Annotated in this window: 50 protein-coding genes and 1 pseudogene (1 of these 51 running past the window's edge); 28 read left to right on the top strand and 23 right to left on the bottom strand. The window is 60.1% G+C overall.

Going from position 1 to position 57671, the window contains the following annotated elements:
- Window positions 1-1124 carry the 5' portion of a polysaccharide biosynthesis protein gene (locus ACOI1H_RS07065; RefSeq protein ID WP_422436192.1) on the bottom strand. Its footprint begins 754 nt before the window's first position, so only the first 1124 of its 1878 coding nucleotides appear in the window; its start codon is at window positions 1122-1124; its stop codon lies beyond the left edge, outside the window.
- 470 nt (window positions 1125-1594) lie between these two features.
- Here ACOI1H_RS07065 and ACOI1H_RS07060 point away from each other — a divergent pair, with 470 nt between their 5' ends.
- The 3 genes from ACOI1H_RS07060 to ACOI1H_RS07050 are packed head-to-tail and all read left to right on the top strand — an operon-like array spanning window position 1595 to window position 2288.
- A complete protein-coding gene (locus ACOI1H_RS07060) occupies window positions 1595-1933 on the top strand; it encodes a hypothetical protein (RefSeq protein WP_422436190.1) in 339 nt (112 codons plus the stop codon).
- Between the two features lie 39 nt (window positions 1934-1972).
- Window positions 1973-2107 (top strand): hypothetical protein, encoded by a 135-nt coding sequence (locus ACOI1H_RS07055; RefSeq protein WP_422436209.1) that lies wholly within the window; start codon window positions 1973-1975, stop codon window positions 2105-2107.
- A complete protein-coding gene (locus ACOI1H_RS07050) occupies window positions 2100-2288 on the top strand; it encodes a hypothetical protein (RefSeq protein ID WP_422436208.1) in 189 nt (62 codons plus the stop codon). The genes ACOI1H_RS07055 and ACOI1H_RS07050 overlap by 8 nt, the downstream gene beginning before the upstream one ends.
- Before the next feature lie 60 nt (window positions 2289-2348).
- Here the strand turns inward: ACOI1H_RS07050 and ACOI1H_RS07045 are convergent, their stop codons facing one another.
- From ACOI1H_RS07045 to ACOI1H_RS07030, 4 genes are all read right to left on the bottom strand, one after another.
- Window positions 2349-2963 (bottom strand): sugar transferase, encoded by a 615-nt coding sequence (locus ACOI1H_RS07045; protein ID WP_422436188.1) that lies wholly within the window; start codon window positions 2961-2963, stop codon window positions 2349-2351.
- Window positions 2960-3751 carry an NAD-dependent epimerase/dehydratase family protein gene (locus tag ACOI1H_RS07040; RefSeq protein ID WP_422436186.1) on the bottom strand — a complete coding sequence of 264 codons (792 nt, stop codon included), beginning with the start codon at window positions 3749-3751 and terminating at the stop codon, window positions 2960-2962. Before ACOI1H_RS07040 ends, ACOI1H_RS07045 begins: the two co-directional genes overlap by 4 nt.
- 39 nt (window positions 3752-3790) lie before the next feature.
- The gene (locus ACOI1H_RS07035) at window positions 3791-5257 is read right to left on the bottom strand and encodes a CAP domain-containing protein (RefSeq protein WP_422436184.1); all 1467 of its coding nucleotides are present in this window, start codon (window positions 5255-5257) and stop codon (window positions 3791-3793) included.
- Window positions 5258-5496: 239 nt separating this feature from the next.
- Window positions 5497-6627: a polysaccharide biosynthesis/export family protein gene (locus ACOI1H_RS07030; protein ID WP_422436182.1), complete on the bottom strand. Its 1131-nt coding sequence runs from the start codon at window positions 6625-6627 to the stop codon at window positions 5497-5499.
- Window positions 6628-6817: 190 nt separating this feature from the next.
- Between ACOI1H_RS07030 and glf the strand changes: the two genes are divergently transcribed.
- Complete coding sequence (gene glf, locus ACOI1H_RS07025; RefSeq protein WP_422436180.1) at window positions 6818-7966, top strand: UDP-galactopyranose mutase; 1149 nt, start codon at window positions 6818-6820, stop codon at window positions 7964-7966.
- Window positions 7963-8979, top strand: coding sequence for a glycosyltransferase (locus ACOI1H_RS07020; RefSeq protein WP_422436179.1), 1017 nt, complete (start codon window positions 7963-7965; stop codon window positions 8977-8979). Before glf ends, ACOI1H_RS07020 begins: the two co-directional genes overlap by 4 nt.
- A 546-nt stretch (window positions 8980-9525) precedes the next feature.
- Here the strand turns inward: ACOI1H_RS07020 and ACOI1H_RS07015 are convergent.
- Window positions 9526-10611, bottom strand: coding sequence for a ParB/RepB/Spo0J family partition protein (locus tag ACOI1H_RS07015; RefSeq protein ID WP_422436177.1), 1086 nt, complete (start codon window positions 10609-10611; stop codon window positions 9526-9528).
- Window positions 10612-10770: 159 nt separating this feature from the next.
- Complete coding sequence (locus ACOI1H_RS07010) at window positions 10771-12180, bottom strand: AAA family ATPase (protein ID WP_422436175.1); 1410 nt, start codon at window positions 12178-12180, stop codon at window positions 10771-10773.
- 451 nt (window positions 12181-12631) lie between these two features.
- On the opposite strand from ACOI1H_RS07010, the gene ACOI1H_RS07005 reads away from it, so the two are divergent.
- From ACOI1H_RS07005 to ACOI1H_RS06975, 7 genes are all read left to right on the top strand, one after another.
- Window positions 12632-13621 (top strand): replication initiator protein A, encoded by a 990-nt coding sequence (locus tag ACOI1H_RS07005; RefSeq protein ID WP_422436173.1) that lies wholly within the window; start codon window positions 12632-12634, stop codon window positions 13619-13621.
- A gap of 498 nt (window positions 13622-14119) precedes the next feature.
- The gene (gene gmd, locus ACOI1H_RS07000) at window positions 14120-15241 is read left to right on the top strand and encodes a GDP-mannose 4,6-dehydratase (protein ID WP_422436171.1); all 1122 of its coding nucleotides are present in this window, start codon (window positions 14120-14122) and stop codon (window positions 15239-15241) included.
- Between the two features lie 4 nt (window positions 15242-15245).
- Entirely contained in the window at window positions 15246-16226 is a 981-nt protein-coding gene (fcl, locus tag ACOI1H_RS06995; protein WP_422436169.1) for a GDP-L-fucose synthase, read from the top strand.
- A gap of 119 nt (window positions 16227-16345) precedes the next feature.
- Window positions 16346-17758 carry a mannose-1-phosphate guanylyltransferase/mannose-6-phosphate isomerase gene (locus tag ACOI1H_RS06990; RefSeq protein ID WP_422436168.1) on the top strand — a complete coding sequence of 471 codons (1413 nt, stop codon included), beginning with the start codon at window positions 16346-16348 and terminating at the stop codon, window positions 17756-17758.
- A 283-nt stretch (window positions 17759-18041) separates the two neighbouring features.
- Entirely contained in the window at window positions 18042-19484 is a 1443-nt protein-coding gene (locus ACOI1H_RS06985; protein ID WP_422436167.1) for a M10 family metallopeptidase, read from the top strand.
- A 132-nt stretch (window positions 19485-19616) separates the two neighbouring features.
- On the top strand, window positions 19617-21833 hold the full coding sequence (locus ACOI1H_RS06980; protein ID WP_422436165.1) for a YjbH domain-containing protein: 2217 nt from the start codon (window positions 19617-19619) through the stop codon (window positions 21831-21833).
- A complete protein-coding gene (locus ACOI1H_RS06975; RefSeq protein WP_422436162.1) occupies window positions 21830-22492 on the top strand; it encodes a YjbF family lipoprotein in 663 nt (220 codons plus the stop codon). The genes ACOI1H_RS06980 and ACOI1H_RS06975 overlap by 4 nt, the downstream gene beginning before the upstream one ends.
- 696 nt (window positions 22493-23188) lie before the next feature.
- Here ACOI1H_RS06975 and ACOI1H_RS06970 read toward each other — a convergent pair.
- The gene (locus ACOI1H_RS06970) at window positions 23189-24211 is read right to left on the bottom strand and encodes a tyrosine-type recombinase/integrase (RefSeq protein ID WP_422436161.1); all 1023 of its coding nucleotides are present in this window, start codon (window positions 24209-24211) and stop codon (window positions 23189-23191) included.
- Window positions 24212-24438: 227 nt separating this feature from the next.
- Between ACOI1H_RS06970 and ACOI1H_RS06965 the strand changes: the two genes are divergently transcribed.
- From ACOI1H_RS06965 to ACOI1H_RS06955, 3 genes are read left to right on the top strand one after another with little or no spacing between them, the layout of a single operon-like run.
- On the top strand, window positions 24439-26085 hold the full coding sequence (locus tag ACOI1H_RS06965; RefSeq protein WP_422436159.1) for a Mu transposase C-terminal domain-containing protein: 1647 nt from the start codon (window positions 24439-24441) through the stop codon (window positions 26083-26085).
- Window positions 26078-26956 (top strand): TniB family NTP-binding protein, encoded by an 879-nt coding sequence (locus ACOI1H_RS06960; protein WP_422436157.1) that lies wholly within the window; start codon window positions 26078-26080, stop codon window positions 26954-26956. The genes ACOI1H_RS06965 and ACOI1H_RS06960 overlap by 8 nt, the downstream gene beginning before the upstream one ends.
- On the top strand, window positions 26953-27513 hold the full coding sequence (locus tag ACOI1H_RS06955; RefSeq protein WP_422436156.1) for a TniQ family protein: 561 nt from the start codon (window positions 26953-26955) through the stop codon (window positions 27511-27513). The genes ACOI1H_RS06960 and ACOI1H_RS06955 overlap by 4 nt, the downstream gene beginning before the upstream one ends.
- On the opposite strand, the gene ACOI1H_RS06950 is transcribed toward ACOI1H_RS06955, so the two are convergent.
- On the bottom strand, window positions 27430-28035 hold the full coding sequence (locus ACOI1H_RS06950) for a recombinase family protein (RefSeq protein WP_093925370.1): 606 nt from the start codon (window positions 28033-28035) through the stop codon (window positions 27430-27432). The two genes, ACOI1H_RS06955 and ACOI1H_RS06950, sit on opposite strands and share 84 nt — an antisense overlap.
- Window positions 28036-28129: 94 nt before the next feature.
- On the opposite strand from ACOI1H_RS06950, the gene ACOI1H_RS06945 reads away from it, so the two are divergent.
- A complete protein-coding gene (locus tag ACOI1H_RS06945) occupies window positions 28130-31033 on the top strand; it encodes a Tn3 family transposase (RefSeq protein WP_422436127.1) in 2904 nt (967 codons plus the stop codon).
- Between the two features lie 177 nt (window positions 31034-31210).
- Here the strand turns inward: ACOI1H_RS06945 and ACOI1H_RS06940 are convergent, their stop codons facing one another.
- On the bottom strand, window positions 31211-33685 hold the full coding sequence (locus ACOI1H_RS06940; RefSeq protein ID WP_422436154.1) for a class I SAM-dependent DNA methyltransferase: 2475 nt from the start codon (window positions 33683-33685) through the stop codon (window positions 31211-31213).
- A gap of 152 nt (window positions 33686-33837) precedes the next feature.
- Between ACOI1H_RS06940 and ACOI1H_RS06935 the strand changes: the two genes are divergently transcribed.
- Complete coding sequence (locus ACOI1H_RS06935) at window positions 33838-34011, top strand: hypothetical protein (RefSeq protein ID WP_422436152.1); 174 nt, start codon at window positions 33838-33840, stop codon at window positions 34009-34011.
- 13 nt (window positions 34012-34024) lie between these two features.
- Here ACOI1H_RS06935 and ACOI1H_RS06930 read toward each other — a convergent pair whose 3' ends face one another.
- Both ACOI1H_RS06930 and ACOI1H_RS06925 read right to left on the bottom strand, forming a co-directional pair.
- The gene (locus ACOI1H_RS06930) at window positions 34025-34309 is read right to left on the bottom strand and encodes an addiction module antidote protein (protein WP_422436150.1); all 285 of its coding nucleotides are present in this window, start codon (window positions 34307-34309) and stop codon (window positions 34025-34027) included.
- A gap of 1 nt (window position 34310) precedes the next feature.
- Window positions 34311-34601 (bottom strand): type II toxin-antitoxin system RelE/ParE family toxin, encoded by a 291-nt coding sequence (locus ACOI1H_RS06925; protein ID WP_422436149.1) that lies wholly within the window; start codon window positions 34599-34601, stop codon window positions 34311-34313.
- Window positions 34602-35186: 585 nt separating this feature from the next.
- Between ACOI1H_RS06925 and ACOI1H_RS06920 the strand changes: the two genes are divergently transcribed.
- Both ACOI1H_RS06920 and ACOI1H_RS06915 read left to right on the top strand, forming a co-directional pair.
- A complete protein-coding gene (locus tag ACOI1H_RS06920; RefSeq protein WP_422436148.1) occupies window positions 35187-35636 on the top strand; it encodes a helix-turn-helix domain-containing protein in 450 nt (149 codons plus the stop codon).
- Between the two features lie 58 nt (window positions 35637-35694).
- A complete protein-coding gene (locus ACOI1H_RS06915; protein WP_422436147.1) occupies window positions 35695-36168 on the top strand; it encodes a helix-turn-helix domain-containing protein in 474 nt (157 codons plus the stop codon).
- Between the two features lie 395 nt (window positions 36169-36563).
- Here ACOI1H_RS06915 and ACOI1H_RS06910 read toward each other — a convergent pair whose 3' ends face one another.
- The 6 genes from ACOI1H_RS06910 to ACOI1H_RS06885 form a co-directional block, all read right to left on the bottom strand.
- Complete coding sequence (locus tag ACOI1H_RS06910; RefSeq protein WP_422436146.1) at window positions 36564-37010, bottom strand: hypothetical protein; 447 nt, start codon at window positions 37008-37010, stop codon at window positions 36564-36566.
- A 202-nt stretch (window positions 37011-37212) separates the two neighbouring features.
- Window positions 37213-37626, bottom strand: coding sequence for a tetratricopeptide repeat protein (locus ACOI1H_RS06905; RefSeq protein WP_422436144.1), 414 nt, complete (start codon window positions 37624-37626; stop codon window positions 37213-37215).
- A 4-nt stretch (window positions 37627-37630) separates the two neighbouring features.
- A complete protein-coding gene (locus ACOI1H_RS06900) occupies window positions 37631-38788 on the bottom strand; it encodes a hypothetical protein (RefSeq protein ID WP_422436142.1) in 1158 nt (385 codons plus the stop codon).
- Between the two features lie 611 nt (window positions 38789-39399).
- The gene (locus ACOI1H_RS06895; RefSeq protein WP_422436141.1) at window positions 39400-40440 is read right to left on the bottom strand and encodes a N4-gp56 family major capsid protein; all 1041 of its coding nucleotides are present in this window, start codon (window positions 40438-40440) and stop codon (window positions 39400-39402) included.
- Window positions 40441-40662: 222 nt separating this feature from the next.
- Entirely contained in the window at window positions 40663-41205 is a 543-nt protein-coding gene (locus tag ACOI1H_RS06890) for a recombinase family protein (protein WP_422436139.1), read from the bottom strand.
- A 625-nt stretch (window positions 41206-41830) separates the two neighbouring features.
- A complete protein-coding gene (locus ACOI1H_RS06885) occupies window positions 41831-42382 on the bottom strand; it encodes a cytochrome P460 family protein (RefSeq protein ID WP_422436137.1) in 552 nt (183 codons plus the stop codon).
- Between the two features lie 382 nt (window positions 42383-42764).
- On the opposite strand from ACOI1H_RS06885, the gene ACOI1H_RS06880 reads away from it, so the two are divergent.
- Window positions 42765-43745, top strand: coding sequence for a DUF3179 domain-containing protein (locus tag ACOI1H_RS06880; RefSeq protein ID WP_422436136.1), 981 nt, complete (start codon window positions 42765-42767; stop codon window positions 43743-43745).
- Window positions 43746-43986: 241 nt separating this feature from the next.
- Here ACOI1H_RS06880 and ACOI1H_RS06875 read toward each other — a convergent pair whose 3' ends face one another.
- Together ACOI1H_RS06875 and ACOI1H_RS06870 are read right to left on the bottom strand one after the other, a co-directional pair.
- Entirely contained in the window at window positions 43987-46353 is a 2367-nt protein-coding gene (locus tag ACOI1H_RS06875; protein WP_422436135.1) for a hypothetical protein, read from the bottom strand.
- Window positions 46354-46718: 365 nt separating this feature from the next.
- Window positions 46719-46883: pseudogene (locus ACOI1H_RS06870) on the bottom strand (IS5/IS1182 family transposase); the annotation flags it as partial.
- A 141-nt stretch (window positions 46884-47024) separates the two neighbouring features.
- On the opposite strand from ACOI1H_RS06870, the gene ACOI1H_RS06865 reads away from it, so the two are divergent.
- The gene (locus ACOI1H_RS06865) at window positions 47025-47525 is read left to right on the top strand and encodes a BLUF domain-containing protein (RefSeq protein ID WP_422436133.1); all 501 of its coding nucleotides are present in this window, start codon (window positions 47025-47027) and stop codon (window positions 47523-47525) included.
- Window positions 47526-48037: 512 nt separating this feature from the next.
- Here the strand turns inward: ACOI1H_RS06865 and ACOI1H_RS06860 are convergent.
- The 3 genes from ACOI1H_RS06860 to ACOI1H_RS06850 form a co-directional block, all read right to left on the bottom strand.
- The gene (locus ACOI1H_RS06860; RefSeq protein ID WP_422436131.1) at window positions 48038-48874 is read right to left on the bottom strand and encodes a c-type cytochrome; all 837 of its coding nucleotides are present in this window, start codon (window positions 48872-48874) and stop codon (window positions 48038-48040) included.
- A 965-nt stretch (window positions 48875-49839) separates the two neighbouring features.
- Window positions 49840-50298, bottom strand: coding sequence for a hypothetical protein (locus ACOI1H_RS06855; RefSeq protein ID WP_422436129.1), 459 nt, complete (start codon window positions 50296-50298; stop codon window positions 49840-49842).
- Between the two features lies 1 nt (window position 50299).
- Window positions 50300-50905: a recombinase family protein gene (locus ACOI1H_RS06850; protein ID WP_093925370.1), complete on the bottom strand. Its 606-nt coding sequence runs from the start codon at window positions 50903-50905 to the stop codon at window positions 50300-50302.
- Window positions 50906-50999: 94 nt separating this feature from the next.
- On the opposite strand from ACOI1H_RS06850, the gene ACOI1H_RS06845 reads away from it, so the two are divergent.
- From ACOI1H_RS06845 to ACOI1H_RS06815, 7 genes are all read left to right on the top strand, one after another.
- A complete protein-coding gene (locus ACOI1H_RS06845) occupies window positions 51000-53903 on the top strand; it encodes a Tn3 family transposase (protein ID WP_422436127.1) in 2904 nt (967 codons plus the stop codon).
- Between the two features lie 337 nt (window positions 53904-54240).
- Complete coding sequence (locus tag ACOI1H_RS06840) at window positions 54241-54678, top strand: hypothetical protein (RefSeq protein ID WP_422436125.1); 438 nt, start codon at window positions 54241-54243, stop codon at window positions 54676-54678.
- 205 nt (window positions 54679-54883) lie between these two features.
- Window positions 54884-55786, top strand: a complete 903-nt coding sequence (locus tag ACOI1H_RS06835) for a DUF1403 family protein (RefSeq protein ID WP_422436124.1) — start codon at window positions 54884-54886, stop codon at window positions 55784-55786.
- A 2-nt stretch (window positions 55787-55788) separates the two neighbouring features.
- Window positions 55789-56388: an SMC-Scp complex subunit ScpB gene (gene scpB / locus ACOI1H_RS06830; protein WP_422436123.1), complete on the top strand. Its 600-nt coding sequence runs from the start codon at window positions 55789-55791 to the stop codon at window positions 56386-56388.
- Between the two features lie 71 nt (window positions 56389-56459).
- Window positions 56460-56786, top strand: coding sequence for an HU family DNA-binding protein (locus ACOI1H_RS06825; protein WP_422436207.1), 327 nt, complete (start codon window positions 56460-56462; stop codon window positions 56784-56786).
- On the top strand, window positions 56734-56988 hold the full coding sequence (brnA, locus tag ACOI1H_RS06820; protein WP_422436122.1) for a type II toxin-antitoxin system BrnA family antitoxin: 255 nt from the start codon (window positions 56734-56736) through the stop codon (window positions 56986-56988). Before ACOI1H_RS06825 ends, brnA begins: the two co-directional genes overlap by 53 nt.
- Window positions 56989-57346: 358 nt before the next feature.
- Window positions 57347-57646, top strand: coding sequence for a type II toxin-antitoxin system RelB/DinJ family antitoxin (locus tag ACOI1H_RS06815; RefSeq protein ID WP_422436121.1), 300 nt, complete (start codon window positions 57347-57349; stop codon window positions 57644-57646).
- Window positions 57647-57671 lie beyond the last annotated feature (25 nt).

Genomic DNA, 57671 nt, shown 5'->3' with positions numbered 1-57671 from the left:
TCCACCAGCGGTACGTGCTTGTAGGCGGCGGCGTGCAGCACGACCTGCACCTTCTGTTCCGCCATCACCCGCGCCATCAGGCCCGCGTCGGTGATCGACCCCAGCACCGGTACGATCTCGATCTTCTGCTTGCGCAGCAGGGCGCGCAGTTCCATGTCGATGGTGTAAAGCGCCAGTTCGCTGATCTCGAAGAGCACCAGCCTGGCAGGCCCCCGCATCAGCAGCTGACGGCAGAGTTCCGACCCGATCGACCCGCCGGCCCCAGTGATCAGGATCACCCGGTCCGCATAAGTGGTGCCGCTGTCGGGCAGGGCGGCGTCCAGCGCCGCGCGCCCAAGGAACCGCCCCGGCACCACGGGCTGCAACTGGTCCAACAGCGGCACCCGGCCCGTCAGCTGGGCGAAGGACGGCACCGCCTGCACCTCGAGACCCATGTCCTCAAGCTTGCGCGACAGCTGCGCTTGCTTGGGCCGCGGGGCAGAGGGCATCGCCAGCAGCACCCGGTCGATGGAATGGGTCTTGATCAGCGTCGGGATCGCCATCGGCCCGTAGACCGTCAGACCCTGGATGATCGTACCCTGCGCTGCCCCGTTGTCGTCGATGAAGGCGATGGGAAAGACCGTCTCGTCCGTGCGCAGGGCGGCGGCCAGTTGCCGGCCCGTCGAGCCGGCCCCGTAGATCAGCACGCGGGACTGGTCCTGTCCGCGCCGGTAGATGCCCAGCAGCACTTGCAGCATCCCCATGCGCGCGCTGACCGCCAGCAGGAAGTAGACCAGCGCGAAGTTGATGAAATTGGCCAACGGTGTGGCGAACCCCGCCATGTCGTCCAGCACGGCCGCGGCCAACCCCAGCAGCACCGCATGCAGGCCAGTCAGGGCGATGGCGTGGCTTTCATAGGACTTCAGCTGCACCTGAGGCAGGCCCAGCACCGATGACAGCAGGCCGCCGATTGCCATCAGCAGGGGCAGCGCCAGCCAGTTGCCGACGATGGTCGCACCCGTGTCGGAGCTGCCCTGCAACGCCAGCGCGCCCAGCAAGGCAAGCGGGATCAGGGCCACGTCCACGGCCAGCAGGACCGCGCGCTTGCGGCGGCGCGACAATGCGCTGACCCATCTGTAAATCATCGTCCTCACAATCCCCGACTGCAGACCTCTTTTGCGCGCAGGATCGCGGCTTTTCAAGCGTCGGCACCCGCGCGGTGCCGCTTTTGGCCCGCCGGTGTGGCGCAAACCCGCGCAAATTGTGCGAAATCCTCTTCAAACCTGCGGCAAGGGCCCCCGCCGTGACCCATTCGGCCCCGCCCTGCCCTTGGCCGACACCGATCCGCGGTTTCAACGGCAGGGGCAAACAGGACCAATGGGCGAATTGACGCGGGTCACACAGGCGGTGCGCAGCGGCACCGCCGACATGTCCCATCTCACCGACCTCGTGATCTGGACGCCAGATTTACGCCAGCACCCGCTATGACGGGACGCTCGACAGTTGGACGATCACCGGCACCGGCCTGAGCCTGTGCGACGGCGAGGCCTACACCGGACCCCTGCGCCCGGGAGATACCGGGTGGATCACGCCGCTAGGCCTCGCGGCCGAGAGCATGCTGCTGACCGGCGGGGACACGACGGGGGGCCTGACCCTGCGCGATCCCGCCAGCAACGGCAACCTGACCGTGCAGCGGACGGAAAGCGACGTGTCACTCACCGTGACCGATCACCTGCTCGACACCCGCGAAACCCGCTTCAGTGCCGGGGTGGAGCTGGAGGTCGTGGCCTACCGCAAAGAGGTCTACGTCATCGCCAGTGGCGACGACGGCATCACCGTGCTGCAGTTGCTCCCTGGCGGGCAGATGGTGAACTGCTCCACGATCGCCGACACCACTGCCATGACCCTCACCAACGTCGGCGGCGTGGGTAACGACCAGCTGAACAGCGGCTAGGGCGACGACATCCTGCGCGACGGCGGCGGCATCGACGTGATGGCGGGGGGTGCCGGGGCCGACATCTTCGTGCTGGCCCCCGACGGTGCCCGCGACAAGATTATGGACTTCGAGGTCGACGTCGACCGCATCGACCTCTCCGCCTGGCCGATGCTGCGGCAACGATCTGATTGACGGACACGGCGGCTGCGATCGGATCTTTGGCGGCCGTGGCCGCGACATCCTGATCGGCCGCGCCGGCGATGACCGGCTGAAAAGCTTCACCGTGACGGCGACCTGCTCGACGGTGGCACGGGCTACGACACCTGCTGGGCGGCGACGGCAGCGACACGCTCGACGGCGGCCGCGGCGGTGACAGGCTAACCCTCTCCGGTATCACCGACTGGACCGCACTGGCCGAGAGGGTCGATTACATTTAGTCTCTGCGAAATGGCTTCAGGGCCGTCTGCCCAATCAGCGCCAGGTCCCAGCACAGGCTCCGGTGGCGCGCATAGATCAAGTCCAGCTGCGCCTTGGCGGGGATGCAGCGCCGGCGATAGACCGCGTCGGTCTCCTCGGGCGTTGCGCAGGCCGCCAGCAGCCGCTCTTCGTGGCCATGGAACACCAGGCTCGCCAGCCCGGTGATACCCGGGCGGCTTTCCAGCACAGCACCGTAGAGGTCCGGGTAATCCTCCACGTAGCGGCGCAGCGGCGGACGGGGCCCGACCAGGCTCATGTCGCCCCGTATCACGTTCCACAGCTGCGGGATCTCGTCCGCGCGGGTCCGGCGCAGCAGCCGGTGCATCCGGCTCATCCGCTGCTGCTTGTCGCCCCCCGTGACGCCGCCGACCCGGTCGGCCCCGACCGGCATGGTGCGCAGCTTGATCAGGCCGAAGGCCCGGGTGGGGCTACGCATCCGTTCGCTGACATATAAGAATGGCCGCCCTTCGGTCAGCGCCAGCGCCGCCAGCAGCACCGCCAGCACCGGGGCCAGCAGCACCGCCAGCAACAGGGCCAGGCCAAGGTCCAGCGTCCGCTTGGACGGGGTCATGCCAGCGCCTCGGCCACGGCCTGTGCGTCGGCGAGCGGCAGCGGGCAGATCCCCTGCAACAGGGTCACATCTAGCGCCATCCTGGGCAGCGCCCCGGGCGGGGCCGGGGTCCAGTCGAAGGCCACGCCCGCCACCGCCAGCACGTCCGCCATCGCCACCAGGCCCGGGCGCGCGACGTTCACCACCTGCGGCCGCACGGGCGCACTGCGCAGCGCCAGCAGCACCCGGGCCAGGTCGCCGGGCGTGCACCAGGCCCGGCGCGGTCCCTGCCCGTCCACGAAGCGGTCCAGCACCACGCCGCCCCGCGCGATGGCGGCCGCCAGTGCATCGCAGCCCGCCACGTTGCCGATCCGCAGGTGGGTGACATGGGGACCGGTGACCGCGGCCTCCATCGCCGCCTTAGCGCGGCCGTAGTCGCTGGCGGGCCGCAACGGCGCATCCTCGCGCAGCAGCCCCGGCTGCGGGCCATAGACCGCCTGGGAGGAGGCGAGGAGGACCGGCACGCCGAGCCGCGCGCCCAGGTCCGCGCCCACCCGTGCCAGTTCCGTGTTCAGCGCCAACGCTTCGGGCGTGCCGTGGGTGACGCCCGCCAGCACGAAAACGCTGTCGATGGGCGGCAGGGCGGGGGCGGGGGCGTTCAGGATGTCCCAGGCCAGCGTGCCCCCTGCCCCGTCGCGGGTCTGCCGCAGCGGCGCGGGCGTACCTGCGGGCCAGGACCGCGCCAGCGCGCGCCCCAAACGCCCCGAGGCCCCCAGAATGAGGGGGCGGGCATCGGAATTCGTGGTCATCGGCACCCTCCGCGCCCGACAGCGGGCGCGGCTGCGGGATTAAAGGATAATCATGTCGTTGGCTAGAATGCTCAGGTTGTCGACGTGGTTGATCGTCAGGATGTCACCATGGCCGAAATCGAATACCGCGCGACCATGGGAAACGGACCCGGCGTCTAGGATGTCCGCCACGCTCATGCCCCGCGCCAGGTCGGCGTCGATTGCGATCGTATCGACATTGTCGTGAAAGTCCTTTATACGGTCGCGCCCCTGTTCGAAGACGAAGGTATCCGCGCCCGCATTCCCGCGCAGAACATCGTTGCCATGACCGCCGTTCAGGACGTCTTCACCCGAGCCGCCCTTTAGAATGTCGCGGTGCCGCCCGCCGAGCAGCGTGTCGTCGCCGCCGCCGCCATTCAGCATGTCCTTGCCGTTGCCACCAACCAAGCGATCGTCACCACTGCCGCCCCACAGGCGATCCCGGCCGATGCCGCCATTGAGCAGGTCTCTGCCCTCGTTGCCGTAAAGCCTGTCGTTGCCACGATTCCCGAACAGGTGATCGTCTCCCTCTTCGCCGTGGATCCAGTCGCCACGGCCACCGCCACGGATGTCGTTATCACCCCGGTTGCCCGTCAGCCAGTTCCGTGCGCCCTGTCCGGTCAGGTCGAGATCGGCGTTGCCCAGCAGGCTGGCGTGGCGGATCCCGTCCAGCAGCTCGGTCGAGGATGAGACATGTGCTACCACGCGCGCCTGGGGATCGGTGACCATGTCCAGCTTGACGTTTCCGTCCGAAGGATCGACGATCAGGTGCCCCATGATCTTGCCGCCCGCCGACACGGTCATGGTCACGTCGCCCTGCGCCGCCATGCGGATGGCGTAGCCGCCCGCGCCCGCGGCCGTGTCGGATTCGCCGCTGCCCGAGATCTTTAGCCCTTGGCGCCCCTCGCCGACGGAATAGAAACCGTCGCCGTCGGCATCGCGATAGGCGACACCGGTGACATAGACTGAATTGCCCGAAACAGCGAATTTCTCGGTCAGCATTGAGGAATTGTAGGTTTTGCCACCCTGGGTGAAATATCCCGCCATCTGGCCGATGCCGATTTCCTGCATATTGGGGGCAAAAGTATTTACCCGGTGGCTGGCGGACCGGTAGAGTCCTTCGTGATGCTGCTCGATCGCTGCGGTCATGTCGACACGCCCCGTGCTGCCGACCCATGCCAGGTTCTCGCGCCAGCCCCAGGTACCCTCGAAACGATAGCCCTCCGAAGCAATGCGGGAGAACGCGTCCGCCCCCCCCTGCCCGGAATGGGAAAACTGGTTCTTCTGAAGCATCCATGTGCTGTGGGCCGCGGCGGCGGCGCTCAGCGTTTCGCTGGGTGCCAGCACCTGCAGCGTCTGGGTGCCGATCGTACCGGATTCCAGCCCTGCGTTCAGGCCTAGGTTGTACCGTTGCGCCTCGGCACCCGGATCCAGGCGGGCGCGGTTGATCAGTTCCAAAAGATATTGTTCGCCAGCGGCGAGAGTCATGGCAGCCTCTTTCGTCCATCAGATGCGTGGCCCACCCCGGTGCCGGTGCAGATCCGGCGGACGGGGTCAGATACGTGTGATGGCTACGAGAGGCCCGAAATGGGTCATCGCGGTGGCGGTGCCCAGACCGCCATGAGGCAATTGGTACGCTTTGGCGCAACTCCGGGTTCTGAAATTGGCAACAATCCGCCCCGGCCCGGAGACGGGCGGCGGCGGCGGCAGGCCGGACCGAAGGCGGCCTAGATTCGTGCGCGCGCCAGCAGCAGGTTGCCGACGATGCCAACTATCGAGTTGGCCGTGCCCAGCGGGCTTTCCGTCCCGTAGACCAGGTCGCCGGACTGAATCTTGAACTTGGCTGCGCTGAACAGTCCATCGGCCTTGGTCAGGTCAATGGTGAACACGACCCTCTCCTGGGGCGGGCCGTCGGGTGTCGGGCCTGCGGCGCGCACGGCACTGGCAGGATACTCGCGCAGGATCAGGATGCCTTGCGGATTGGCGCGCGCGGCCGACACGCCCCCCACGATCGACAGCGCATCGAGCGCGCTGACCTCATCCTTGGGAAAGGCATGCAGCGCCTCGCGCGTGGTGGCTCCCAGGGACAGGAAGTAGCGCTCGTCCTCCTCGATCAGGATGCGATCGCCCCCCTGGACAACGGTATCGAGCTCCGGTTCCTCGAATAGCCGGCTCAGCGATAAACCATAGACCTGGGATCCTCGAAACAGCCGGACCTGCGGGTTCACCAGATTCGGCGAAACACCACCGCCGGAGGACAGCAGCGTCAGCAGGCTGACGTTGCGGTCAGCCAGCGGGAATACGCCCGGGTTACTGACTCCGGACACCAGATTGGCCGTATTTCCGCGCCCGGGGTCGACGTTCAGTTGGACCTGGGCTGATGGCATGACATTTTCCAGCGTCGCTTGGATCTGTTCACGGGCCGTCTGGGGCGACATGCCCGAGACCTTCAGGCTGCCGACGAAAGGCAGAAAGATCCGGCCATCCGATCCCACCTTCATGTCCTTGAGCTCGGCCACCCGCTGCCCTGCCCCGGTCAAAAGGGAGTTTTCTTCCGTATCCCAGATCGCGACCTGCAGTGTATCACCCGGAGAGATCAACAGGCTTTGCGGCTGGTTCTGATGCGCGATCCACTTATACTGCCGTAGGTTGTTGGCCGGCCAGGACTGGATGATCGGCAAGCTTTCACGAGTGACCGGAAAGACCGCGAAATCGTAAATCGGATCACCATTGGCATCGGTTGTCGTGTTTTCTGCGGCCAGCACTTCAGATTGGAAGCCCGCGCCTCTCGGCGAATTGCAGGCGGCGAGCGCCGCACAGAGGATAAAGCCCGCAAGACTGCGGTAAAGACGCGTCATGTTTCCCCCAAGGGTCTACTCTACCCGCCAAAGGCAACGGCGCATGGTCCGGCCCTTTTCTTGCTCACAAGATACTGGCCTACCCTAGAGGGTCAATTGCGCAAAAGCCCATCAAACGATCCTATGCGGACTATGACCTCTGTGCGGAATGCGATAAGGCCGCCGGCAGAAGTTTGCAAGGAAAAGAGCGATGGGCGACAGGCTGATGATGGTGGGCGCGGGGCTGTCGGGTGCCGTGCTGGCGCGCGAGCTGGCCGAGGCGGGCCATGCGGTCACCGTGGTCGATGCCCGCCCCCATGTCGCCGGCAACTGCCACACCGCCCGCGACGCCGACACCGGCGTCATGGTCCATACCTACGGTCCGCACATCTTTCACACTGACGACGATGGTGTCTGGGACTGGGTGCAGCGCTTCGCCCGCTTCAGACCTTACAAGAACCAAGTCAAAGCTACCGTTGGCGACCGGGTCTTCAGCCTTCCGGTGAACCTGCACACGATCAACCAGTTCTTCGGCACCGCCCTGCGCCCAGAGGAGGCACGGGCCTTTATCGCTGCGCGGACCGCCAATATTCCCAACCCGCAAACCTTCGAGGAACAGGCTCTCGCCTTTGTCGGCCCAGACCTCTACGCTGCCTTTTTCAAGGGTTACACGGAAAAGCAGTGGGGCACTTCCCCCGCAAACTTGCCCGCATCAATCCTGAAGCGACTACCGTTGCGCTTTACTTATGACGACAACTACTTCTTCCACCGCCACCAAGGCATGCCAGAAAACGGCTATACCGCGCTGATCGACAACATCCTCGACCATCCGGGCATTTCCCTTAGGTTAGAGACCTTCTTCCACCCCGCGGAGGCCGCCGACTGGGACCACGTCTTTTGGTCCGGGCCGCTCGACGGTTTCTTCGGCTACCGGCTTGGGCGGCTTGGCTACCGCACCCTCGTCTTCGAGACGTTCCGCTACGATGGCGATTGGCAAGGCTGTGCGGTGATGAACCATCCGGACCTCGACGTCCCATTCACGCGCACTACCGAGCACAAGTATTTTTCGCCTTGGGAAACCCACGAAAAATCAGTAGTTTACCGCGAGACGCCCCGCGCATGCGAGCCAAACGACATTCCCTACTACCCTATTCGTCTGGTAGAAGAGAAATCACTGCTCGCCGACTACGTCGCACTGGCCGAAACCGCGTCCAACGTGACCTTCGTTGGCCGGTTGGGTACCTATCGCTATCTCGACATGGACGTAACAATCCGCGAGGCGCTAGACCTTGCTGTCGCTTTTCTTGCGGCACAGGCCACCGGTACCCTTGCCCCGCGGTTTTCCAAGGCTCCGTTGTGACGCTCTGCGCCGTCGTTGTTACCTTCAATCGCCTGCACCAGTTGCGGATCACCCTGCCTGTGCTCTGCGCCGAGGATGTCGATCACATCGTAATCGTCAACAACGCCAGCACCGACGGTACAGCTGCTTGGCTGGCGGATCAGGGCGACTCCCGTGTTCACATCGTGACACTGCCCGAAAACAGCGGCGGTGCTGGTGGGTTCGAGACGGGGATGGCTTACGCAAAGGCCACGTTAGATCCTGAGTGGATCATCCTGATGGATGACGACGCCCGGCCAGAACCTGGTGCATTAGCTCTGTTTCGCAGCGAAATGCCTCGATTGAAGACCGATTTTCCAAACCTCGGCATCATCGTGGCTGCCGTCTTCTGTCCCGACGGGAAGCTGTGCGAGATGAACCGCCCATCACGCAATCCGTTCTGGAACCTGCGGCTGTTCGCGCAGACCCTGCTGCGTGGCACACGCTCCGGCTTTCACTTGACCGACGCGCAGTTCGCGCCCGACGCCCCTGCAATAGCCATCGACGTTGCTTCCTTCGTTGGCTACTTTGTCCACCGCCGCGCTTGGGAGGCGGCCGGTCTGCCCGAAGGCGGGCTGTTTATCTACGGCGATGACGTGCTCTATTCCCTGCGTCTGCGCCGATCGGGATTCACTATGGTCTTTGCCCCGATGATCCGCTTCGTCCACGACTGCGGTACTTTAAGCAGCGGCTTTGTCTACCGGCCATTATGGAAGATCTACTATCACTGCCGCAATGGCGTCGACATCGCGCGTCAGGCCGCAGGACCGATCGTCTTTCCAGCAGCTTTGGCCTACTATGTGCTGATATGGTGGTATCGGGGGCGTCATTGTCAAAGCACCGAACGGCGTCTTTACTACAAGTTTATGGTAAAAGGCTTGTGGGACGGGTTTCTGCAACGTCGCGGTCGAAACGACAAAATCCATGCAATGGAGCTGGCAAGCCAATCAGAACATACAAGACAGATCGGTAGGGGACGTCGCCCTCATGATTGATGCGGGCAACTCGGCGACCAGCCCTGCAGTAGGGAATGCGCACAAAGCACTTTTTTCGATTTAAACGATCAATAGATAAAGCCGCAATCGTTGAGGCCCCCCATTGGGTGGCTTAGTTGAATGTCAGTCATAGCCGGCCTTTGGTCTATCGCGACAAGGCACTTGGACGCTGGCGGCGATAGCCCACGGCATTGAGTGACTATTTCGAAAGTCGGCGGTAGCGCTCTCGCAGTCGCCATTTTGCGACGGTGATCCAGGTGCGATGAATGCGGCTCTCGTGCCCACCACATCCATTGAATTAAGCCTGTGCTGGACACGGATTACCGTAAGTGGTGTCTCGGTCTCCCGCAGAACCAGCTCTAGCAGGTCGGCCTGCAAGTATCGCCCGGTCGAATCGTAGGGGCGCATCCAGTTCTGGTGCAGGCCACTTTCGGACTGGAACCATTGGCCGGGGATGGGGCAGAGCGTTGGGGCCAGAGTCGGCAACGACGCCGTCGAAGGGCAGGTAACTCACCTCCCAAACTACAGCGCCCATGCTGTCGGTAACTAAGACGGGTCATCCAAAGGGTCAGAAATGCCTAATTCAGGGTCTGTTCTGAAGTCGTTGAGGTCGCGCAGCGCCGTTAGCAGGCGGCTGACGAAAGAGTGGTTGTCCAACGCCGGCCCGGTCAGGCGAAAGGCCCCGTCCTTTTCCACCCGCAGCACCAGACCGTCACATAGGGTCTCTGGCACCGAAGGCTTGCGCGGTCGCTCTCCGGTGATCGCGGGGGCTGCATGGCCCGGCTGGGTCAGGGTGCGGGCGATGATCTGCGCCTCGCGCGCAGCGGTCCGGTCGGGTTCCGCCGTCAGGGCCACAAGCAGTCTTTGGGCAAGGGTCTCATCCGCGTCCAAGGCCTGCACAAGGGCGAGGCCCGTCCGTTCGGTCAGGTCGGTGGGGAACTTCAGACCGGGATCGAGTTGCCGCACGATAGTCACGAACTGGTTGATCTTGGATCGTTTAGACCGCGACACGGCGGCGAAGAGCTGGGTCAGCGCGACCCGGTCGCTGCGAAACACACCCCGGTCCACCGCACGCGCCACGATGCGGGCCCGTTCGTAGAACGACAGCCCGACACGGATCTCGTTCTCCTCGACCATCGCGACATAGGACTCGGCGGCGTCGGCCGGGGTGCGGACGATGGCCAGAACAGTCTCGAACGCGGGTTCTTTCGTCTCCAACAGCAGATCGCGCAGGGCCCCCAGTCGGCGCCAGCCGGACACCAGCCCAAAGCGGCCGTCCTCCAGCGCCACGACCTCGATCGCGGTCTGCTGGCCGCGCTGGCGGATGCTGTCGCGCAGCACCGCCATCTCTTCTGCATCAGCGCTGATACGGTCGCGGACCAGATGGTCGGCGTCGATCAGGTGCATCGGCAGGCGCTGGATCAACCGCCCTTCGGTCCGCGCATCAGTCAGGGTCTGCGCCACCTCGGCCAGCGCATTGGTACTGGCGGCATCGTGGGCAACATCAGCGATCGGGGGCCGGACAGAGCCCAACCCCCGAATCAGGGCCGTTGCGGACTTCGCCTCTGGCGCAGGGGCGGGACGGGCAAGGCCAGTCCCAAGGGTGGGTGTCAGGCGCTTACGCTTGGCCATGCGCATATCCTTTCGCGAAAAGGGCAGGGTGGGGCGGTGCGGCTCACAGCGCCTGACCCCTGCGTGCGGTCGGGGGCAACGCGGTGCCGCAGGTAGGGGACAAAATACATAACAAAAAGCAAATGTTTCGCATGCGATACATATTATGTAATATAGCCATCACTCTGCCGCCGTTCCCGCCGCGGACTTTTCCGCGTCCCGCAGCGCAATCTCGTCCTTGCGCCAGGCCCCCAGCAACAGGGTCTTGAAGGCGGCATAGGTGGCGTCGAACGTCTCGCGACCTCGTGCATAGGTCTCGCGGTTGAAATCGCGGTAGTCGGCCTCGTAGATGCCCTGCACCTGTTCACCGGCCTGACCGATCAGAGCGGTGAAGTCCTGTCGGTGGGGCGACAGCGTCTTGCCCAGATAGGCCTGCATCAGCCCCGCCAGCTCTGCCTGCTGGTTGCCGTCATAGCGCGTGACGACGGCGCGGACTGCGTCCCACTGGAACGCCATCTCGGGCCGGCCCAGAGCGCGAGCGGCCAGGTTCTCTCCGTCCTCGATGGACTGGAAGGTGGTGTGGAGCATGTCGAAGAACCGTCCCGTGGAATCAAATTCCAGAAAGGACGCGCCAACCGGCACCAGCAGGATGTCGGCGGCGGCCAACCCGTTGATGGTGAGGTAGCCAAGCGCCGGAGGCGTGTCGATGAAGACGACATCATAGGCGTCGAGGATGCCGTCCGCCTCCAGCGTGTCGGTCAGGGCATCCCACAGCTTCCAGCCGCGCCCCTGCATCCGCCAGACGGGCACCTGAAACTCCGCCCAATAAAGGTTCAGTTGCGCGCCGATCAGGTCGATGTTGGGCCAATGCGTCTTTTGCACGAGGGATTGCGTTGTGACGCCCAAGGCTTCGGTCAGGGTGTCGTCCAGCGGAATCGGATTGTCGCCCCGGTCCATCCGGCGCTGGTTGTCGCTTTGCAGATGTTTCGCATAGTGACGTGCCAGCAGCGGGAACACCGTCTGCCATTCGTCCGCTACCGCCCCACCGAAGACCGAGGTCATCGAGGCCTGGCTGTCGAGGTCGATCACCAGCACCCGGTAGCCGTCGAGCGCCGCCGACATGGCCAGGTGGGCCGCGGTGGAGGTCTTGCCGACGCCGCCCTTGAAGTTCGCGACGGCGACCATCTTGGCGGGCAGGTCCTTGGGCCGGTAGGGCTGGTATTCCTTCGCCTTGGATCCCTCCTTGCCGAAATGCGCCCGCAGCGTCAGCACCTCGTCCAGGGTGAACCACTTGGCGCCGGCTTCGGTTTCGCTGCGGCCCTGAGGCCAGTCAGTATGCTGTTTGAGCACGCGACGGAAATGGGCCTGGGCCACGGGGATCAGATAGCGCGTGATCTCCCAAGTGGAGAACAGGCGCAGATGCCGCTTGCCGTCCTCGGCCAGACCGCGACCGGCCAGGTCGTCGCGCCCTTCGCGGGCCGATGTTGCAATCCGCGCGAAGCCTGCAGTCGTGACCGGATCGTCGAGGTCAGCCATCGCGGCATCGGGGTTGATGCGAAAATAGGGGGGGAGGGGGGTTGCGCTGCTCATCTGCCTGTTGCCCTTATGTGCGACCTTTTCGGCAAGATACCATAAAAGGTCGCACTTGGAAGAAAAGGTTGCACCTGCCCTTCCTTTTCTTAGCAAATATGGGGGTTTCGGTCCCAGGCCACGACATCGACAGGGGACTGCAAAAAAAATGCGGTGTTAAATTCTGTTAGATTGAAGTTACGCGACCGTACATCATAGACAAGTCCTTGTGAAACGGACGCATTGGGCGACTCTGAAACACCGTTGCGATTCCGATCCCCCGATACGGTGACTCTGAAACCCCGAGGCTGCGATTCCGAACCTCCGTTGCTGAGCGGTTTACAGACGGCTGTGGATAACTCTAGGGTGTCACTGAAACCACGAAGACACTTCGGTTGATTCCGGCAACGACCGGAGCGAGCAGCAAGCCATGCCCCACAACAACCGGGGCGCAGACGGACAGGCATAGGGCATGACAGCACTGGCGCACGGGCAGGGGCCTGCGGACTTCTTCATCTGCGACATCTTCGATGCGGCTCCCAAAACCGACATGGGCGGCATGGAGCATCCGATGTTCTCGCTCTCGACCCGGCCGGACCGGACCATCCGCCATTATGCGCGGGGCGATACCACGATTACCGTGACGCCATCGGTGCGGGGGCGGGCGACGATCCACGACAAGGACATCCTGATCTACTGCATCAGCCAGCTGATGGCGGCGCTGAACGCAGGCCGGACGATCGTGCGCAAGCTGACGCTGACGGCGCATGACCTGCTGATCGCCACGCAGCGCGACACGGGCGGCGACAGCTATGCGCGCCTGTGCGAGGCGTTCGAGCGGCTGGCGGGAACGCGGATCACCACCAACATCACGACCGGCGCGGAAGAGACGACCAGCGGTTTTGGTTTGATCGAGGCCTGGGAGATCGTGCGCAAGTCGCGGGGCGGGCGCATGGTCAGCGTGACCGTTACCCTGTCCGAGTGGCTGTTCCGGGCAGTGCAGGCGAAGTCGGTGCTGACGCTGAGCCGCGACTACTTTGGCCTGCGCAAGCCACTGGAACGCCGCATTTACGAGATCGCGCGCAAGCACTGCGGTCAGCAGCGGCTGTGGCGGGCGAGTGTCGCGACCCTGCACGAAAAGGCGGGGTCGGACGCGCCGCTTCGGGTGTTCCGCGCTGCTCTGCGCCGGATGATCCAGACCAACGGCCTGCCGGATTATGACCTTGCTGAGGAATCCGGCGACACCATTTCCGTGACCCGTAGAGGGCTTTCGGTCGATCAGGCAGGCATCCGTCACTTTAAGCCAGAAACGCTGGACGAGGCTCGCCGAATAGCTCCTGGCTTCGACGTGCATGCCTTGGAAGCCGAGTGGCGTGGCTTCTGGGCCGCCTCTGGCCGTCCGCCACTCCGCAGCGCGGATGCGGCTTTTCTGGGCTGGCTCAAGCGCCGGGTAACGCGCTAATCCTCGACGCGGGATGAGATGCAGGCCCTTGCGCGGTGCGGATCGACCTAACGTTCCTCAGAACAGGTCGCATCTGATGCTCTCGCGCGGCATGTCGTCTGCCTGTGGGGCAGCGCTTGAAGCATAGTCGTTATTCGATGTCGCGTGACGCTGTCCGTCGTGGCCTGCGCCTAGATTCGTGGAGCAGGTGCCGTCTTAGTCCTGACTTTGACCTTGGCCGAAGTCATCGGTGTCATCTGGATCAATCTCGGCCAGGCTTGGGGGAGCCGGCGTGAAAGAAGCTAGCTCTTGGTGGCTGCCACATGGGTCTCCTCACCTTGATGTGGTGACTGCGGCCGGCACGTAAGCAGAGTGACCGCATATAGTTAATTCAGTTTCGCCCTGCCGTGCAAATGTCGCGCAAGGGTCCAAATCTTGGACTGCATATGGGCAAGGTTGTTACAATGTCCGCTTTGCGACAAAGAGATACGACAGATGGTACGGGGCTTGGAACATCATATGACGAAACGCGCGCTCATCACCGGGGTCACCGGGCAGGACGGGTCCTATCTGGCGGAACTGCTGCTGGACAAGGGCTATGAGGTGCATGGGATTAAGCGGCGGGCGTCGCTGTTCAACACCGCCCGCGTCGATCACATCTACGAGGACCCGCATACCGACAACCGGCGGTTCCAGCTGCATTACGGCGACCTGACCGACAGCTCCAACCTGACGCGCATCATGTCGGAGGTGCAGCCGGACGAGGTCTACAACCTCGGTGCCCAGTCCCATGTCTCGGTCAGCTTCGAGGCACCCGAATACACCGCCGACGTCGATGCGATAGGCACCCTGCGCCTGCTCGAGGCGATCCGCTTTCTGGGGCTCGAGAAGAAGACGCGCTTCTACCAGGCCAGCACGTCAGAGCTTTACGGCCTGGTGCAGGAGACGCCGCAGACGGAAACCACGCCCTTCCACCCGCGCAGCCCCTATGCGGTGGCCAAGATGTATGCCTACTGGATCGCCGTGAACTACCGCGAGGCGTACGGCATCTATGCCTGCAACGGCATCCTGTTCAACCATGAGAGCCCGCGCCGGGGCGAGACCTTCGTCACCCGCAAGATCACGCGCGGTCTGGCCAACATCGCGATGGGGCTGGAAAAGTGCCTTTACATGGGCAACATCGACAGCCTGCGCGACTGGGGCCATGCACGCGACTATGTCCGCATGCAGTGGATGATGCTGCAACAGGACGCGCCAGAGGACTACGTCATCGCCACCGGCCTGCAGTATTCCGTGCGCGAGTTCATCACCTGGTCGGCGGCCGAGCTAGGCGTCACGCTGGATTTCACCGGCACCGGAGTGGACGAAATCGCGACGGTGACGGGCGTAAACGGCAACCTCGCCCCCCATGTTGCCGTGGGTAATGTCGTTATGCGCATCGACCCGCGCTACTTCCGCCCCGCCGAGGTCGAAACCCTGCTGGGCAACCCCGCCAAGGCCAAGGCCAACCTCGGCTGGGTGCCCGAGATCACAGCACAGCAGATGTGCGCCGAGATGGTCGCCAACGACCTGCGCGCCGCACAGCGCCACGCCCTGCTGAAGGCGCACGGGTTGGAGATGCCCGTCAGTCTGGAGGGGTAAGGGCGTGAAGGTCTACATTGGAGGCCATCGCGGCATGGTGGGCGGGGCGATCCTGCGGCAGTTGCAGGCGCGCCGGGACGCGGGCGCGGATCTGGACCTGATCACCCGCACCAGTGCGGACCTCGACCTGACCGATCAGGTGGCCGTGCGCGACTTCATGGCGGTCGAACGCCCCGACGTGGTGATCCTGGCCGCAGCGAAGGTCGGCGGGATCGTCGCCAACAACACCTATCCGGCGCAGTTCATCTACGAAAATCTGATGATGGAATGCAACGTGATCCATCAGGCCCATGCGCATGGCGTGCAGCGCCTGCTGCAACTGGGGTCAAGCTGCATCTACCCGCGCGAAGCGCCGCAGCCGATGGCCGAGGACGCCCTGCTGACCGGCACGCTGGAACCCACGAACGAACCCTATGCCGTGGCCAAGATCGCCGGCATCAAGCTGTGCGAAAGTTACAACCGCCAGTATGGCCGTGATTACCGGTCCGTCATGCCGACAAATTTGTATGGCCCCGGTGACAACTTCCACCCGGAAAACTCTCATGTGATGCCCGCGATGATCCAGCGGTTCCACAACGCGGCACGGGCGGAGGCAGAAGAGGTGGTGATCTGGGGATCGGGGAAACCCATGCGGGAATTCCTGCATGTGGACGACATGGCCGCCGCCAGTCTTTTCGTGCTGGACCTCGACCGTGCAACCTATGACGCGGAAACCGAACCGATGCTGTCGCACATCAACGTGGGCACGGGCCGCGACGTGACGATCCTGGAACTGGCGGAGCTTGTGGCGCAGGTGACCGGGTTCCGGGGCCGCATCGTCACCGATGCGACCAAACCCGACGGCGCGCCGCGCAAGCTGATGGATGTCAGCCGCCTGGCCCGGATGGGCTGGACCGCCGATATCGCATTGGCGGACGGGGTGGCGCAGACCTATGCGTGGTATCTGGACCAGTTGGAAGCGGGAACGGCGGTGCGCGCGCGGTAGGTCCCCGCAGGGAAGTTTAACTGGCCGCGTGAAACCCGTATCAGGGGCCATGATTTCGGCATGAAGGCGCCAAGGTTCTTTGACAGGATAGCGCCCAGAGGCATAAAGGCAGACACGACATGATCACTCCCGTCCTTCTGTGCGGTGGCTCCGGCACGCGGCTTTGGCCGCTGTCGCGCAAGTCCTATCCCAAGCAGTTCTCGGCCCTGATGGGCGAGACGAGCCTGTTCCAGGCATCTGCCGCGCGGCTGGCGGGCGGGGGGTATTCCGCGCCGATCGTCGTGACCGCCGACGCCTTCCGTTTTATCGTGACCGAACAGCTTGACCAGGCGGGGATCACCCCCGGCGCGGTGCTGATCGAACCGGCGGGCCGCGATACCGGGCCGGCCGTGCTGGCGGCGGCACTGTATTTGCAGGCGCTGGACCCGGACGCGCTGATGCTGGTGGCTCCGTCGGATCACGTGATCCCCGATGCAGAGGCGTTCAACGCCTGCGTCGCCGCCGCCATGCCGGCCGCACAGGACGGGCAGCTTGTCACCTTCGGTATCAGCCCCGACCGGCCCGAGACCGGCTATGGCTACCTCGAGATGGCGGCGATCCCGACGGGCGAGGTCGGCCCGCAGCCCTTGAAAGCCTTCGTCGAAAAGCCGAATGCCGCGACGGCGGCACAGATGCTGGCCGAAGGGCGATATCTTTGGAACGCAGGAATCTTCCTCTTTTCGGTCAAGGCGATTAAATCCGCATATGATGACTTTGCGCCCGACATGGTCGCCGCGGTGCAGGGTGCGCTGAATCACGCGAAATCCGACCTTGGCTTTACTCGGCTGGCCGCGACCCAGTGGGAACAGGCCCAGGCGATTTCCATCGACTATGCCGTGATGGAAAAGGCGGACAACCTGTCGGTCGTCCCCTATCTGGGCCGCTGGTCCGACCTGGGCGACTGGGCGGCCGTCTGGCGCGAGACGCAAAAGGACGGCGTGTCGCTGTCCGGCCCTGCCACGGCGATCGACTGCACCAACACGCTGCTGCGGTCCGAAGTGCCGGGGCAGGCGATTGTGGGCATCGGGCTGGATGACATCGTCGCCATCGCCATGCCCGACGCCGTGCTGATCTCCCACAAGGGCCGCACGCAAGAGGTCAAGCAGGCGGTCGCAGCACTGAAGTCCAGCAGGGCGCCGCAGGCGGAAAGCTTTCCCAAGGATCACCGGCCCTGGGGCTGGTTCGAAAGCCTTGTGGTGGGCGAGCGGTTCCAGGTGAAGCGCATCGTGGTGCATCCCGGCGCCGCGCTGTCGCTGCAATCGCACCACCATCGGGCGGAACACTGGATCGTCGTGCAGGGCACAGCCAAGGTGACCGTCGACGCCGACGTGAAGCTGATCTCGGAAAACCAGTCGGTTTACATCCCTTTGGGAGCGATCCATCGAATGGAAAACCCCGGCAAGGTGCCGATGATTTTAATCGAAGTACAGACCGGAAGTTATCTGGGAGAGGATGACATTATTCGCTACGAGGACGTATATGCACGCAACTGAGCGATGTCAGGACCGCACGGTCTCGCTTATAAACCCCTCGGACTTGCTGCCTAATATGAAGCATTTTCGACAACTAATTAAATGGGCAAGCCCCGTATTTATTGAAATTGAGGCGAAATTTGGCCGACCACTACTTGCGCGTTTTTTGATAATATAGCGCGTTTTCGCGCGTATGATGACGACCGCGGCGGCGGACACACTGCTCGAACCATCCTGCAAGTCCCTTCAATGGGGAAAATTTTAATCGAGGCAGCGGCCTTCAATGATGCTAGTTCCGGAATCTATGATGTTTCAGTACGCCAGCTTGCGGCCTCCAGTCCCACTGAGTTCTTTAACTTGGGGCACGCAGGTGCCACAAAATCAGGTTAGTGTGTTTCTCGCTCCTGCCGGCATCCGGCTTGACGGAGTAACGTCTGAAGGCTTCAATGCCTACGAACGGGGCCAGATTATGGCGGTACTCGACGCATTGGAAGCAGTAGCGGACTTGCATTTCATATTGACCAATGACCTTGGTGCGGACATGCAACTGGTGCTCGATACCAACGAGATGACAGGTGGATACCTAGCCTATTTTAATCCTCCCGGTACCTTCAATGCCGGAATTGGCGTGTTTAATGGTAATCTTTGGGATCGCATCCCTGGCGGCGATCTGGAGCAAGGCGGTGCGGGTTACGCCACTATTATCCATGAATTGCTACATGGCTTGGGATTGGCTCACCCTCATGATGACGGCGGAACGTCTACGATCATGAGTGGTGTGATGCAGGATGTCGGCGATTATGGTCGCAATGATCTTAATCAGGGGGTATTTACGGCAATGTCCTATAACGGGGGGTGCCGAACCGGGCCGGCCAGTAGTTCCCCCACCGGCCCAGCCATGGGTTTCGAAACCACTCCCATGGCGCTCGACATCGCGGTATTGCAGCAATTGTACGGGGCTAACGCGGATCATGCAGGCGGGCGCGACATTTACTGGCTGCCTTGGGGCAATAAGTCCGGAACTGGCTGGAGCGCGATTTGGGACACTGGCGGCAACGATACCTTGCGTTATGACGGTTGGCGCGACGTCACGCTGGATTTACGCGCTGCCCAACTCATCGACGTACCCGGCGGCGGAGGTTTTGTGTCTTATGCCCATGGCGTGCAGGGCGGCGTCACCATTGCGGCTGGTGTCACGATCGAGAATGCTCGTGGCGGCTGCGGGGATGATAGGTTGAACGGCAACGGGACCGACAATCACTTGCTTGGGTTTGCCGGTTCTGACTGGATTCGTGGCCGGGAGGGAGACGATACCCTGCGTGGTGGTGGTGGCGCTGATAGGCTGTCAGGAGGTGCGGGGGATGACCGCCTTGTAGGTGGGGGAGGAGCGGACAAGATTACCGGTGGTCGCGGAAGCGATTTTCTGACCGGGGGGCTTGGACGCGACCGGTTCGATTTTAACAGTATCCGCGACAGCCGCCCTGGATCGGCCGATACAATCATGGATTATCAACCTGATCGTGACATCATCGACCTGCGCAGCATTGATGCTGATGCTATCCGGCCCGGTAATCAAGCATTTTTTTTCATAGAGAGCGGTACCTTCGAAAGAGCCGGGCAACTCCGATTCCATATCTCCGATGACGATTTGTGGATCACCGCCGATCGCGACGGCGACGGAGGGGATGACCTGACTATCGTGCTTCAACATGTCGGCGTGATCAACGCTGGCGACATCCTCCTATAAGCCTCCGCGAACCAGCATAGTTGGCCTGTATGAAGAACAGTCATAGGCAATGTGGCACCGCATCCATGAAATAGCCGTTTCCAATCCGTGGAGTGAGTTGTTAAGCAGACGTAGGCGGATGTGGGGATGAAGATGCGCGAACGTGTTTGCCAAACGGCGATTCTGGTGGTGCTGGCAACGGCGGCTGTCGCCCAAGACGACGGTCCGTCCTATACGGTGTTCGGAACGCCCGGCATGCTCGAGATGCCCACCGCCGAAAGCGCCAATCCCGACGATATCGCCGTGACGCTATCCTATGGGACGACGGCAGGATACCGGACGACCTTCACCTATCAGTTGACCGACCGGCTATCGGGCAGCTTTCGCTATGGTGTGTTCGACCAGTATGGCCTGCCGACCGCGGCGAACCCGGACCCCGGCACCTTCGAGACCTTCGACCGCAGCTTTGACGTGCAATACCGCCTGACGAACGAGAACGGCTACATCCCCGCCATCGCCGTGGGCCTGCGCGATTTCCTGGGGACCGGGCGCTTCAGTTCTGAATACATCGTCGCATCCAAATCCGTCGGCCCCGATCTGGTGGTCAGCGCGGGTCTGGGCTGGGGCCGGATGGGCCAGCAGAACGGCTTTGTTAACCCGCTGGGGCTGTTCAGCGACGCGGCCAAGGATCGCCCGGTCTATCAGGACCGCGAATTCAGCGACGACCCCGACGTGGGCCTTGGCGGGCAGTTCTCGGCCAACCAGTGGTTCCGGGGCGATGCGGCGCTGTTCTTCGGGGCGGAATATCAGGTCACGCCGGACCTGTCGGTCAAGGCGGAATATTCCTCGATCAACTACCCGGACGATGTCTACAATCCGGCCGTGGACTACGCCTCGCCGGTGAACGTCGGCCTGTCCTACCGCTACAGCCCGGGGATCGAGCTGGGCGCTTCCTACATGTATGGCACCGAGATCGGGGTGCGCGGCACCTTCATCCTGAACCCCACGACGCGCCCGACCGCCAGCGGGCTCGATCCTGCCCCGGCCCCGGTGCGGGTGCGCACGCAGGACCAGCGGGCCGCGGCGACATGGGACCGCGCCAGGCAACCGGAACCGGCCGTCCGCCAGGGTCTAGCCGATCTGCTGGCGGTCGAGGGGATCGAACTGGTCGGTCTGGAGATCACCGACCGCACTGCGCGCCTGCGCTACGAGAATACCCGCTTCCGGTCCGAGGCGCAGGCGATGGGCCGCGCTGCGCGGATGATGACCCAGATCATCCCGCCCTCGGTGCAGACCTTCATCATGGAGCCGGTGAAGGCCGGTGTGCCGATGAGCCAGGTCAGCCTGCCCCGCGCCCAGATCGAGGCGCAGGAGAACGTGATCGGCGGCAGCGACGCCCTGCTGGCCTCGGCCGGTTTCGGTCAGCCCGGCCCGGCGGCGGGTCTGGAAACCCTGCCCGACCCCGATCCGCGCTTTCGCTGGGGTCTGGCCCCCTATCTGGCGGTCACCGTGTTCGACGGGTCCGGTCCGCTGAACGCCGACGTGGGGCTCGAGGCGCTGGCCGAATACCAGATCGGCCGCAACTTCATCGTCTCGGGTCGCGTGCAGCAGTCGTTCCTGGGCCGGCGCAAACCGCTGGGGTTCTTCGACAACCCCAACGACTATGCCAACGTGCGCAGCGATCAGGCTTATTTCGGACGCTCGGGCGATCCGATCCTGGCCAAGCTGACGGCAGCCTACTACACCCGCGTCACCCCCGACATCTATGGCCGCGTCACCGTTGGCTATCTGGAAAAGATGTATGGCGGTATCTCGACCGAGATGCTCTGGGCCCCCGCGGCCAGCCGGTTCGCGCTCGGGGCGGAACTGGACTACGTCGTGATGCGCGATCAGGACGTGGGCTTGGGCTTTGCCGAATACACGACCATCACCAACCCCACCAACGGCCGCAAGCGGCGGGTGGAGACCGGCGATTTCGACACCGTTTCGGGGCATCTGTCGGCCTATTACGACGTAGGACGCGGCTTTCAGGCGCAGGTCGACGTAGGCCGCTACCTCGCGGGCGACTATGGTGCCACCTTCGCGCTCGACCGCGAATACGAGAACGGCTGGAAGGTCGGGGCCTACTTTTCGCTGACCGACATGCCGTTCGACCAGTTCGGCGAAGGGTCCTTTGACAAGGGCATCCGCATCACTATCCCCTACGACTACTTCATCGGCACGCCGACGCAGAAGAAGACGAGCACGGTGTTGCAGTCGCTGGCCCGTGACGGCGGCGCGCGGGTGCAGGTCGACGGCCGGCTTTACGAAACGGTGCGCAGCGGCCAGCTGAACGATCTGCGCGACACATGGGGACGGTTCTGGCGATGAACACGATGACCAAGACGGCCCTTTGCGCCGCGCTGACGCTGATGGCCGTCGCCTGCGGACCGCTGAACGAGAACAACATCTCGACCGGCGCGCTGAAGGCAGTGCAGGCGCGGTTCGGCGGCGCACAGGCCGCCCCTGCCCCAACGGCACCGGTGCTGACCCGCGCGCAGGTCGATGCCAATCCCGGCGGCTTCATGGTGCTGAATGCCTACAACGGCACGCTGGTCGCAGCGCTGGCGGCGGGCGGCAGCAACGACAACCGCGTCACATGGCTGTCGGCGGACGGGCTGTCGGTCACGACGCAGAACGGCATCATGGTGGCGACCCGTGGCTTTCCGCGCGACCTGATGGCGGCGGATGTGAACGGCGTGATGCAGGCCCTGATCGCTGGCGGTGGCACCGCCACCCGCACCCACGAAACCCTGTCGGATACCGACCAGATTGCCAATCAGCGTTTTGCCTGCACCATCGCGTCCCAAGGCCGCGAGACGGTCGGCATCCTGGGACGCCAGATCGGCACCGAGGTCTTTGCGGAAAGCTGCCAGTCCGACCGGCTGTCGTTCACGAACCGCTACTGGATCGACGACACTGGCCGGATGGTGCGCAGCCTGCAGGCCATCGCACCGGATTCGGGCTACATCCAGCTTGACCGGCCTTGAATCGTATGACGAGGCTTGCAGTCGTCCGCGATATTTTTATATAGCGGCTCAACTACAAAATCAGTAGCGACAAGGCAGCCCCGTGGGTCAAAGGGCTGCCTGTTCCGGGGTGGATTTGCGGTGTTGATGCAAGCGCCGGGGTTCTATGTCTATGACCAGTCCTACGCATGGTAGCTTTCAGTTAGTTGAGGCGGTGCGCCGATGGGCGAGCGTCGTCGTTGGTCGGATGAGTTCAAAGCGCAGGCTGTCGCCGCTGCGATGGTTCCAGCCGCCGTTATTGTCTAAATCACCGTCGAGGACGGAGCGGTGCTGACCCGGGACACTCAGGGCGATCGGAACGTCTGCCAGGAGGCGATCCGGGCGACAGCGAGGTGCGATCTCGGGCTATTCCTCGAGCTTCGTCTCACTTTCGATGTGAGGTGATTATCGAAAGTCATGAATCCGTCAGTGGAGATCCAAGTCAACCGAATGAGTTGGTCACTCTCTTTCCGGTCATGGGCGATTGCTGATCCGATAGAGTATGATGGTGGGGTGGCAGTTGTAGGGCTGGCGCCACACCTCGGCCGCCGATCGCCCATCGGGACAGGCGAACCGGTTGTCGCGTTGAGATCGCAATTTCAAGTGAAGCTGTAAACTCGAATTTTAGCCCCGGCGTTTTGCCTTAGCGCTTCATTGGAAAGCTGTTTCCACCATGTTTCAAAGCCCCGCAGCCTTGGTCAGGTTCACCCGGAACCGGTCGCGACGGCGCTGGTAGCGTCGTGTCATTTCTGCTGAGGTATGCCCGAGCTGCTTTTGGACATACCGCTCATCGACTTCAGCGGAGCTGGCCAGACCGGCGCGCAAGGAGTGGCCGGAAAACAGCGCCAGCCGATCCTGCTCCGGCAGCTCGGACCTTATCCCGGCATCGAGGACCGTTCGCTTGATCAGCCGCGCGACGTGCTTGTCATTGAGCCGCTTCTCCAGCGCGCGCGTGCCATCCCGGGATGTACGCACGAACACTGGCCCGAAGTCGATCTTCGCAAAATGCAGCCATTGCTCCAGCGCGTGCACTGGGCAGGTCTGGTCAGACGAGCCACGCCCAATCTCGACCTCGCGCCAGCCGGTCTTGGCGTTCAGAATGAGCAAGGTGCCTTTGTCAAAAACGTCGAACCAGCCGCCGCTGTCGGGCGTGTCGTCCTTGTGGACATCGAGGCTGACGATCTCGGAGCGGCGCAGGCCGCCGGCGTATCCCAGCAGCAGGATCGCCCGATCCCGCAGGCCGCGCAGGTCGAAGGGCAGGGTGGCCACCATCGCCAGAATATCCTCGGCCAGGATCGCTTCCTTCTGCACGGGTGGTCGCGCGTGACGGCGTTTGATCCCAGCGAGCACCGTGGCGATGTGGCGGGTCTTGCGGTCGAGGGCAAAGCCGCGTTGCGCGTAGTTCCAGGCCAGCCCCGAGAGGCGGCGGTCGATCGTGCTGACCGCCAGCGCAGGGGAGCCGCCCGAACCCGACGCGAGGTCCGCGAGGTAAAGCCCGATCATCTCGGGGGAGGGCAGCTGGGGCTCAGTGCCGCACTGGTCGTACCAGCCTTTCAGCCGGCACCAGCGGGTGAATTGCGCCCAGTCCTGCGCATAGGCCTTCAGCGTGTTGTCGGAGGCCGCGGCGCGCGCATAGTCGCGGGCGGTGTCGACCAAGCGGTCGAGGGTGCCGGACCCGGCCACAAAGGACGGCAGGCTCAAGGCCTCAGCCTCCGGGCGATCGCTCTCGTCGTCTTCGTTGCGGGACGGTCCGTTTGGCCGTCCTGAGCGCGATTGTCGGTTTGCCGGGATTTTTGAGACTGCGATCGATTTGTTTTCACCAGCTTGCCTGTGTCGCATTTCTGAAACCGATTCAGGGTATGTGAGACTGGACGTAAATATGAGTCACCATTGGTGAGACTATCCGGCATCCGCTCAATGAGTAAGTTATGTCCGATAACTTTCTGCCTGACAAGGATTGGGAAGAGGCCGAGTACCGCGCACGGGTGCTCGCGGAGCTGCCGACCCAGCTCACCCAGGGTGATGTCGACTGGGCCATGCGCCAGCTGGATATCAGCCGATCCACGCTCTTTCGTCTGGTGAAGCTGTTCCGCGAAGACGGGCGAACCTCTGCACTTCTGCCGGACACCCGGGGTCCCAAACCTGGCATGCAGCCGCTGAACCCGGCGGTGGAAGAGATCGTGTCCCGCCATTTCAAGGACTTTTTTGCCACCCGCCGCAAACCCACCAGGACGCGGTTCTGGCGGGAGGTCACCGCCGATTGTCGGGCGCAAGGGCTGGCACCGCCCTCGATCCGTCGTCTGGGACGCTGGCTGAAGAAACATGATCAGGCAAAGCTGGTGGCCAGGCGGGAAGGCAAGGACAAGGCAGAGCGGCGTTATTTGGCCACGCCTGGGGTGCTGATCGCCAACAATCCGCTGGATATCGTCCAGATCGACCACACCAAAGCTGACGTAACAGTGGTCGACCCGGTGACGCGTCGCCCGCTCGGCCGCCCGACGCTGACCGTGGCAATCGACGTGAACACCCGTATGGTTCTGGGGTTTCACCTGTCGCTGGAGCCGCCGTCGCTGCTGACCGTTGCGCTGTGTCTGACCCATGTGGTTATGGACAAATCGCATTGGCTCGCGGCGCGCGGGATTGGTACGGATTGGCCCGCGCGGGGCATCCCGAACGCGATTTACGTGGACAATGGCGCGGAGTTCCACGCGCTCGCCTTCGAGCGGGCTTGTTCCGAATATCAGATCGACCTGCGGCATCGACCACTGGGAACGCCACGCTATGGCGGGCATATCGAGCGCCTGATCGGCACGATGATGGGCGCGGTCCACCTGCTACCGGGCTCGCATTTCTCGAATATCTTCGAGCGCGGCGATCTGGATGCCGAGGCTGAGGCGGTGATGACCCTCAATGAGCTGGAAACTTGGCTGGCGCTCGAAATCACTGGCTCGTACCACGCGCGGGTCCACTCTGCGCTGGAAACCACGCCTGCGGCGGCCTGGGCGGCGCAGGCGAACGAGGCCCGGCTCCGTATGCCAACTGACCCGCGCCAGTTCCTGGTCGATTTCCTGCCGTCCGAGCAGCGGGTTTTGCAGCGCGACGGTCTGCATCTCTTCCATATACGGTATTGGGCGGACGAGTTGCGGTGGCTGATGGGCCGCGGGAGCCGCAAGTTCACGCTTAAATACGATCCACGCGACCTCTCACGCATCTTTGTACTGACAGAGAACGGGATCATCGAGGTCAGGCCTGCGGATCTGACACGGCCTGCAATCACGCTCTGGGAACATCGTGCCGCCCGTCGCGCCTTGCGCGAGGCTGGGCGACGGTCGGTAGACGAGGATTTGATCTTTTCGACCGTCCAGGAGCAGCGCGACCTCGTCGACACGGCGATGCGGCAGACCAAGGCCACACGACGTCATCAGGCCCGACGGGCGCACCTTGAACCCCGGCTGATGATCGACGTGACACCGGATACCGTCGAGCGGAATACCCTGCCCGAGCCGGAAGGGGAGGGAAGCCCGTTCCTCAGTCACCCTGGCTTTAAGGTCGAGGAGTGGTACGACGATGACTGAGTTTCCGCATCTCTATCCGGGAGCCAGCAAGATCGCCGCTCTCAGCGCCGCGGACCGCATTCACCGCATTCGTGCCGATCGGTGGATCTCCTATCCAAGGGCCGAGGCCGCCTTGGAGAAGCTGGAAACGCTCATGTCCTTTCCCGAACGTGCCCGCATGCCGAACCTGCTGATTGTCGGCGACAGCGGTATGGGCAAGACGATGATCATCGAGAAGTTCACCCGCGATCACGCGTCGAGCTTCGACGAGGCGAGCGGCCGGCTGCATATGCCGGTCATCGCGGTGCAGATGGTGTCTGGGCCCGACGAGTCGCGCTTCTACCGCCGGATCCTGGCAGCGATTGGAGCCCCCGAGCCGCCGCGGGCGACACTGTCTGTGCTGGAAAGCTTGGCCTTGAGGCTGCTGGCCGAATTGCGCCCGGGGATGCTGGTGATAGATGAGATCCACAGCCTGCAGGCGGGCACGATCCGCGAACAGGCGCGGTTTCTGAACATGCTGCGTTTCTTGGGTAATGAGCTGCGCATTCCGCTGGTTTGTGTCGGCACCGCACAAGCCCGCAACGCGCTTCGCACCGATGATCAGCTGGTGCGTCGCTTCGAGGCCTTTGCCCTGCCGCCCTGGCGGGACGGTGAGGATTTAAATGGGCTGATGAGTACGCTCACCCGCACGCTCCCGCTTCGGCACCAAAGTCAGATCGACGGACACGCGCTTGCGCGGATCATCAAGGTGACCGGTGGCATCACCTCGGGCATCTTTTCGATTATGTCGCAGTTGGCGATTGCCGCCATCGACAGTGGCGAGGAACGTATCCTGTCCCGCGACGTCCTGAGTGGCGGCAGGTTGCAAGCTGCCCTGGGAGAACCGGTGTGACAGGGCAGGGGTGCCTACCGGTTGTGTTCCCGCCCGAGAACGATGAACGGCTGTCCTCTTGGATTGCGCGTTTGGCGCCCTTCTATGCCATGACGGTTTCGGAATTCGTCTCCGCGCTTGGCCTGCAGGGGCATGACGTGTTCGACTTGGAATGGCGGATTTCGGACGGGGAGGAGGGCCTGATCGCGGCCCGTACCGGCCTTTCGCGTGAGGCCGTGCAGGCTATGACGTTTCGGGATTTGAGGTCTGCAGCCCGCATGATGGTCGCGCGGATGAACCGGTATACGTGTCTGCTCTGTCCCGAAGAGGTCCACCACAAATCTGCCGCGCTGCCGTGGAAATTTCGCTGCCCGGTGCATGGCCTAGAATTCCGTGACGTTACCGGCGCGGCCTTGTCCGACCGGTTCGGAAGAGATCGCTTCAAGACTCTTGAAGGATGTGGGGTCCATTCCGGTAGAGGGCAGAATGACACCCTAAGGGTTTTTGCGATGTCGTTTCATGATATCGAGGACGGTATTTTTGTTGATGCCGAGATCCCGTGCAATCCAACGATATGATCGACCATCTGTCACGGCTTGAATGACCTTTGGTGCAAGCTTATCGGATTTTGGGCGCTGCCCTGGTTGACGGCCTAATTTCTTACCCCTCGCGCGGGCGGCGGCGAGGCCGGATTTGACGCGTTCGCTCAGCAAGTCACGCTCGAACTGGGCAATGCCAGCCAGCATGGTAGCCATCATCCGGCCGTGGGGCGTGGCGAGTTCGAAGGTCATGCCGCTCATAGCGACAACAGAGACATTCCAGCCTACCAATCTGTTGAGGGTGTCCAGCAAGTCCTGGGTCGAGCGGCCCCAGCGGGACAGTTCGGTGACAAGAACTGCATCAATCTTACGAGCTTGTGCAAGGTCGATGATGCGATTACGGGCGCTCCGGTTTGAGGACGTCCCAGAGGCGGTTTCTTTAAAGATGCCAATCACGTCAAAGCCACCGCGTTCGGCAAAGGCTGTCAACTCTGCCACCTGCCGTTCGCAGGACTGATCCGAGGTGGAAACCCGGGCATAGATGGCGGCGCGCTGTCCCAATTGAACCCCCTTGGATTTAGGTCTTGTAAGGCGTTGATTTTGTTGAGGTCAAAATTGTCCTAAACAAACTAATGACTAACAAGGACAATGCACCATGCCAAGACGCTCCATTTTGACCGAACGACAGCGCACAAGCCTGCTCGACCTGCCAACCGACGAGGTGACGATCCTGCATCATTACACGTTGGCCGACGATGACCTTGACCACATCAACGAACGACGTCGGCCGGAAAACCGGATTGGTTTCGCCTTGCAGCTCTGCGCCTTGCGCTATCCTGGTCGATTTCTATCTTCCGGTGAAGTCATCCCAGAGCAGGTCATCCGCTTTATCGGTGCCCAACTGGGTCTGACAGGTGATGAAATCCTGCCCTATGCAGCGCGGCGTCAAACTCGGCAGCAACATCTGCACGCCCTGCGAGCGATATACGGTTACAAGATGTTCGCTGGTCGTGGCGCGCGTGATCTGAAAGGCTGGCTCGAACGCGAGGCAGAAACCGCTCGATCAAATGAAGACCTTGCCCGGAGGTTTATCGAGGAATGCCGCCGCACCCAAACGGTCCTGCCCGGTGTGTCTGTCATCGAACGCCTTTGCGCTGACGCGCTTGTTGCCGCTGAGCGGCGGATAGATGGCCGGATCGTGGCTCATCTCGATGAGGGGTTGAAGGGCCAGTTGGATAATCTGTTGACGGACATGGTTGATGGCACTGTCAGCCGGTTCATCTGGCTCCGGCAGTTCGAGGTGGGGAAAAACTCAGCGGGTGCCAGCCGCCTTCTGGATCGTCTGGAATTCTTGCAGGGTTTGGGGGTGTCGCCTGTTATTCTGGAAGGAGTGCCGCCCCATCGGATTACACGCCTGCGTCGTCAGGGCGAAAGGTACTTTGCGGACGGTCTGAGGGACATCACCAGCGATCGGCGCCTTGCCATTTTGACGGTCTGCGCGGTGGAATGGCACGCGGGAATCGCCGATGCGGTGGTCGAGACCCATGACCGGATCGTGGGTAAGACCTGGCAGGATGCGAAAAGGTTGTGTGACACGCGCATCGCGGATGCAAAATCCGCCCTGCACGACACACTTCGCTCCTTCAAAACCTTGGGCGCTGCCCTTCTGGAGGCCAAGGGGGATGAGGCCTCTCTTGATGTGGCAACCGAAGCGTCCTGTGGCTGGCTTCAACTTGAAGGCCTTGTGGCAACCGCCGCCGAACTGACGAACACGATGTCCGCTGACCCTATAGTCCATGTTGTGCAAGGGTATCATCGGTTCCGGCGATATGCACCGCGTATGCTGCGTGCTCTTGATATCCAAGCAGCCGCTGTGGCGCTGCCCTTGAAGCAGGCGGCACAGATCATTGCTGATGATGGGAATAGCAAATCCCAATCCACAAGCTTTCTACGGCGTGGTTCCAAATGGCACCGCCACCTGAACGCTCAGGCGGCCGATGATTACCGGCTTTGGGAGGTGGCCGTCCTGTCTCATCTCCGCGAAGCGTTTCGATCGGGTGATATCTGGCTGGCGCATTCACGGCGCTATGCCGACCTGAAACAGGCTCTGGTGCCGATTGAGGCCGCACGGGCAACGCCAAGATTGACGGTCCCATTCGATCCGGAAAGCTGGCTTGCGGATCGCAAAGCGAGGCTGACTGATGGGCTTGACCGGCTGGCCAAGGCAGCGCGGTCTGGGGCCATTCCCGGCGGTTCCATAGAAAACGGCGTTCTGAAAGTTGACCGGCTGCCCGCAGCCGTGCCCGAGGCAGCAGAGGCTCTGGTGCTTGATCTCTATGACCGTCTGCCCGCCGTGCGTGTCACCGATTTGCTGCAGGAGGTCGATGAAGACATCGGCTTCACGGATGCCTTCACGAACGTGCGCACTGGCTCCCCCTGCACGGATCGCATTGGGCTGCTGACCGTATTGCTGGCCGAGGGGTTAAACCTTGGGCTGAGCAAAATGGCCGAGGCCACCAACACCCACGATTACATGCAGCTCTCGCGCCTGTCGCGATGGCACATCGAAAGCGATGCCATCAACCGGGCGCTCGCAGTGGTGATCGATGCGCAAGCGAACCTGCCCATGGCCAAGTTCTGGGGTGGCGGCGTCACCGCGTCCAGCGACGGACAATTTTTCCCCGCCGCGAGGCAAGGTGAAGCGATGAATTTGATCAACGCCAAATACGGATCTGAACCAGGGCTAAAGGCTTACACGCATGTCTCCGATCAGTTTGGACCCTTCGCAACGCAGAACATTCCCGCCACCGTGAGCGAAGCACCCTACATCCTGGACGGGCTCCTGATGACCGAAGCGGGCCGAAAGATCAAAGAGCAGTATGCCGACACCGGTGGCTTCACCGACCACGTCTTTGCCGTCACCTCGCTGCTGGCCTTCCGGTTTATTCCGCGCATACGGGACCTCCCCTCGAAACGGCTGTATCTCTTCGACCCGGCCGCCGCGCCAAAGGAGCTGCGCGGTCTGATCGGCGGTAAGATTAGAGAGGGCCTGATCATCCAGAACTGGCCGGATATCCTACGCGCCGTGGCCACGATGGCAGCGGGCATCATGCCGCCCAGTCAGTTGCTCAAAAAGTTCGCAGCCTATCCACGCCAGCACGAGCTGGCACTTGCCCTGCGTGAAATCGGCCGCATCGAGCGCACGCTCTTCATCGTCGATTGGCTGCTTGATGCCGACATGCAGCGCCGTGCCCAGATTGGTCTCAACAAGGGCGAGGCCCATCACGCCCTGAAAAACGCCCTGCGCATCGGGCGGCAGGGCGAAATTCGCGATCGGACCGTCGAAGGTCAACACTACCGTATGGCAGGGCTAAACCTGCTGGCGGCCATAATCATCTACTGGAACACCAAACGCCTCGGGCAGGCAGTGGCGGCACGAAAACGCGTCGGACTCGATGACTCTGACGAGCTTCTGGGGCACATCTCGCCTCTCGGATGGGCCCACATCCTCCTCACAGGCGAATACAGGTGGACAAAGCGCACCGTGGCCGCCTTGTGAGACAATCCTGCCCCGTACTGTCATGTGAAGTAATCACCCCCTATATCTTGCCAACTTCGCAGGCTGTTGCAGGCATCCGTCCAGTGTGACGCCCTGGGCGGGCTCACACCGCGCTCAACAGGCAAATACAGGCGGCGAAAAACAGTGCCCAAGGGCCTTAGGGTGTCATCCTGCCCCCTACCGGAATCTACCCCTAGGAGTGTATTGCGGATCGTTTCCGACACCATGCCACCCGCCTGTCGCAAGTGACCAAACCTCATGAATTCGCGAGTGTAGGATGCCAAAGGTAGTGTCGTCGTCGCGGGCAATTAATGCGACACGCGCATCAGGACAGGTCCGGGGATGACCCCATACAAATAGGCGGTGCTTCGCAACTCGTGGCGTCATTATAGATCGGCCTATCTGCGCGGTAGCATCAAACAGATCAGCGCCCGACCTGCCAAGTCGCCACCATTTTTCACGTCGTTGTGGATCGCGGTTCTTCATTCGGTCTGGCTTTACCACACCAACAATGTGCTCGAACGGTGCCTCATATAAAGAGGCATCCGCCTCTAACCTGTCGCCAAAGTTAATAATCCATCGGTCGGATGGTCGGCGAACGATGTCGCTCCCATTCAGAAGCGGTTGCATCACCTCAACATTTGTTTTTCCGTTTGGATTAGTCGGTCGCGTCAGCCAAGTTCTTGCAATCGAGCCATCAACATCAAAAGCGCCGACTTTGACCGGGCCTTGGAACGCCACTCCCTTGTTCACAAGCAGCCGCAGCGCCGTTGTTAGGTCCACCCCTCCGCCGGTTAAGTCTGACGCAATCCGATCTACTACCTGTCCGTTCAGCATACCGCCGCCTGTCTTGCTGTCGAAACATGTCATCGACACGCGTACCGTTGCACCATCAACGGTCCACGGCTCGTCAGCCCATGCCTTAAAAATACGGCCTTCATCGACAATCGGCTTCAAAACCTCACGGTTGGCACCGCCCCGGATCGAATTTGTTGTGACAAGCCCTGCGCGGCCATACTGGCCCGCTTTCATGCCCTGCCATGCCCCAGCGACCCAATAGGCGACCAGATCAACCCCACCCGGCACATCGGGCCACGCGCGACGCAGGCGGGTCACATAATCCTCACCCATTTCACCGATCATGCGCTTGTTGCCCAGAAACGGCGGATTGCCGATGATCGCATCCGCCGCAGGCCACGCAGCGCGGGTGCCGTCGTCCGCCAACACCGCGTCCCGGCACTCAATGTTTGTCAGGGACCGCAGGATGGGGTTCTGCGCCGCCTCGAACCCGTTGCGGCGCATCCACTGGATTTCACCGATCCAGACCGACACCCGCGCCAGTTCGGCGGCAAAGGGATTGATCTCGATCCCCAAGACGCATTCGGGGCCGATACGGGGGAAACCGCGCGTCAGGCCCAATGCCTCGCCCTCTAGGTTCACGCGGTGCTCGATGTCCTTGATCGCCAGCAGGGCGAGGTAGAGGAAGTTTCCAGACCCACAGGCCGGGTCCAGGACGCGGTAGACCGCCAGACGCTCCAGAAACGCTCTGTGAAGGCCCTCGGCCTCTTTCAGCGCCTTGCTGCGGGCGGCAAGGTCTTTGCCCCGCAACAGCTTCTGTGCAGTCTGCTGCGGGGCCGCGGCGATCAGCCCTTCGATCCGGGTGCGGGCCTCGGCCCATTCGGCCAGCAGCGGATCGATCACAACGGGGGTCACGATCTGCATGATCTTGTCGCGGTCGGTGTAATGCGCCCCAAGCTGGGACCGCTTGGCGGGGTCGAGGCCGCGCTCGAACAGGGTGCCAAGGATCGACGGGTCAATGTCGGACCAGTCCAGACGCGCGGCTTCCAGCAGGTCGGATACGTCCGTGCGGTCCAGCGCCAAGGCAGTGTCGTCATCGAACAGACCGCCGTTGAACCACGACACCCGTTCAAAGCCGACCATGCCGCCCGACCGCATGGCACCGAACAGGATGCGGGCGTGATCCGCAAAGTCATTAGGCTGCGACTGGCAGTGTTCCAGCATCCGACGGAACATATGGTTCGGTAGCAGGCCCACGTCCTCTGCGAACATGCAAAACACCAGCCGGTTCACGAAATGCGCTACCGTTGCGGCGGCGTGGCCGCGTTCGCGCAGGCGTTGCGCCAAGGCGGCGAACTTTGCCGCCGCTTGTTCGGTCAGAAGCTGGCGAGTCTTTTGCGGGCGCAGCAGCTCTGGTTCCAGAAAAGCCTGCCGGAGCAAATCGCGGGTCGCACCATCAGCCAGATCCTCCAGGCCGAACGTGTGGACCTTCTGGACGGTGTTGGTCCAGTTGGTGTGGATGCGAAAACGCGACATGTCCGACACGATCAGCAGCGGCGGGTTTTCCAAGGCGACGGCGTATTGCTGAAGCTGGGTGAAGGCGCGATCAAGGTCTTTCTTCGGCCCTTTGTATTCCCAGGCGAAGCATCCCTGCCGCCACACATCGGCCCAGCCTTCGCCGCCCGCCGTCTTGCTGGCCCCTTTCTCGAACGCGAACCACTCGCCCTTGGGGTCGGCAGAGATGGGATCAGGGATGTCCAGCAGGACGCAAATGTCATTGAAATGCGACTGCGAGGCGGAACGTTCCTTCTGCTCCACACCACGCCACTTTGCGATGAAATCGTGCGGCTTCACAGGGCGCTATGCCGTGCGTTACGGCGTTCGTTTCCTGCCAAGACGAATTTGTAATACACGTCACATATCCTGCTACATCGCTATCATCAAAACGCACTTTGTCGTCTACGTCCGCAGGATGCCAGTGTGCTGTCGAAGCATGGTGCCATTTGATGCAGGTGCCACCGCGCACGGCGGATGTCGCCATCATCAGAGCAATGGACAACGCCTTTCTGAACGGCTGGATCGAACGGCGTGACGCGCATCAAGACAATGATGTTAAACGGCTACCACCTGTCTCTCAGCAGCTTATTAGCGCGGCGTTGTTCGACGTGGTGTTCAGCTGATTGAGCGGATTAGTTAAGCGGCTTGGACCGTGATCTTCACGCCCAGCGAACCCAGTACCTTCGTCATTGTGCTGAACTTCGGGTCGCCACCATCACGGAAGGACTTATAGAGGCTTTCCCGACCAAGGCCGGTATCTGCCGCAATGGATGCCATGCCGCGTGCGCGGGCAACTGTTCCGATGGCCTCAAGCAGGGCGTCGGGATCAGCGTCGGAGACAGCATCGGCAATGTAGGCCGCAATTGCTTCTGGTGTGTCCAGATACTCAGCGGCGTCGAAGGTGGTCGTAACGAGTGCCATATCAGATATCCTTTACAAGCTCTTGAGCCGCAGCGATGTCTCGCTTCTGGCTCGATTTATCGCCGCCGATCAGAAGGATGACGACAGCGCCATCCACTTCGGTGAAGTAGACCCGGTAGCCCGGACCCGTATCAACGCGCAGTTCGCTGACTTTGCCACCTACATGCTTCACATCACCCGGATTGCCCTTTGCAAGCCGCTCAATGCGGCGAACGATCACGGCACGGGCGCTGAAATCCTTCATCTTGCGAAGCCACTTGGTGAAGTGTTCGGTCTGGCGAATCTGCGTCATGCGTATCTTATAGGATACTTGTGCAACGTGGGCAAGTTGCACAAGGGGTGCAGCAACACCTTCCCCGCCTTGCGTGATCCACCCCATCCAGCGTTGCGCTAAACTGGTATGAATTGCCCTACCCTGACGGTAGTTCGATTTGGAATGTAGCTGACAGGTCAAACCGGGCCAGTCCGTGCCGGTCGGCGCTTGCTATATAAGAGCTGCTTCGCCCGACACGGCCCGTCCCGGTTCTTCCCTGTAGATCATAAGAAGGGGCAATTTTTACAGATAACGTTTTCAACACCTTACGGGGGGGGGGTAGGTCATAGCTGTGAACTAGGGGTAGGTCATAGCTATGACCTAGGTCTGATCAAAAATTGAGCACCTGTGGATAATTTATGGCGGCCCTGATTGACACACAATTCAGCAGGGCCGATAAGTTTTTGAACTGTGGTGAACGAAAATCGACCACGGATGAACTAGGGGTAGGTCATGGGTGAGCTAGGGTCAGGATCAGAAAAGCCGATCTTGCCAAGTAAGAGCCGCCGCGGACATTTTGTGCAAACCGATCGAAGCGCTCATGAGGCGTGGGCACGACTGGGGGTGAAGCATCCAGCCGCATCCGCACTGCTGCACCTGCTGGTCGCCAATGTCGGAGACGGGAACGCGGTCGTCGCCAGTCATAAGGTTCTGGCACGTCTCATGGGATCATCGCCATCGACGGTAAAGCGGGCCATGAGCACCTTGGCAGATGGCAACTGGATCGAGGTTCAGCAGATCGGCGCGAATGGCACGGTAAACGCCTACGTGCTGAACAGCCGGGTAGCATGGGCCGAAGGACGTGACCGCCTGCGCTATGCCCGACTGCAAGCCGAAGTTCTGCTTGCAGAGGACGAACAGGCCGCTGGCGAGTTGGATAAGGACAAGAATGCCTTGCACCACCTGCCCCGCATCGGCGAGCTTCAAATCCCCGCAGGCGCAGGCTTGCCACCAACATCGCAACCGTCTTTTCCGGGCATGGAAGCGGATCTGCCTGCCACCGGCAGTGACTGACAATCACCTCGGACGCGACTGATAACATTGCGACAATCTCACTGACATTGGCACTGACATGACACTGACAACGCTGACACCGCAGCAGGCCGCCGACAAAGCCTCTGTCTCGCGCGGAACCATCATGAACGCCATAAATGACAAGACACTCGTGGCACTTCGGGATAACAGGAACCGATGGCAGATCAGTGCCGACAATCTGTCAAAATGGATGGCAGACCGCACTGATAATATAAGTGATATTATCAGTGATAATGCTGATAAACCTGACAGTGAAGCGGCGCATCAGTTCGACGAAAAAGCGATGCGCATTGCGGTGTTGGAGACCGAAGTTAAGGCAAAAGATCAGCGCATATCCGACCTTGAGCAAGAGCGTGATGCACGGCTGGCCGACAAGGATCAGCAGATCGCAGATATCCGCAAAGGCTTTGATGATCAGATCGCCCAGATCAAAGGTGAACGCGACCGGTGGGTCGATCACGTGCAGCGGGTAGAGCGAGGCAGGCGGCGCAAGTGGTGGCCGTTCGGATAGACACCTGCCTTCGGAGGGCAGGGGGCCTTGCCTGCTAAATCAGGCGTTGTTTCCTGATTTGAACGTGTTTCCCATCGAGAAGACAGCGCCGTTATCCGTTCGACAATATGGTAGCTGCCCCCAAATCTGGGGTGAGTGGTTTTTGCGGAAACGGCTACCAGTGACCTTTTGGCCCGGGCTTTGGATATCGCGTCACCCTCGGCCAGCCTGTTCCGCATTTGCAGACAGCCCTGCGTTCAAAGTCAGCCTTGCTAATGCCAGTGGGCAGCTTGTCCGGTGTCATGTCAACACGGTGGCCGCAAGCCCAGCACTCTACTTCAACATAGGTTGTGCCGGGGTCAAATAGTGGATCATCGATCTGCTTTATTCTTTGCACCTCTAACTGCTTTATCCATCTAGTATGTGACGCAACTGGTGTTTCCTAATGTTGTAATGCAGTTCGCGTAACGGGGCTGACGACGTTCATACTGGGCTACTTTTGACTGCTCTCGCTGCCTTTCAGCCTGAGCTAACAAGTTCGCATAATTAACAGCATCAAGTTCAAGCGATCGACAATTCTCTAGAGAAGGAAGCTCATCGTTTTGAGGTACTTCGCTGAAAAGTTTGCGAATTTTGTTTACAACGTCTTGGTTTGGTTCAAGATTAAGCCTTTGTTGAGCTTCGTTCTTGTACATAGCTACAGCAGTCAATTCAGTGAAGTGACCTTTCTGCACGCACTTATCAGTTTTAAAAACTATTATACTAGTTTGCAATATCTCAGAATTAGACATGGGCTGTGGAGGGCTAACACAGCCAGAGAGCGTCATTCCTATAATGACAGCGGCACAGGAGAGAGATTTCATGTTTTTCCTATTGATTGATGGGCTAAATAATCACCACCAGCCCATGGTGCTTAGTCAGCGTGCAGGGCTTCAGGCGCAATGTCTATGACACCTCCACCCACACAACCTTGGCGCGATCATTTCTACGCAAATCTACATGACATAAAACCCGTTATCCATCTGACGACGACCACAGGTTGAATCGGGTGGTCTGGTTTAGGGCCTATCGACAGTCGGTGTAGCCCGACGACATGCAGGTTCGAGCCGCATCTTGAGCCTGCGAAATCTCGTCGCGCGTCATCCTCTGTTCCAGTTTTTCGCGGTCTTTACGCGCCGCTTCCAATCCATTTGCGCCTGCAATGTTCATCCACATGTGGGCCGTTGTATCGTCTGCTGGAACACCTTCTCCGGTGGCATACATTGCTCCAAGGTTACCTTGGGCGATACTGTAACCCTTCTCCGCTGCGAGCCGGTACCAACGCACAGCTTCTGCATCATTTTCCGGAACACCCTCTCCAGTGCTATACATGACACCAAGGTTGGATTGTGCAGCGGGCTCACCCTGTTCAGCTGCAAGCCGGTACCAGCGCACAGCCTCTGTAATGTCTTGATTAACACCTCTGCCAGTGCCGTACATGCGTTCAGTTAGCGCTCTCTGCAACGAGGCTTAGATCCAGAGACCACGCTGTGTAGCGGTCCAAAATGCAGTCGACATCACTGCCGCAACGGTCTCGCTGGCTGATCCAGTTACGCTGCTTTTGAGTAAGTGCGGTGCGCTCATCGCCGGTGCTCACATTAAGAAGAACAGAATACATGAAGCCCAATGCCCGGTCTTCCAGCCACAGATCGAAGCTTGCGCAGATCGCACGCTCGGTGCTGGTCACTGCCTTGGCACAATCATACGCTGGCCCGCTGATACCGATCGACAGCCCCTCGTCGTGCAAGTCCATTGCGGCAATGGTGCACCAATCTTTCAGCGCCATGCTTGCTTTCTTCGAATTGAGCTGGCTGCTTATTTCCGGAACGAGGCTGGCAAAAAGTTCTCCACCGAAGAGTTCATGGCCGAGCCTGAGTCTCTGGACGCCTTGCTCTTGGAGAAACGCGGAATCAAGACCGAGGAACGGGACGCAGTCGCCGCTTAGCCCCATATAGTTAGCCGACTGCCAGGTCAGTCGACGAGGGGTCGGCCGCTCTTCCGACATTTGTATCTGACCGCCTTCGGTGACTGCGGTTTCGATGTCCAGGCGCTGCGCGATGCCTGGCGTTACAGGCAGAAAATGGTTTGGTCCGGCCGTCGTGAAATAACGTATCGCCTCCCTCGACAAGCCGACATATGTGAGGAAGGAGCCAATGTCGGCATTGGCGACGCCAGACTCAGATGATAAAGACGTCCCGTCTTCCATCGCTTCATTACGGTAGGCTGCGTGTACTCCTATCGTTGAAGTGCTGTCCATAATCCTGTTGCCACCGCTAACCCAAATTATGGCGCAAACAGAGTAGCATTCGGTGTCCGGCGCAACGATCGTGGTAAATCCGCGCAACCCGATTTCTGAGGCAATCGACAAACCTTCTTCCACGAGTCCGCCTGGCGACTGGAGAAAGACGAAGGCCTTTTCGGCGCGCTGCGAGAGATCATAGAATCGCTCGGCGTCCCCGCGTTCGATTGGCCCGTTAATATCGATGATGGACGGTGCCCCAGCGTCTCCCAGCGTGATCTGGATGTCGGCCGCCGATGCTGGAGAATGTCCAGCAAGGGCAAGGGCGGCAACGGCGAGATACTGGGAGCTTATAATGTTCAATGTGTCTCCTGAAGAAGTAGGTAGCCGCGCAATGGGGGGCGATGCAACCTTGTCCGACCGCCCGGCATCAATCAACAATTTCTTGCAAAAAATCGGGTAGACTCTCGGCTGCTTGAGTATCCGCATAACTGACCAACACGCTTTGCGGACACCCCCCTCCAGGGTATTTGCTGGAACACCATTGCCGTTGTAATACATAAGCCCAAGGTTGTACTGGGCATTAGCGTCGCCCTGCTCAGCCAGGGGCTGCCATTCCGCGAATGCAGTTCGTAGTCCCCCGAATTGTAAGCGTCCACACCGATGGCAAAATCTGCGGCTTGCGACTCGCTACCAAAAACAAGGCCGAGACATGTAACTGCGATAGGGAGATATTTCATGTTACAACCTTCTGCTAATGCGTTTCGGAAATGGTATTCTTGGTAGTGATGGCTGGCCAAGCATTACTTTCGGGGGGATTACCGGGGATCTACCCTTCAGTCTGCGTTTCGTCTGTGCTCTTATCTTCGCTCATCGGTTTTCCTACTCACTATATGTGGGGAATATTGGGGGAATGTATTGATCTATCGACCAAGGAAAGAGAGGGGCCTGAGCCCCTCTCCCTCGAGTGTCGCTTACATGCGAGCGACGGTCTTGATGACGGCCAGGCGCTCGGGACGCATCCCCAGGAAGCCGTACCACCACTGGATCGAGCTGAAGCCCTTCTTGCCGTAGGGATCGTTGCGGTCTGCAACGCCCTCACCCGGCATCTTGGTGATGATTTTGAACTTCGTGGTCTTGCCGTCGGTTTGGAAACCGATCGAGGTGAAGCTCTCATCGCCAATGACCAGCATCGGGAAGACGTCGTATTTACCAGACGTGGCCCGGTAGCCGGGGTTGGTGGTGACAGCAGCGCCGGCACCAGCCCAGTGCAGCATCTCGGGAACAGAGATAATGCGGAACTGATCGACCGTGCCGATCTCGCCGTTCATGATCGTGCCGGCATCTGCATACTGGCTGATCGGGATGAACGCCTTGTTGCCGAAGGGATCGGTCAGCGACTTCACGGTGCTCTCGAGCTCCGAGCCGATGTACATCATCCGGCCGCCCATCACGACTTTGGTGTCGATCATCCGGCTACCAGTGATGACTTTCGTCTGCATCGGCGTGCGGTTGTCGTTCAGGGTCGTGTGCAGACGCTGCAGATCGTCGTAGTCGACGATCGACGGCGTGCCGCCTTCAGCGGTCACAGTGGCGTTGGACGTCGCAGCACCGGCGTAGACGATCACACCGGCAGCAGCCAGAATGTCCTTCTGCAGCACAGCTTCGGTCAGCTGGGTCGCACCCTGGACCATTTCCCGGCTCAGGTGGCCATAGAGGTCAGAGTCGGTATCGAAGTCGAAGGAATCCTGTGTGAATTCGGCGAAGATACCGAAGTTCGCAATGGAGCCTTCACGCTCGATCCGGGTGAAACCAACGCGGTTCACACGACCACCGGACTCGCCCAGGTTGGGCAGACGCGAGGTGATCTTGCCGATGTCACGGCTGGAGCCGTAGAGGTTACCATCAGCCATGGTGGCACCAGCAGCATCGATACCCTGATCGTTGACGTTCCGATCATCGAGCAGCGGAATATATTGGTAGACTTTAATCTTCTTACCCATATGCTTGGGCATGTTAATCACGACCTAAGGTTACCCTAATGCCAACCACGGATTTGAGAAGCCGCAATAGAATTCAACTTTTCAAACTAAATTATATTTAAGATCCTCACTCGTAACTGAAATTATTTTGGTACTTGACCAATCGGGGGATTTTGGGGTCATTTCAGGTAGACTCCGATCCTAAACCATAAAAACAAATACAACCCCTATTTCTGCCTAGAGATATCCTAAAACTTATTTGAGCCGTGAAATCATCGAATGACTGACGTTGTAGCTGCGTGCGATCTCAGTCACGGGTTCCCCTGCGGACTTACGATCCAGTGCCTCTCGCTGCTGGTGCGGAGTGAGTTTGGGTTTGCGGCCCATGCGGACCCCTCTGGTTCGAGCACGTTCACGGCCCTCCCCAGTACGCACCCGGATCAGCTCTCGTTCAAACTCTGCCAAGCCGCCCAACACAGTCAGCATCAGCCGGCCATGCGCCGTGGTTGTGTCAGCCCAGGTATCACCAAGAGAGCGGAAGGTGGCACCCCGCTCACCGATCTCTGCTAGGATGTCGAGTAGGTCCCTTGTCGATCGGGCGAGCCGGTCCAGCCGGGTGACAAGCAGCACGTCGCCTTGGTTCAGACGATCCAGCAGATGACGCAGTTCTGGTCGGTCACGGCGAGCGCCTGATATCTTTTCATGGAAGGTGCGTTCGGCACCTGCGCCATGCAGGGCTTCCATCTGCGCGTCTAATACTTGGGCGTCGGTGCTGACGCGTGCATATCCAATGATCATGGTGGGCCTCCTGACGCTTCCTCGCTGTGCGCAAAGCGTGGGTAATCTCGTCGATCTGGACGGCCGTATCCGGCGACGTATCCCGCCACTACTTATGCACATGAGTTTTGCACGCGGCAAGCTATTGAAAACATGGACACTGAAATGTCGTGCATAATTCGAGAATTTCGCACGGACCTGCTTCTTCGCAGTTAAGGCTGTCCAGCGACATTTGGATCTGCCATCGCTCTCGCTGCAACCGTGATCTTTTGGCTATAACCCGAGCGAACCGCTGCGCTGCCCCCCGCATACGTTCAGGGCCGGGGAAAAACCACGGCAGGGGGTGTAGATGAAAAAGAATGTGCCCTTCGGGGCGACCTTGGGACGTCACTCTCCAATGCTCAATCTACGGTCCAACTTGGGGCGGAGTCATCAGCAGGTAGTGCGCAGTCGTTGGTCAACGTTAGAACGGTCCGCAACGGGCGGAGCCATCCACACCCATCACGATGACATGAGACGTCAAAATTTGAAGAAATGCCGGAGGATGCCTCCGGCAGCACGAAGCGGTCCGACGGTTTCGGCTTACGGGCAACTTTAGCGTACTCGACCCGTCTGCTACCCAAACCGTCGAACTGGTTGGCCGGGGCTAATTGCCAGTCAGGTTGGCGTCAGTGGTGAACAAGTAGTCGTCTCCACCCGCATTTTGGTGACACGCAATGCAACCGGCTTCGGCACCCTTTCCCACCAGACCGGCCAACGGCATGCCGGCCGGATTTTGGTCCAGCGTTCCGTCTGGGAGATATTTGGCATAGAACCAGTTGCCTGTGTCAGGATCGTAATCGTTTTCACGCTGGAACATGATTGTTATGGCCCCTAGATGACCAGCAGGATCGCCGATTACCTCGTCGGTGGTCACGCCCTCCGGGCCATAGTTGCGTTTGACAATCAGTGCGCCGTCGTGGTCACCAACCGTCGCGCGCGTATAGAACGTTTCCAGCATCATGCCGTGCGGGTCCGTGCCAGGGTAGGGAAATGCGCCAATGGCATCCTCGCCCGCCAGGTTCGCATCGAGCATCATCCGCCACAGGTCTGCTGCATATGCGGTATCGGCGTCCCCGCCGAAGGGTGCTGTATCTTGGGCTGCCAATGGTGTTGCGGCCAGTGTCGCGATGAAAGCACATTCTAGAAAACGGCTCATGGTATCCTCTCCTTAGTGTCCGACCCGAAAGGGACCGGTAGGAAAAACATAACATCCACAGTCCAGCGCCCGCCGACAATATGCCCCCGTGTCACGCCATCGTGTTATGCTGGCGTTACGCTTTTAGGCGTGGCGAACGGCACAATCGGATTCATTTTGCTGCTGCCAGCGCCAACTTGGGCGTCCGCTATGTGCAACACGATGTACTAGCTTGAATGGGTGGGTAGGGAAGCGTCGCATAATAGCAATAGACGCAGCCGTCGCGTGAAAGCGGTTTCATAACGATGTGAATTGCGCACCATCACATAGAGAAGAGGTGGGTCGTCAAGTTCCCCGAGATGTGCAGGATGAACAAATAACGATCCGAAGAGGAGCACATACGATGTTTGCCTCGCTACGCCAGACCGCCTTCATTGTTGTGTTCGCCATTGGCGGGTCCACCGTGTTAGCCAGTCCCGACGTGTGGGCCAATGAGTGGCCAAACACTGATTTCACGCGATCGAGCGTGGAAAACTGGACTGAAATCCTGTCCGGCGGTCCGCCAAGGGATGGAATTCCCGCTATCAATGGGCCAACGCTTATACCTGTGACTGAAGAGGATCGGCTCTCACCACGCGAGGCGGTGATGGTGTACGAACCTGCGGGCAGCGCTGCGCGGGCGTACCCCGTTCGCTACCTTATGTGGCATGAGATTGTGAACGATGACGTCGGCGGCATACCTGTGGCCGTGACGTTCTGCCCTTTGTGTAATTCCGGTGTCGTGTTCGACCGCAGAACAGCGGCGGGCACCTTGACCTTTGGTGTGTCTGGCAAGCTGCGCAATTCCGATATGGTGATGTTTGATCGTGAAACCGAAAGCTGGTGGCAACAGGCGACCGGCGAGGCGATCGTAGGCGACCTTAACGGGACAGAACTGACAATGTTGCCCGGTTGGCTTGAAGGCTGGGCAAGCTTCGCGACCCGCAATCCTGACGGTCTGGTGATGGATCAACCGCAAGGCTTTTCGCGGAATTACGGTGCGAATGCTTATACCGATTACGATAGCTCATCCCGCCCATTCCTGTTCAACGGCGAGATGCCGCCGCACGATATTCCGCCGCTGGTCCGGGTCGTGCGCGTGGGCGAACGGGCGTGGCCGTTGACCCGACTGGCTGACGAAGGTGAGATCAGTGAAGCCGGCGTCACCTTGAGTTGGACCGCAGGCCAGGCATCAGCTCTTGACGCATCTGACCTTGGGGCTGGCAAAGAGGTGGGCAACGTGCGGGTCCGCGACGCGGCGGGCAATGATATCGTCCATGATGTCATGTTTGCCTTTGCCTTCCACGCGTTTTGGCCGAACGGCGCGTGGATGCTGGCCCAATAGGTCGAAGGTTTTGCTGATGGAAGTGACCATACGGTTTTAAGGCTGTAAAATACGATCCATACATTTAGCCAATATTCCAGCATTCTAGGGGTCTGATGCCGGAGAGTGCAGAATCCTAGTCTAAGCGTTGAGAACCCGTTTCCCATAATCGCGCTGATTGCCGTTTGGGTCGACAGATTGGTAGAGCGTGACCGGTTTGTCCCCAAGGCCGCTGGCTATGAAATTGATTGAACGCAACCCGCTAGAATTTGATCTGATATCCCACAGCGATGAAATGTCTGGGGTCTTCACTGTAGGCCGAGGTTTGGGTGCCGACATCCAGAGTCACCATGCTGCCGCTGTTCAGAGCATGCATGAAGCCCAGTGACACATAAGGCCGGATTCCGTTTTCCACTGATGGCGCGCTGACACTGATATTCTCCAGACCAGGCACTTCGCTGGTGCCTTCGATCGGGTCGTTACTGCGTGCGAGATCGAGTTCCACACCAGCGCTGAACCGGATACTTGAGTTACTGGAGATGTCCCGTCGACCATCTGCCCCCAGGGTCAGTGTCGTCGCGGTCGCCTCGTAGCTTTCGTAGGTCACGGGAAAATCTGCCGTTCCTGCTTCGGTGTAACCATTGCGGGTCGTTGTGGCATGAGACAGGCGCAGGAACGGTGTGAGCACATAAGGTCCGTCCGCAATTCCGTAGCCAATCTCTGCGCTGGCGGCGAGATTGGTGATGGTCGTGTCCCCACGAGCGCTTTCTGTATTGCTCAACTGATCATCACGGTCGAAGGAAATATCTCCACGCGCGTACCCAAGCGCCGCACGCCAGGTCAGGCCAGTCCCGCTGGTTTCTCGAGAGCGAAGGGATGTGCCGACCGACAGAACGTCACCGTCCGATGTGGAGCCCTGGTACAGAAAGCCTCCGAAGGTCAGTTTGGGTGTAATGCCGACGGCTGCGGTTACACCAGCGATTCCCATATCATCGACATCGCCGCCCTGCCGCAGGGTGGCGTCGAGCCTGAGCGCCACCGGGTAGGGTGAAGACAGATCCCCGCTTCCTTTCGTTGAAATCTGTGCGCGCGTATTTGGTTGGATCATCGGGGATAATTCAAGCTCACGGCCCATCAATTCAACCAGAGCTGTATTTCTGGTCTGCGTGACCCGCGCTTGGGCGCTGGCGTTTTGAATGATGGCTGCTTGGGTGTTCACCAAGTCCAGCATTGTCCCAGGCGAGGTCGGAGTTGGAATGACCGGGGTTGGTACAACCGGTGTAGGGGTGACGGGAGTCGGGTCAACTGACACGGGGGTGACAGGTGTCGGCTCAACCGGTGCGGGCGGAACGGGGGACGGGTCGACAGGCGTCGGCTCAACCGGTGCGGGCTCGACTGGATCAGGCTCAACGGGTGTTGGATCCGCAGTCTTGGCACGGTAAATAAACGCCCGGTACATTCCCAGATCTGATTCTGCCTGTCCAACAACGATCGTTCCGTCATCACTGACATCATAAGCGTATGAGTACCCGGTACCGTCAGCCTTTAGCGTTCCGAGCCCGACCATGCCATCGGCTGTCCAACGAAACGCTTGATGATAAATCTGAGGCGCATCAGCATCTCCCATCGCGACATCGCTGCTACCCACAACAACCGAGCCGTCCCCATTAACAGCTGTCGCTTGTGAATAGCCCGAGCCGTCAGTCCGCAACGTGCCCAGATCTACCATCCCGTCGCTCTGCGTCCAGCGGAACGCGCGTTGCGAATGAAACATGAAGCCAATATCGGTGTCGTCGCCATTTTGCGCGTTTCCCACGACCGTGGAGCCATCCGCGCTCAGATCTTGTGCGTGAGAATAGCCGGTCCCATCGCTACGCAGCGAGCCAAGCCCCTGCATCCCCGCAGCTGTCCAGCGGAATGCCTGGTACGAGCCTGTGTCGGTACTGGCCTGTCCGGCGACAACGGAACCGTCGGCACTGACGGCAGTGGCATGGGAGTAGCCGCTGCCATCGGACTGCAGCGTCCCAAGGCCTATCATTCCATCCTGAGTCCAGCGGAATGCTTGTTGGTTTCCATGATTTTGGTCGTTCTGATATTCGGATTGACCGACGACGACTGTACCGTCTGCATTCACGGCATAAGCTGAGGAATACCCCTGTCCATCGCTCCGCAATGTTCCCAGGCTTTTCATGCCATCCGATGTCCAGCGAAACGCCTGCTGAGAATTGCTGTCCGTGTATGCATGGCCGACGACCACAGTGCCGTCCGCGCTCATGTCCTGAGCGTGGGAATATCCAGTCTGATCGGCCCGCAACGTTCCAAGCGAAACCATGCCACCGTCATCTGTCCAGCGAAACGCCTGATGATCAAGGCCATCAGTTTGAGCAGAGCCTGCGACCACAGCCCCATCTGCGCTGACAGCGTTCGCATTAGAATACCCGGTCCCATCCGATTTGAGGGAGCCCAGAAGCTGAGTGCCATCAGAAGTCCACCGAAAGGCCTGATAACTGGTATGTGTCTGGTCGCCGATACTGGCGGTGACATGTGTCTGGCCAATGACCGCGGTGCCATCACCGCTAATGCCAATGGCATAGGAATAGTCTCCGGCGAAATCGCCAAGTTCAAGCATGTCTTGCGCGACAACAGGCAAGGCCACACTGCTCAACAGAGTGCAAAGCAGGGAAGAGCGAAGATATTTAACTCGCACATGCATGTTCCGGAAACCTTTATTTTATAAGTTCTGAATTCCAGACTGCTCAAAGCAGTCGTGGCATCGGCAGGCGCTCACAACGACATATCGTCACCGGGAGAACTTTATGTTCAGTGACGGCTGTTGCACGGATGGTGTGGAGAAAAACGTTCATTGTGATGCCGAAATTGTGACAATTGCGAGAGAAACACTTTTGTGTCTCCCAGGCCACAGTGTGGCGCGCGTTGCCGACTCTGTTTGCGTATCCCAGCTGACGAACGGTTCTCCCCTTTCCCGATACGGATTTATCCCACGGCTGTCGTGACGGGGATGCCAAGGGCGGTGTAGCCATTCAGGATTGCAACGCGCACCTGAACCTCGGCGACTTGGCGGTCAAAGTCGCGCGCCATCAGCCGCGGGCCCAGCAGTTTCACGCAGTGCACCTTTGTCCTAACGCGGCTTCTTCGGTGGGCCTAGGTGGAACCAACCGCATTGAATAGACGTTTAAATCTCGTCTGTCACAGGGTGTGATCGAGCCAAAAACGTCAGTATTCCCCAAGTAGGAGCCGGTTCTACTTGGGGAATACTGACGTTTAGATGGAGTAGATAGGATGACTAACCCACTAGGATCCAATATTAATACGATTACTGATTTTCACCACATCGCCTACGTAAGTCTATCACGAGCTCCATTAGAATTAGATTTTCTAACCAATATTATGGATGTTTCCACGAATAATAATGAGCGTGATGATATTACCGGGGTTCTCATGTACCATGACCTGATCTTCTTCCAGGTCTTGGAAGGGGGGAAGTCCGTTGTTGAAGATTGTTATGCACGGATATCTCATGATTCCCGTCATACAGCCTTGGCCTTGATACTGGAAGGAACAGCCGAGATCAGAGCATTTTCGAGCTGGTCCATGGGATATGTTGGCCCAGAAGAAATCCGGGGGTATACTAAAGAAAAGCTTCAATCTTTAGAAGACTTTGGAAATATAAAAACGGAAAAACTGGAACGAGATAGCCTCGCCCTTTTGCTTGCGCACCAAGTTTTTAATAATTTCCAAAGCTCTGGTAGGTCAAGACATTCAATTTTAACGCGGATTTGATCCGTTCCCGCCTAGATTGAATATCTGCGGAAGCCAAGTGCAATAATCACGAATTTCGCACAGACCCGATTTTAAAGAGACTGCAGGTCATGAGGACTAGTCCAGCTTCGCAGAGATCATGACCTCATATTAATGGAACTAATACATTTAGCCAATATTCCAGCATTCTAGTGAATCTCCGCAGAAAATATTTTGCCTACATCTGAGTTAAACACCCGATACTGACTGGCGATTTTGACAAAGGTAAGTCTCTGTCGCGAAGGCCCAGATTTTTTATGCGCCAGGAAAAATTCCCTTTGCGTAGAAATCTGGAAAACTACAACGATACACGCCCTCTGAGGCGCAATAATCACCCTTTGGACTTGCACATCCTCCACATGCCAGAAGATCGTGGCAATCCAGTGATGCTATCGTGACGCTGCCGCGACGAGGCGTTCATAAGTACGCCAGTGAATGCCCGTAGTCCTGTGTCATAGTAGGGCCGTTCGCCTGCCCCCCAGAAGGGCTGCAGCTCACATCTCGGCGGGCGGCGCTGTCGGGCCCGAGCGGAGGTAGAGGATCACCGCCGACAGATCCTGATCCGTCATCTTGGCGAAATAGGGATAAGGCATCGGTGGAAGCATCCGCTCCCCGGCGGGACGGACGCCGTGCTGGATGATGGCCGCGAGTTCCTCGTCGGAATACTTGCCAATCCCCTCTTCGGCCGCAGTGATGTTCGGCGCGACCGAAACACCCCATGGGCCGGGAAACTCTAACCCGCCCTGGCCATAGTGACCGGCCAGGTCCGGGACGCCCTCGACGGGGGTCGAGTGGCATTCGAAGCAATGCGAGATGGTCGCGACGTAGCCGCCCCACTCGACCGTTGCACCCTCTGCCGGGGCCGAAACAGTGGTCAGCGGCGGGCCGTAGGCCGGCGGCAGGGGAATATTATAGACGCTCTTGCCCGGGTCGTTTTCGACCGCAGGCACCGTACGCAAGTAGGCCACGATCGAGCCAAGGTCGTCGTCCGAGATGTGGCGGTATAGGCCGATCGGCATCGGCGGCCCTATTACGCTGCCGTCGGGCCGGATGCCCTCGCGGATTGCCTTGGCCAGATCAGCGTCGGACCAGTCCGCGACCTCGCCAGCCGGTGTTATGTTGGCAGCGATGGCAGTGAAACCCGGGTTCTGGTCGACCAGCATTCCCGACAGTTCCGCGCCAGGGAGAGGTCCGTCCGCTCCTTGCGGCGTGTGGCAGTTGCCGCAGCCCATCGGCCCAGTCACGAGATATTCACCCCGCGCGACGGAGACCTCCGCCACCGCTCCCGTCGCGGACAACCCGAAGACGGCCGCATGTAACAAATGCTTCATGTCATTCCCCCTTTTGCGGCCTGTCTTTGTGAACTGCCTGACGCAGGGTAAGCTCCCCGCGCCGAAGAATCTATCGCGTTCGCGACACGAGTGACTTGACCTTATGTTTACTCCACCCTGACTCTTCCACGGTCGCCCATGGCCCCTCGCAGATCTTCCCGAAATTATTCAGTAAGATTGCCTTACGCTGGGCCACGAGCATAAGCGATCAGCAGTAACACCACACTTTCTCCACATTTTGCTGTCAACGACAGGGATATTCAGAGTCGTCCGTCCCAACGATTATGAGCGTCTCGAGTATGAGCAGTGTTGCGCCACGCGACGATATCCCTGTCCCCAACAGGTTGTCGCGTGGCGCTTCAAAACAATGCACCATCCTCATCGGATCACACGTCGTGGGTGTGTATGCCGTATGGTCGCCTAGCCAAGCTGGTGACGGTCGCGGTTGTCGGCCCCGACGTTTTGCGCAGGGCTTGCCCTATGGCGTAGTGCAAAGCTTTCCTCAGCGACTGGTAATCCGGATACGACAGTTCACCATGCATACTGTGTACCCATCAATCTTATCCCTTCGCTCCGCCTGACGGCGGCGAAGGGATAAGATTGATAAAACTCTCTAGAGGTATTTTTAAACAGGGGGCTTTGGATCATATCCCGCCATCCACCCGATTGAGGGTACATGTCAGCCCAACCACTGTCAACAGAAAAATCATCTAACTTATTGACATTAAAGACATTATTTATACTTATCGGGTACTTTGATTTGATGACCCCAGTTTCTGGTTCAAGGAGTGCCCTGAGATACTCTCACCTCTACAAATCAGGAGGCCCCATAGCGATTATTGCTCGCCCCTAGAATTCTCAAATATTGCTGAAATGTAATTTGGTGATACTTTTCGTTTCGCTGACCAATCTCCAGGAAACTATAAATCTGGCTCGTTTCGCGGATGCGGTCTTTCTGCTGGCTCTTACAACCCCTGTCCTGCTGCCCGCATCTGGTTCAATGCAAACAGCTTTGCCAGGATCGCTTCGTCGTCCATCCCGGCCTTCCATTCAGCGTCCCAGCCGTAGGCCGCTGCGACAGCCGTATCGAGGCGGTCGTGCAGGCCGGCCAGCCACGCAGGACGGGCGTTGTAGAGGTTAGTGAGGGTCCGTTTTTTTAGTTCTTCCGCTGCGGCCTCGTCCTTTGGGATCAGCCGGTCGGGATAGCCCGCCACCACCTCTGGCACCCGGTCCACCAGATCGGGCGGATTCAGCCAAGCCTCACGCTTGTCGTTTAGTTCTTTGGCCGCAGCGGCGATAGCGACAGCGCGCGGATCGACGGCATAGTCGGCGGCGGGAATGTTGGGGGTCAGACCTCCAGGGAAGGAGAATGTCTCGAAAGATTTAGTAGGAGGGGTCCATTCCGGTAGAGGGCAGAATGACACCCTAAGGGTTTTTGCGATGTCGTTTCATGATATCGAGGACGGTATTTTTGTTGATGCCGAGATCCCGTGCAATCCAACGATATGATCGACCATCTGTCACGGCTTGAATGACCTTTGGTGCAAGCTTATCGGATTTTGGGCGCTGCCCTGGTTGACGGCCTAATTTCTTACCCCTCGCGCGGGCGGCGGCGAGGCCGGATTTGACGCGTTCGCTCAGCAAGTCACGCTCGAACTGGGCAATGCCAGCCAGCATGGTAGCCATCATCCGGCCGTGGGGCGTGGCGAGTTCGAAGGTCATGCCGCTCATAGCGACAACAGAGACATTCCAGCCTACCAATCTGTTGAGGGTGTCCAGCAAGTCCTGGGTCGAGCGGCCCCAGCGGGACAGTTCGGTGACAAGAACTGCATCAATCTTACGAGCTTGTGCAAGGTCGATGATGCGATTACGGGCGCTCCGGTTTGAGGACGTCCCAGAGGCGGTTTCTTTAAAGATGCCAATCACGTCAAAGCCACCGCGTTCGGCAAAGGCTGTCAACTCTGCCACCTGCCGTTCGCAGGACTGATCCGAGGTGGAAACCCGGGCATAGATGGCGGCGCGCTGTCCCAATTGAACCCCCTTGGATTTAGGTCTTGTAAGGCGTTGATTTTGTTGAGGTCAAAATTGTCCTAAACAAACTAATGACTAACAAGGACAATGCACCATGCCAAGACGCTCCATTTTGACCGAACGACAGCGCACAAGCCTGCTCGACCTGCCAACCGACGAGGTGACGATCCTGCATCATTACACGTTGGCCGACGATGACCTTGACCACATCAACGAACGACGTCGGCCGGAAAACCGGATTGGTTTCGCCTTGCAGCTCTGCGCCTTGCGCTATCCTGGTCGATTTCTATCTTCCGGTGAAGTCATCCCAGAGCAGGTCATCCGCTTTATCGGTGCCCAACTGGGTCTGACAGGTGATGAAATCCTGCCCTATGCAGCGCGGCGTCAAACTCGGCAGCAACATCTGCACGCCCTGCGAGCGATATACGGTTACAAGATGTTCGCTGGTCGTGGCGCGCGTGATCTGAAAGGCTGGCTCGAACGCGAGGCAGAAACCGCTCGATCAAATGAAGACCTTGCCCGGAGGTTTATCGAGGAATGCCGCCGCACCCAAACGGTCCTGCCCGGTGTGTCTGTCATCGAACGCCTTTGCGCTGACGCGCTTGTTGCCGCTGAGCGGCGGATAGATGGCCGGATCGTGGCTCATCTCGATGAGGGGTTGAAGGGCCAGTTGGATAATCTGTTGACGGACATGGTTGATGGCACTGTCAGCCGGTTCATCTGGCTCCGGCAGTTCGAGGTGGGGAAAAACTCAGCGGGTGCCAGCCGCCTTCTGGATCGTCTGGAATTCTTGCAGGGTTTGGGGGTGTCGCCTGTTATTCTGGAAGGAGTGCCGCCCCATCGGATTACACGCCTGCGTCGTCAGGGCGAAAGGTACTTTGCGGACGGTCTGAGGGACATCACCAGCGATCGGCGCCTTGCCATTTTGACGGTCTGCGCGGTGGAATGGCACGCGGGAATCGCCGATGCGGTGGTCGAGACCCATGACCGGATCGTGGGTAAGACCTGGCAGGATGCGAAAAGGTTGTGTGACACGCGCATCGCGGATGCAAAATCCGCCCTGCACGACACACTTCGCTCCTTCAAAACCTTGGGCGCTGCCCTTCTGGAGGCCAAGGGGGATGAGGCCTCTCTTGATGTGGCAACCGAAGCGTCCTGTGGCTGGCTTCAACTTGAAGGCCTTGTGGCAACCGCCGCCGAACTGACGAACACGATGTCCGCTGACCCTATAGTCCATGTTGTGCAAGGGTATCATCGGTTCCGGCGATATGCACCGCGTATGCTGCGTGCTCTTGATATCCAAGCAGCCGCTGTGGCGCTGCCCTTGAAGCAGGCGGCACAGATCATTGCTGATGATGGGAATAGCAAATCCCAATCCACAAGCTTTCTACGGCGTGGTTCCAAATGGCACCGCCACCTGAACGCTCAGGCGGCCGATGATTACCGGCTTTGGGAGGTGGCCGTCCTGTCTCATCTCCGCGAAGCGTTTCGATCGGGTGATATCTGGCTGGCGCATTCACGGCGCTATGCCGACCTGAAACAGGCTCTGGTGCCGATTGAGGCCGCACGGGCAACGCCAAGATTGACGGTCCCATTCGATCCGGAAAGCTGGCTTGCGGATCGCAAAGCGAGGCTGACTGATGGGCTTGACCGGCTGGCCAAGGCAGCGCGGTCTGGGGCCATTCCCGGCGGTTCCATAGAAAACGGCGTTCTGAAAGTTGACCGGCTGCCCGCAGCCGTGCCCGAGGCAGCAGAGGCTCTGGTGCTTGATCTCTATGACCGTCTGCCCGCCGTGCGTGTCACCGATTTGCTGCAGGAGGTCGATGAAGACATCGGCTTCACGGATGCCTTCACGAACGTGCGCACTGGCTCCCCCTGCACGGATCGCATTGGGCTGCTGACCGTATTGCTGGCCGAGGGGTTAAACCTTGGGCTGAGCAAAATGGCCGAGGCCACCAACACCCACGATTACATGCAGCTCTCGCGCCTGTCGCGATGGCACATCGAAAGCGATGCCATCAACCGGGCGCTCGCAGTGGTGATCGATGCGCAAGCGAACCTGCCCATGGCCAAGTTCTGGGGTGGCGGCGTCACCGCGTCCAGCGACGGACAATTTTTCCCCGCCGCGAGGCAAGGTGAAGCGATGAATTTGATCAACGCCAAATACGGATCTGAACCAGGGCTAAAGGCTTACACGCATGTCTCCGATCAGTTTGGACCCTTCGCAACGCAGAACATTCCCGCCACCGTGAGCGAAGCACCCTACATCCTGGACGGGCTCCTGATGACCGAAGCGGGCCGAAAGATCAAAGAGCAGTATGCCGACACCGGTGGCTTCACCGACCACGTCTTTGCCGTCACCTCGCTGCTGGCCTTCCGGTTTATTCCGCGCATACGGGACCTCCCCTCGAAACGGCTGTATCTCTTCGACCCGGCCGCCGCGCCAAAGGAGCTGCGCGGTCTGATCGGCGGTAAGATTAGAGAGGGCCTGATCATCCAGAACTGGCCGGATATCCTACGCGCCGTGGCCACGATGGCAGCGGGCATCATGCCGCCCAGTCAGTTGCTCAAAAAGTTCGCAGCCTATCCACGCCAGCACGAGCTGGCACTTGCCCTGCGTGAAATCGGCCGCATCGAGCGCACGCTCTTCATCGTCGATTGGCTGCTTGATGCCGACATGCAGCGCCGTGCCCAGATTGGTCTCAACAAGGGCGAGGCCCATCACGCCCTGAAAAACGCCCTGCGCATCGGGCGGCAGGGCGAAATTCGCGATCGGACCGTCGAAGGTCAACACTACCGTATGGCAGGGCTAAACCTGCTGGCGGCCATAATCATCTACTGGAACACCAAACGCCTCGGGCAGGCAGTGGCGGCACGAAAACGCGTCGGACTCGATGACTCTGACGAGCTTCTGGGGCACATCTCGCCTCTCGGATGGGCCCACATCCTCCTCACAGGCGAATACAGGTGGACAAAGCGCACCGTGGCCGCCTTGTGAGACAATCCTGCCCCGTACTGTCATGTGAAGTAATCACCCCCTATATCTTGCCAACTTCGCAGGCTGTTGCAGGCATCCGTCCAGTGTGACGCCCTGGGCGGGCTCACACCGCGCTCAACAGGCAAATACAGGCGGCGAAAAACAGTGCCCAAGGGCCTTAGGGTGTCATCCTGCCCCCTACCGGAATCTACCCCGATGTGCCGACGCCGGTGCCGCTCATCTCGATGCCTGGGCGCGCGGCGCGGGGCAGGACGACCTGGGGGCGCCCGAAGTCCTCCAGATTTTGACTGCTCGGCATCGCCGGGCGTCGCCGCCGAACGTGGACGAGCAGCCACGAATGTCCCTGATGGACCGGAGGGACTACCATGATTTTCTGACCACGCCGATCCTCCGGCAGGCACTGACGGTCGTCGTTCCCGAATACGATCAGGTTTCGCCAGTCTTCGCCAAGCCGGTGCGTTCCGGTCTCCACGCCTTGGCGCAAGGCTCGCTGTTGCAGAGCTTCGCGCTGACGGTCGGAATCGGTCGGATCATGAAGGATCCGGTCAAATGGGCTATCGTCGTGCTTATGGCTAGTGACGCGGAAGGGCAGGGGCGAGTCCGAGAGGCGCTCAAGTCATGGCCGCTCTCGTCGAGGCGACGCATCTCGGCCCGGCTCTGGCGCGCTGAGCGCCACGAGAGAGACCGCCAGCTCGCCGAGAAAGCCGCGAGACAGCGCCAGTCCCACAGATACCGACTCATCCAGTCTCATAAATACCGGTACGCAATCTCATGAACCCCGACTTGTTGTTCAGGGAAGTGCTTGAATCTCACGAATTCCAGTCATCCGACAGAAAAACCGCTGATTTTGAAACCGTACTGCAGCGTATCCTTTTACGTCCGATAATGCAAACTTATTGGACATGACGCGATCTAGCAAGGTGGGGCGGTTAGGGCGCTTTTTTCTGGCTATAAGCGCCGCTTCACTATAGGCTCCCAGCATGAGAACCGGACGCAGCCCACAGCAATCCAACGTCGATATGGTACCCCGGATGCCGTCCTGGGTCACCAGAGCCCGCGCTGAAACCCTTGAAGATGTGGCTTTTTCGTCAGGTGCAGCGCTGAACCATCTGCATGTTGTGCTGGTCGATCCGTCTGTGCCCCATGCCTTGTTGCGGGAGCGGTTGGCTCTGTCTGCGGCGGAGGCTTGTGTTGCGTTCTCGGGACGGTCCGAACGCGCCGCGGACCTGCGCGATGCGATCCATCTGCTGCGTCCCGGTGACCTGCCGGGGCCGGCGGGCGAGACCTACCAGGGCTGGCGGGGTGCGGTGGAGCGGCCTGTGTCAGTCAGCGCTTTGCAACGAGCGCTGCCCGGATGTGCTGCACCGCAGATTGCGGTCTGGCTGGACAGGCAAAATATGCGCGCTGCGACGCAGGGGAGCCCTGTTGGCCGGGCGTCGCGCGTGCTAGAAGCAGTCCTGGCGGACATGCCAAGGGCGGAGGTGCCAGCGCTGATCCTCGCGGACGCGGCCTTGGCGCAGGCGTTGGGCTGGGATCACCTGGTGCCGCTGCTGGCGACAGGGCTGAAGCGGGCGGACCTACGCAAGCGCGGCGATGATCTTCGGCTGGCCTGTCATCGCGCGGTGATAGCGTCGGTGATTGATGCGGTACGTCTGGCTGCGGATCTCGCGCGGCGGACGGCGCATCTGACGGCCGTCGCGCCGCAACTGCGCGCCAGCAGGGCCCGGGACGCCATCGAGATGTTCCTGACGCAGGACGCTGTCGCCCCCGCAGCGCTGCCCTTGCCGGATCGCGCGGCGCGGCGCCTGTGCGACCGGCTCGTGGACCTGGGGGCCATCCGCGAGCTGACGGGACGTGACACGTTCCGGCTTTACGGCGTGTAGCGATGGCAAAGAACCAATCTGACCCCGCGCTGGACCGTGAGTTGGCCGACCTGCCGCCGGACCTGCGTTGGCGGGAGTGGCTGCGCAGGATCGAGGCGGTGCTGTTTGCGAGTGCGTCGCCAGTGCCACGCGAGGATCTGGCGCGGGTAGTGGGGCAGGGGGCCTCGGTCGACTTGTTGATTGCGGACCTCGCGGCCGATCTCGCGGGGCGTGCGTTCGAGGTGGCCAAGGTGGCGGACGGCTGGATGTTCCGGACACGGCCCGCCTATGCTCCGGCGATCGTGGCCGCAGCAGATGTGGGTGACCAGCTGCTGGATTTGAACGAAGGCGACGTCGCGGTTCTCGCCGCCATCGCGTATCACCAGCCTATCACCCGCGACGGGCTGAAGGAGATTTTCGGCCGCGACATCAGCCGGGACCTGATCGGGCGCCTGCATGCGCTCAACCTGATCGGGACAGGACCTCGCAGCCCGCGGCGTGGCGCGCCTTATACCTTCGTGACGACAGAACGGTTTCTGATGGTATTCGGGCTGGAGAGTCTGCACGACCTGCCCGATCAGGAGCAGCTGGAAGATGCGGGAATCCTATCGCCTGATGCATGATCGGGGATCAGTGTTGCTCCGGCTCAGATTCATGGGCAAAGTGGTGATCGGATGGGTTGGAGATATCAAAAGTGGTGCGGTCTGAACTCATTCAAAAACTGCGTGAAGAACACCCGTCGTTGCCGTTGAAAACTGCGGAAGCGATCGTGGAGGTGGTGTTTGGGACGATGCTCACGACGCTGGCGCGTGGCAATCGGGTCGAACTTCGTGGATTCGGATCATTCACGCCACGGACCCGCTCAGCACGAATGAGCCGCAATCCAAGGACGGGTGAAGCGGTTCCAGTTGCAGAAAAAAAGGTGGCCTGTTTCAGAACCAGCAGGTCCCTGTTGGAGCGCCTGACCCGTGAAGCGGACCGCGCCCGCAAGCAGGAGATCGACTATTCTGAAGGCGACTGAATTCGACGAACGTTTCGATGCGGGTGAAGATATATCCGCCAATGTGGACTGGTCAAAGGCCCGCCGCCTTAACGTTGAAGCCAAACGGGTCAACGTTGATTTCCCCACGTGGGTCGTCTCCGGGTTGGACCGGCAAGCCCAGAAGCTAGGCATTACCCGCCAGGCACTGATAAAAATTTGGATTGCTGAGCGGCTGCAGTAAAACCCGACTCCTTCATTGCGGCACCAACACGAGTCAAAAAACGATCTGCGTGTGGCGGTCCTGTTTGTTCTGGTTGCTGGTTCGTGATCGTCGCTTGTTGGCACGGATGGATGCCGCGAAGCTGCACTTACACTCTACTCGTTCGAGCCGGTGCAGCGGCAGTGGAAGCATCTGTATTGCGTTGTCGCCAAACTGGGATGCCTGCGCAATGTTACAACTGGAGCCGCCTCTACTGCGCGTGAGCAGCTCTGCATAAGTCGCCACCTGTCCGGTTACGTACATTTCACGCGACATTAGCCACGACCTTGAATGTGTATCTCATTTGAGATACGGGTGTGACTCAACAAGGAGGATATTCATGCCTGCCCAGACATCCATGCTTCATGTCCGTGTTGACGATCAGCTTAAGACGCAGGCCTCTGACGTCCTTGCTGGTGTTGGCCTGACACTCTCTGATGCTGTGCGCATCCTCCTGACACGGGTGGCTGCGGAAGGTGGACTGCCAGCGGGACTCACTGCCGATCCTGACGTCTATGACGCTTGGTTTCGTACCAAGGTGCGGGATGCGCTGAATGATGCACGCCCTGCAACACCACACGCCCAAGTCATGCAGGACGCTCAGGCTTTGATCGACGGGAAGCGTCGTGCCCGATCTTGAATGGAAATCTGCAGCCATCGCCGAG

It is taken from the genome of Loktanella sp. DJP18, assembly GCF_049310965.1.
In the GTDB taxonomy this organism is placed as follows: domain Bacteria; phylum Pseudomonadota; class Alphaproteobacteria; order Rhodobacterales; family Rhodobacteraceae; genus Loktanella.
This window is presented reverse-complemented; position numbering and strand designations above follow the sequence as displayed.

Coding starts and splice junctions, on each gene's coding strand:
- ACOI1H_RS07060 (WP_422436190.1), top strand. CDS start 1,595: ATGCTGCTGACCGGCGGGGACACGACGGGGGGCCTGACCCTGCGCGAT.
- ACOI1H_RS07055 (WP_422436209.1), top strand. CDS start 1,973: ATGGCGGGGGGTGCCGGGGCCGACATCTTCGTGCTGGCCCCCGACGGT.
- ACOI1H_RS07045 (WP_422436188.1), bottom strand. CDS start 2,963: ATGACCCCGTCCAAGCGGACGCTGGACCTTGGCCTGGCCCTGTTGCTG.
- ACOI1H_RS07040 (WP_422436186.1), bottom strand. CDS start 3,751: ATGACCACGAATTCCGATGCCCGCCCCCTCATTCTGGGGGCCTCGGGG.
- ACOI1H_RS07035 (WP_422436184.1), bottom strand. CDS start 5,257: ATGACTCTCGCCGCTGGCGAACAATATCTTTTGGAACTGATCAACCGC.
- ACOI1H_RS07030 (WP_422436182.1), bottom strand. CDS start 6,627: ATGACGCGTCTTTACCGCAGTCTTGCGGGCTTTATCCTCTGTGCGGCG.
- glf (WP_422436180.1), top strand. CDS start 6,818: ATGGGCGACAGGCTGATGATGGTGGGCGCGGGGCTGTCGGGTGCCGTG.
- ACOI1H_RS07015 (WP_422436177.1), bottom strand. CDS start 10,611: ATGGCCAAGCGTAAGCGCCTGACACCCACCCTTGGGACTGGCCTTGCC.
- ACOI1H_RS07010 (WP_422436175.1), bottom strand. CDS start 12,180: ATGAGCAGCGCAACCCCCCTCCCCCCCTATTTTCGCATCAACCCCGAT.
- ACOI1H_RS07005 (WP_422436173.1), top strand. CDS start 12,632: ATGACAGCACTGGCGCACGGGCAGGGGCCTGCGGACTTCTTCATCTGC.
- gmd (WP_422436171.1), top strand. CDS start 14,120: ATGACGAAACGCGCGCTCATCACCGGGGTCACCGGGCAGGACGGGTCC.
- ACOI1H_RS06990 (WP_422436168.1), top strand. CDS start 16,346: ATGATCACTCCCGTCCTTCTGTGCGGTGGCTCCGGCACGCGGCTTTGG.
- ACOI1H_RS06985 (WP_422436167.1), top strand. CDS start 18,042: ATGATGTTTCAGTACGCCAGCTTGCGGCCTCCAGTCCCACTGAGTTCT.
- ACOI1H_RS06980 (WP_422436165.1), top strand. CDS start 19,617: ATGCGCGAACGTGTTTGCCAAACGGCGATTCTGGTGGTGCTGGCAACG.
- ACOI1H_RS06975 (WP_422436162.1), top strand. CDS start 21,830: ATGAACACGATGACCAAGACGGCCCTTTGCGCCGCGCTGACGCTGATG.
- ACOI1H_RS06965 (WP_422436159.1), top strand. CDS start 24,439: ATGTCCGATAACTTTCTGCCTGACAAGGATTGGGAAGAGGCCGAGTAC.
- ACOI1H_RS06960 (WP_422436157.1), top strand. CDS start 26,078: ATGACTGAGTTTCCGCATCTCTATCCGGGAGCCAGCAAGATCGCCGCT.
- ACOI1H_RS06945 (WP_422436127.1), top strand. CDS start 28,130: ATGCCAAGACGCTCCATTTTGACCGAACGACAGCGCACAAGCCTGCTC.
- ACOI1H_RS06935 (WP_422436152.1), top strand. CDS start 33,838: ATGCAGGTGCCACCGCGCACGGCGGATGTCGCCATCATCAGAGCAATG.
- ACOI1H_RS06930 (WP_422436150.1), bottom strand. CDS start 34,309: ATGGCACTCGTTACGACCACCTTCGACGCCGCTGAGTATCTGGACACA.
- ACOI1H_RS06925 (WP_422436149.1), bottom strand. CDS start 34,601: ATGACGCAGATTCGCCAGACCGAACACTTCACCAAGTGGCTTCGCAAG.
- ACOI1H_RS06915 (WP_422436147.1), top strand. CDS start 35,695: ATGACACTGACAACGCTGACACCGCAGCAGGCCGCCGACAAAGCCTCT.
- ACOI1H_RS06910 (WP_422436146.1), bottom strand. CDS start 37,010: ATGAAATCTCTCTCCTGTGCCGCTGTCATTATAGGAATGACGCTCTCT.
- ACOI1H_RS06905 (WP_422436144.1), bottom strand. CDS start 37,626: ATGTACGGCACTGGCAGAGGTGTTAATCAAGACATTACAGAGGCTGTG.
- ACOI1H_RS06895 (WP_422436141.1), bottom strand. CDS start 40,440: ATGCCCAAGCATATGGGTAAGAAGATTAAAGTCTACCAATATATTCCG.
- ACOI1H_RS06890 (WP_422436139.1), bottom strand. CDS start 41,205: ATGATCATTGGATATGCACGCGTCAGCACCGACGCCCAAGTATTAGAC.
- ACOI1H_RS06885 (WP_422436137.1), bottom strand. CDS start 42,382: ATGAGCCGTTTTCTAGAATGTGCTTTCATCGCGACACTGGCCGCAACA.
- ACOI1H_RS06880 (WP_422436136.1), top strand. CDS start 42,765: ATGTTTGCCTCGCTACGCCAGACCGCCTTCATTGTTGTGTTCGCCATT.
- ACOI1H_RS06875 (WP_422436135.1), bottom strand. CDS start 46,353: ATGCTTGAACTTGGCGATTTCGCCGGAGACTATTCCTATGCCATTGGC.
- ACOI1H_RS06865 (WP_422436133.1), top strand. CDS start 47,025: ATGACTAACCCACTAGGATCCAATATTAATACGATTACTGATTTTCAC.
- ACOI1H_RS06860 (WP_422436131.1), bottom strand. CDS start 48,874: ATGAAGCATTTGTTACATGCGGCCGTCTTCGGGTTGTCCGCGACGGGA.
- ACOI1H_RS06845 (WP_422436127.1), top strand. CDS start 51,000: ATGCCAAGACGCTCCATTTTGACCGAACGACAGCGCACAAGCCTGCTC.
- ACOI1H_RS06840 (WP_422436125.1), top strand. CDS start 54,241: ATGTCCCTGATGGACCGGAGGGACTACCATGATTTTCTGACCACGCCG.
- ACOI1H_RS06835 (WP_422436124.1), top strand. CDS start 54,884: ATGAGAACCGGACGCAGCCCACAGCAATCCAACGTCGATATGGTACCC.
- scpB (WP_422436123.1), top strand. CDS start 55,789: ATGGCAAAGAACCAATCTGACCCCGCGCTGGACCGTGAGTTGGCCGAC.
- ACOI1H_RS06815 (WP_422436121.1), top strand. CDS start 57,347: ATGCCTGCCCAGACATCCATGCTTCATGTCCGTGTTGACGATCAGCTT.